At 70.9% G+C, this 56,562-nt stretch carries 52 protein-coding genes and 1 rRNA gene; 31 read left to right on the forward strand and 22 right to left on the reverse strand.

Annotated elements, in window-relative coordinates:
• A 5S ribosomal RNA gene (rrf, locus tag ABGB12_RS30980) occupies positions 1-73 on the forward strand; the annotation flags it as partial.
• 110 nt (positions 74-183) lie between these two features.
• Here rrf and ABGB12_RS30985 read toward each other — a convergent pair.
• The 4 genes from ABGB12_RS30985 to ABGB12_RS31000 all read right to left on the reverse strand — a co-directional run bounded on the left by ABGB12_RS30985 (position 184) and on the right by ABGB12_RS31000 (position 4,425).
• Positions 184-1,131 (reverse strand): aminoglycoside phosphotransferase family protein, encoded by a 948-nt coding sequence (locus ABGB12_RS30985; RefSeq protein WP_347683375.1) that lies wholly within the window; start codon positions 1,129-1,131, stop codon positions 184-186.
• 132 nt (positions 1,132-1,263) lie between these two features.
• Positions 1,264-2,754 carry a hypothetical protein gene (locus tag ABGB12_RS30990; RefSeq protein WP_347683377.1) on the reverse strand — a complete coding sequence of 497 codons (1,491 nt, stop codon included), beginning with the start codon at positions 2,752-2,754 and terminating at the stop codon, positions 1,264-1,266.
• 165 nt (positions 2,755-2,919) lie between these two features.
• Entirely contained in the window at positions 2,920-3,150 is a 231-nt protein-coding gene (locus tag ABGB12_RS30995) for a zf-TFIIB domain-containing protein (protein WP_347683379.1), read from the reverse strand.
• A 93-nt stretch (positions 3,151-3,243) separates the two neighbouring features.
• The gene (locus ABGB12_RS31000; protein WP_347683381.1) at positions 3,244-4,425 is read right to left on the reverse strand and encodes a class I SAM-dependent methyltransferase; all 1,182 of its coding nucleotides are present in this window, start codon (positions 4,423-4,425) and stop codon (positions 3,244-3,246) included.
• A gap of 189 nt (positions 4,426-4,614) precedes the next feature.
• On the opposite strand from ABGB12_RS31000, the gene groES reads away from it, so the two are divergent.
• The 4 genes from groES to ABGB12_RS31020 all read left to right on the forward strand — a co-directional run bounded on the left by groES (position 4,615) and on the right by ABGB12_RS31020 (position 7,922).
• On the forward strand, positions 4,615-4,923 hold the full coding sequence (gene groES, locus ABGB12_RS31005) for a co-chaperone GroES (RefSeq protein WP_347683383.1): 309 nt from the start codon (positions 4,615-4,617) through the stop codon (positions 4,921-4,923).
• Positions 4,924-5,050: 127 nt separating this feature from the next.
• Positions 5,051-6,676 carry a chaperonin GroEL gene (gene groL, locus ABGB12_RS31010; RefSeq protein WP_347683385.1) on the forward strand — a complete coding sequence of 542 codons (1,626 nt, stop codon included), beginning with the start codon at positions 5,051-5,053 and terminating at the stop codon, positions 6,674-6,676.
• 158 nt (positions 6,677-6,834) lie between these two features.
• Positions 6,835-7,473, forward strand: a complete 639-nt coding sequence (locus ABGB12_RS31015) for a sigma-70 family RNA polymerase sigma factor (protein WP_347683387.1) — start codon at positions 6,835-6,837, stop codon at positions 7,471-7,473.
• A complete protein-coding gene (locus ABGB12_RS31020; RefSeq protein WP_347683389.1) occupies positions 7,470-7,922 on the forward strand; it encodes a hypothetical protein in 453 nt (150 codons plus the stop codon). Before ABGB12_RS31015 ends, ABGB12_RS31020 begins: the two co-directional genes overlap by 4 nt.
• Here the strand turns inward: ABGB12_RS31020 and ABGB12_RS31025 are convergent.
• Positions 7,865-8,260 (reverse strand): DUF5319 domain-containing protein, encoded by a 396-nt coding sequence (locus tag ABGB12_RS31025; protein WP_347683391.1) that lies wholly within the window; start codon positions 8,258-8,260, stop codon positions 7,865-7,867. The two genes, ABGB12_RS31020 and ABGB12_RS31025, sit on opposite strands and share 58 nt — an antisense overlap.
• 108 nt (positions 8,261-8,368) lie before the next feature.
• On the opposite strand from ABGB12_RS31025, the gene guaB reads away from it, so the two are divergent.
• The 3 genes from guaB to glpD all read left to right on the forward strand — a co-directional run bounded on the left by guaB (position 8,369) and on the right by glpD (position 13,017).
• Positions 8,369-9,865: an IMP dehydrogenase gene (gene guaB, locus ABGB12_RS31030; RefSeq protein WP_347683393.1), complete on the forward strand. Its 1,497-nt coding sequence runs from the start codon at positions 8,369-8,371 to the stop codon at positions 9,863-9,865.
• A 45-nt stretch (positions 9,866-9,910) separates the two neighbouring features.
• Positions 9,911-11,026: a GuaB3 family IMP dehydrogenase-related protein gene (locus tag ABGB12_RS31035; RefSeq protein ID WP_347683395.1), complete on the forward strand. Its 1,116-nt coding sequence runs from the start codon at positions 9,911-9,913 to the stop codon at positions 11,024-11,026.
• Positions 11,027-11,274: 248 nt separating this feature from the next.
• A complete protein-coding gene (glpD, locus tag ABGB12_RS31040) occupies positions 11,275-13,017 on the forward strand; it encodes a glycerol-3-phosphate dehydrogenase (RefSeq protein WP_347683397.1) in 1,743 nt (580 codons plus the stop codon).
• A gap of 24 nt (positions 13,018-13,041) precedes the next feature.
• Here glpD and ABGB12_RS31045 read toward each other — a convergent pair whose 3' ends face one another.
• Both ABGB12_RS31045 and ABGB12_RS31050 read right to left on the reverse strand, forming a co-directional pair.
• Positions 13,042-14,757: a GMC family oxidoreductase gene (locus tag ABGB12_RS31045; RefSeq protein ID WP_347683399.1), complete on the reverse strand. Its 1,716-nt coding sequence runs from the start codon at positions 14,755-14,757 to the stop codon at positions 13,042-13,044.
• Positions 14,758-14,769: 12 nt separating this feature from the next.
• The gene (locus tag ABGB12_RS31050; protein WP_347683401.1) at positions 14,770-16,332 is read right to left on the reverse strand and encodes a succinic semialdehyde dehydrogenase; all 1,563 of its coding nucleotides are present in this window, start codon (positions 16,330-16,332) and stop codon (positions 14,770-14,772) included.
• Positions 16,333-16,507: 175 nt separating this feature from the next.
• Between ABGB12_RS31050 and ABGB12_RS31055 the strand changes: the two genes are divergently transcribed.
• The gene (locus tag ABGB12_RS31055; RefSeq protein ID WP_347683403.1) at positions 16,508-17,095 is read left to right on the forward strand and encodes a TetR family transcriptional regulator; all 588 of its coding nucleotides are present in this window, start codon (positions 16,508-16,510) and stop codon (positions 17,093-17,095) included.
• On the opposite strand, the gene guaA is transcribed toward ABGB12_RS31055, so the two are convergent.
• Positions 17,079-18,635: a glutamine-hydrolyzing GMP synthase gene (guaA, locus tag ABGB12_RS31060; protein WP_347683405.1), complete on the reverse strand. Its 1,557-nt coding sequence runs from the start codon at positions 18,633-18,635 to the stop codon at positions 17,079-17,081. The two genes, ABGB12_RS31055 and guaA, sit on opposite strands and share 17 nt — an antisense overlap.
• Positions 18,636-18,842: 207 nt before the next feature.
• Here guaA and ABGB12_RS31065 point away from each other — a divergent pair, with 207 nt between their 5' ends.
• A complete protein-coding gene (locus ABGB12_RS31065) occupies positions 18,843-19,823 on the forward strand; it encodes a zinc metalloprotease (RefSeq protein ID WP_347683407.1) in 981 nt (326 codons plus the stop codon).
• Here the strand turns inward: ABGB12_RS31065 and ABGB12_RS31070 are convergent.
• From ABGB12_RS31070 to ABGB12_RS31080, 3 genes are all read right to left on the reverse strand, one after another.
• Positions 19,811-20,311: an NUDIX domain-containing protein gene (locus ABGB12_RS31070; RefSeq protein ID WP_347683409.1), complete on the reverse strand. Its 501-nt coding sequence runs from the start codon at positions 20,309-20,311 to the stop codon at positions 19,811-19,813. The genes ABGB12_RS31065 and ABGB12_RS31070 overlap by 13 nt on opposite strands.
• Before the next feature lie 86 nt (positions 20,312-20,397).
• A complete protein-coding gene (locus tag ABGB12_RS31075; protein WP_347683411.1) occupies positions 20,398-20,934 on the reverse strand; it encodes a carboxymuconolactone decarboxylase family protein in 537 nt (178 codons plus the stop codon).
• 2 nt (positions 20,935-20,936) lie between these two features.
• On the reverse strand, positions 20,937-21,491 hold the full coding sequence (locus ABGB12_RS31080; RefSeq protein WP_347683413.1) for a peroxiredoxin: 555 nt from the start codon (positions 21,489-21,491) through the stop codon (positions 20,937-20,939).
• 127 nt (positions 21,492-21,618) lie between these two features.
• On the opposite strand from ABGB12_RS31080, the gene ABGB12_RS31085 reads away from it, so the two are divergent.
• The 3 genes from ABGB12_RS31085 to ABGB12_RS31095 all read left to right on the forward strand — a co-directional run bounded on the left by ABGB12_RS31085 (position 21,619) and on the right by ABGB12_RS31095 (position 26,212).
• Complete coding sequence (locus ABGB12_RS31085) at positions 21,619-22,512, forward strand: LysR substrate-binding domain-containing protein (protein ID WP_347683643.1); 894 nt, start codon at positions 21,619-21,621, stop codon at positions 22,510-22,512.
• Positions 22,513-22,608: 96 nt separating this feature from the next.
• Positions 22,609-22,773 carry a hypothetical protein gene (locus ABGB12_RS31090; RefSeq protein WP_347683415.1) on the forward strand — a complete coding sequence of 55 codons (165 nt, stop codon included), beginning with the start codon at positions 22,609-22,611 and terminating at the stop codon, positions 22,771-22,773.
• Between the two features lie 73 nt (positions 22,774-22,846).
• Positions 22,847-26,212 (forward strand): CDP-glycerol glycerophosphotransferase family protein, encoded by a 3,366-nt coding sequence (locus ABGB12_RS31095; RefSeq protein ID WP_347683419.1) that lies wholly within the window; start codon positions 22,847-22,849, stop codon positions 26,210-26,212.
• A 9-nt stretch (positions 26,213-26,221) separates the two neighbouring features.
• Here the strand turns inward: ABGB12_RS31095 and ABGB12_RS31100 are convergent, their stop codons facing one another.
• On the reverse strand, positions 26,222-27,142 hold the full coding sequence (locus tag ABGB12_RS31100; protein ID WP_347683421.1) for an SRPBCC domain-containing protein: 921 nt from the start codon (positions 27,140-27,142) through the stop codon (positions 26,222-26,224).
• 249 nt (positions 27,143-27,391) lie between these two features.
• Here ABGB12_RS31100 and ABGB12_RS31105 point away from each other — a divergent pair, with 249 nt between their 5' ends.
• Positions 27,392-27,805 carry a cysteine dioxygenase gene (locus ABGB12_RS31105; RefSeq protein WP_347683423.1) on the forward strand — a complete coding sequence of 138 codons (414 nt, stop codon included), beginning with the start codon at positions 27,392-27,394 and terminating at the stop codon, positions 27,803-27,805.
• A 6-nt stretch (positions 27,806-27,811) separates the two neighbouring features.
• On the opposite strand, the gene ABGB12_RS31110 is transcribed toward ABGB12_RS31105, so the two are convergent.
• A complete protein-coding gene (locus tag ABGB12_RS31110; RefSeq protein ID WP_347683425.1) occupies positions 27,812-28,000 on the reverse strand; it encodes a hypothetical protein in 189 nt (62 codons plus the stop codon).
• Positions 27,987-29,294 (reverse strand): PspC domain-containing protein, encoded by a 1,308-nt coding sequence (locus ABGB12_RS31115; RefSeq protein ID WP_347683427.1) that lies wholly within the window; start codon positions 29,292-29,294, stop codon positions 27,987-27,989. Before ABGB12_RS31115 ends, ABGB12_RS31110 begins: the two co-directional genes overlap by 14 nt.
• Before the next feature lie 121 nt (positions 29,295-29,415).
• On the opposite strand from ABGB12_RS31115, the gene ABGB12_RS31120 reads away from it, so the two are divergent.
• From ABGB12_RS31120 to ABGB12_RS31130, 3 genes are all read left to right on the forward strand, one after another.
• Entirely contained in the window at positions 29,416-30,555 is a 1,140-nt protein-coding gene (locus ABGB12_RS31120; protein ID WP_347683429.1) for a PspC domain-containing protein, read from the forward strand.
• The gene (locus tag ABGB12_RS31125; protein WP_344243326.1) at positions 30,552-31,178 is read left to right on the forward strand and encodes a response regulator transcription factor; all 627 of its coding nucleotides are present in this window, start codon (positions 30,552-30,554) and stop codon (positions 31,176-31,178) included. Before ABGB12_RS31120 ends, ABGB12_RS31125 begins: the two co-directional genes overlap by 4 nt.
• A gap of 94 nt (positions 31,179-31,272) precedes the next feature.
• Positions 31,273-32,664, forward strand: coding sequence for an LCP family protein (locus tag ABGB12_RS31130; RefSeq protein ID WP_347683431.1), 1,392 nt, complete (start codon positions 31,273-31,275; stop codon positions 32,662-32,664).
• A 45-nt stretch (positions 32,665-32,709) separates the two neighbouring features.
• On the opposite strand, the gene pcrA is transcribed toward ABGB12_RS31130, so the two are convergent.
• Positions 32,710-34,971: a DNA helicase PcrA gene (gene pcrA / locus ABGB12_RS31135; protein ID WP_347683433.1), complete on the reverse strand. Its 2,262-nt coding sequence runs from the start codon at positions 34,969-34,971 to the stop codon at positions 32,710-32,712.
• A gap of 76 nt (positions 34,972-35,047) precedes the next feature.
• On the opposite strand from pcrA, the gene ABGB12_RS31140 reads away from it, so the two are divergent.
• Both ABGB12_RS31140 and ABGB12_RS31145 read left to right on the forward strand, forming a co-directional pair.
• Positions 35,048-35,494 (forward strand): SRPBCC family protein, encoded by a 447-nt coding sequence (locus tag ABGB12_RS31140; protein WP_347683435.1) that lies wholly within the window; start codon positions 35,048-35,050, stop codon positions 35,492-35,494.
• Positions 35,495-35,718: 224 nt separating this feature from the next.
• Positions 35,719-37,464 (forward strand): tetratricopeptide repeat protein, encoded by a 1,746-nt coding sequence (locus ABGB12_RS31145; RefSeq protein WP_347683437.1) that lies wholly within the window; start codon positions 35,719-35,721, stop codon positions 37,462-37,464.
• Positions 37,465-37,476: 12 nt separating this feature from the next.
• On the opposite strand, the gene ABGB12_RS31150 is transcribed toward ABGB12_RS31145, so the two are convergent.
• Entirely contained in the window at positions 37,477-38,844 is a 1,368-nt protein-coding gene (locus ABGB12_RS31150; protein ID WP_347683439.1) for a glycoside hydrolase family 15, read from the reverse strand.
• Positions 38,845-39,059: 215 nt separating this feature from the next.
• Between ABGB12_RS31150 and sucC the strand changes: the two genes are divergently transcribed.
• The 3 genes from sucC to ABGB12_RS31165 all read left to right on the forward strand — a co-directional run bounded on the left by sucC (position 39,060) and on the right by ABGB12_RS31165 (position 42,896).
• The gene (sucC, locus tag ABGB12_RS31155; RefSeq protein ID WP_347683441.1) at positions 39,060-40,244 is read left to right on the forward strand and encodes an ADP-forming succinate--CoA ligase subunit beta; all 1,185 of its coding nucleotides are present in this window, start codon (positions 39,060-39,062) and stop codon (positions 40,242-40,244) included.
• Positions 40,244-41,131: a succinate--CoA ligase subunit alpha gene (gene sucD / locus ABGB12_RS31160; RefSeq protein ID WP_347683443.1), complete on the forward strand. Its 888-nt coding sequence runs from the start codon at positions 40,244-40,246 to the stop codon at positions 41,129-41,131. The genes sucC and sucD overlap by 1 nt, the downstream gene beginning before the upstream one ends.
• A gap of 226 nt (positions 41,132-41,357) precedes the next feature.
• Positions 41,358-42,896 (forward strand): DUF6350 family protein, encoded by a 1,539-nt coding sequence (locus ABGB12_RS31165; protein WP_347683445.1) that lies wholly within the window; start codon positions 41,358-41,360, stop codon positions 42,894-42,896.
• Positions 42,897-42,912: 16 nt separating this feature from the next.
• Here the strand turns inward: ABGB12_RS31165 and ABGB12_RS31170 are convergent, their stop codons facing one another.
• Positions 42,913-43,311, reverse strand: coding sequence for a hypothetical protein (locus ABGB12_RS31170; protein WP_347683447.1), 399 nt, complete (start codon positions 43,309-43,311; stop codon positions 42,913-42,915).
• Positions 43,312-43,466: 155 nt separating this feature from the next.
• Here ABGB12_RS31170 and purN point away from each other — a divergent pair, with 155 nt between their 5' ends.
• From purN to ABGB12_RS31190, 4 genes are all read left to right on the forward strand, one after another.
• Positions 43,467-44,090, forward strand: a complete 624-nt coding sequence (purN, locus tag ABGB12_RS31175; RefSeq protein ID WP_347683449.1) for a phosphoribosylglycinamide formyltransferase — start codon at positions 43,467-43,469, stop codon at positions 44,088-44,090.
• Positions 44,091-44,145: 55 nt separating this feature from the next.
• The gene (purH, locus tag ABGB12_RS31180; protein ID WP_347683451.1) at positions 44,146-45,705 is read left to right on the forward strand and encodes a bifunctional phosphoribosylaminoimidazolecarboxamide formyltransferase/IMP cyclohydrolase; all 1,560 of its coding nucleotides are present in this window, start codon (positions 44,146-44,148) and stop codon (positions 45,703-45,705) included.
• Between the two features lie 138 nt (positions 45,706-45,843).
• Positions 45,844-45,993 carry a hypothetical protein gene (locus ABGB12_RS31185; RefSeq protein ID WP_347683453.1) on the forward strand — a complete coding sequence of 50 codons (150 nt, stop codon included), beginning with the start codon at positions 45,844-45,846 and terminating at the stop codon, positions 45,991-45,993.
• Between the two features lie 92 nt (positions 45,994-46,085).
• A complete protein-coding gene (locus ABGB12_RS31190) occupies positions 46,086-46,943 on the forward strand; it encodes a bifunctional methylenetetrahydrofolate dehydrogenase/methenyltetrahydrofolate cyclohydrolase (RefSeq protein WP_347683455.1) in 858 nt (285 codons plus the stop codon).
• Positions 46,944-47,119: 176 nt separating this feature from the next.
• On the opposite strand, the gene ABGB12_RS31195 is transcribed toward ABGB12_RS31190, so the two are convergent.
• Positions 47,120-47,800, reverse strand: coding sequence for an FHA domain-containing protein (locus tag ABGB12_RS31195; protein WP_347683457.1), 681 nt, complete (start codon positions 47,798-47,800; stop codon positions 47,120-47,122).
• 182 nt (positions 47,801-47,982) lie between these two features.
• Here ABGB12_RS31195 and ABGB12_RS31200 point away from each other — a divergent pair, with 182 nt between their 5' ends.
• From ABGB12_RS31200 to ABGB12_RS31210, 3 genes are all read left to right on the forward strand, one after another.
• Positions 47,983-48,222 (forward strand): DUF3017 domain-containing protein, encoded by a 240-nt coding sequence (locus ABGB12_RS31200; RefSeq protein ID WP_347683459.1) that lies wholly within the window; start codon positions 47,983-47,985, stop codon positions 48,220-48,222.
• A gap of 122 nt (positions 48,223-48,344) precedes the next feature.
• Complete coding sequence (locus tag ABGB12_RS31205) at positions 48,345-49,562, forward strand: NADP-dependent isocitrate dehydrogenase (protein WP_347683461.1); 1,218 nt, start codon at positions 48,345-48,347, stop codon at positions 49,560-49,562.
• Positions 49,563-49,722: 160 nt separating this feature from the next.
• Positions 49,723-50,712: a malate dehydrogenase gene (locus tag ABGB12_RS31210; RefSeq protein ID WP_347683463.1), complete on the forward strand. Its 990-nt coding sequence runs from the start codon at positions 49,723-49,725 to the stop codon at positions 50,710-50,712.
• Positions 50,713-50,758: 46 nt separating this feature from the next.
• On the opposite strand, the gene ABGB12_RS31215 is transcribed toward ABGB12_RS31210, so the two are convergent.
• Both ABGB12_RS31215 and ABGB12_RS31220 read right to left on the reverse strand, forming a co-directional pair.
• Positions 50,759-51,337 carry a DinB family protein gene (locus ABGB12_RS31215; RefSeq protein ID WP_347683465.1) on the reverse strand — a complete coding sequence of 193 codons (579 nt, stop codon included), beginning with the start codon at positions 51,335-51,337 and terminating at the stop codon, positions 50,759-50,761.
• Positions 51,338-51,414: 77 nt separating this feature from the next.
• Entirely contained in the window at positions 51,415-52,569 is a 1,155-nt protein-coding gene (locus ABGB12_RS31220) for an amidase (protein ID WP_347683467.1), read from the reverse strand.
• A gap of 126 nt (positions 52,570-52,695) precedes the next feature.
• On the opposite strand from ABGB12_RS31220, the gene ABGB12_RS31225 reads away from it, so the two are divergent.
• A complete protein-coding gene (locus tag ABGB12_RS31225; RefSeq protein WP_347683469.1) occupies positions 52,696-53,436 on the forward strand; it encodes a hypothetical protein in 741 nt (246 codons plus the stop codon).
• Between the two features lie 78 nt (positions 53,437-53,514).
• Complete coding sequence (locus ABGB12_RS31230) at positions 53,515-54,708, forward strand: GH25 family lysozyme (RefSeq protein ID WP_347683471.1); 1,194 nt, start codon at positions 53,515-53,517, stop codon at positions 54,706-54,708.
• Here ABGB12_RS31230 and ABGB12_RS31235 read toward each other — a convergent pair.
• Entirely contained in the window at positions 54,698-55,225 is a 528-nt protein-coding gene (locus ABGB12_RS31235) for a 2'-5' RNA ligase family protein (RefSeq protein ID WP_347683473.1), read from the reverse strand. The two genes, ABGB12_RS31230 and ABGB12_RS31235, sit on opposite strands and share 11 nt — an antisense overlap.
• Entirely contained in the window at positions 55,218-56,252 is a 1,035-nt protein-coding gene (gene trpS / locus ABGB12_RS31240; RefSeq protein WP_347683475.1) for a tryptophan--tRNA ligase, read from the reverse strand. Before trpS ends, ABGB12_RS31235 begins: the two co-directional genes overlap by 8 nt.
• Positions 56,253-56,562: the final 310 nt, after the last annotated feature.

Consider the following 56,562-nt stretch of genomic DNA (forward strand, 5'->3'; position numbering starts at 1 on the left):
CCCGGAAGTTAAGCCCTCCAGCGCCGATGGTACTGCATGGGAGACCGTGTGGGAGAGTAGGTCACCGCCGCAATCAGCGTCGAGAGGCCCCGGACATCTGTCCGGGGCCTTTCCGCATTTCCGGGGGCCTTTCCCGAGCGGTGAGAAAGGGGGGGCGAGACCCCCCTTTCTCACGGCGAAAGGTCAGTGCAGGACGCCCAGGTCGGTGAGGTGGGTCTCGAGGTAGCCCTCCAGGCGTTCGATCCAGGCCGGCGCCAGTGGCCGCCCGTGCTCCTCTTCGGGCAGCAGGTCGATGATGCACCGCAGGTCCCAGTAGGGGTGGTGCTCGTAGTTTCCCCGCACCTGTTCGAAGGCCGCGGCGAACGCGTCGGCGGCGTTCCGTCCGTACCGCAGCAGGAGGCCGCACCGCATGTGGGCGACGTCGATGCCGATGGGCCCGTAGGAGGCCTTGTCCCAGTCGACGATCCCGCACAGCCGTCCGCACGCCCACAGGGAGTTGTCGGGGTGGTAGTCGCGGTGGATGAAGTGCGGGGTGAACTCCGGCTGCGGGTCGGTGACGACCTCCAGGGCCTTGTCCCAGATCCCGGGGTTGCGGGCGTGGAAGGGAGGCTGGCGGATCTGCAGCCGGTTGTAGGGGGTGTAGGGAGGCATCGTGGTGCCGCCCTTGACGTCGTGCAGGCTCACCAGGGCCGCGGCGAGCTGGATGAGGTACTCGGAGAGGTCCTCGGGCGCGGGCCGCGGCGGGTGGCCGGGCAGCCGGGTGATGAGCAGCGCGGGCGCGCCGCAGCGGCCCCCGGACGGGTCGGCCGCGATGAGCTGGGGAGTGGGGATCTCGCAGCCCGCCAGCAGCGCCAGGGCGGCGATCTCGCGTTCGGGCGGGAAGTCGGACTCCCACTCGGTCCAGCGGCGCAGCACCAGCCGGTGCAGGGTGCCGGAGCGGGTCTCGACGAGCAGGGAGTGGTTGGTGTGACAGGTCCCGCCGAGGATGGGCCGGACGGCCTGCACCGCGCTGCCCGGTCCGAGGCACTCGCAGACCCAGCGCAGCGTCGCCTCGTCGGGCGGCCTGCCGAAGGGAAGCGCTCTGGAGAGCTGAGCGCCCAGTGAGGCGTTGGCGGTGGTCACGGGGTCCATGTAAACGGATTCCGAAGGTGCGGAGGAGTGATTTTGCGAAGACTGAACGTAACACTTTCCCGGTCACACACGTGGCCTTACGGCTCTGGGCGAGGCGAGCACCCGCCGTAAGGCCACGTTTGGTGTGTCCTTCTACTCCTTGCCGTCGCGGCGTGGACGCAGGAGCGCTTCGGCGAGCGCGAGCATCGTCTCTTCGAGGGTGGCCAGGCGTTTGAGGACGTCTTGGTGCACGGCCGTCACCTTCTTGCCGACGTCCTCCTGAACGCTGTCGACGCGCTTTCCGAGTTCCGTCTGCACGTATTCGGAGCGTTTGGTGACTTCCTCGTGCACGGCGTCGGTGCGTTTGGAGACCTCGTCGTGCACGGCGTCGGAGCGTTTGATGACCTCTTCGAAGACGTTCTCCACGCGCTTGACGACGTCGTCGTGGATGTCGTCGAACCGCTTGGAGATGTCCTCCCGGACGTGCTCGAACCGGCGTGAGACGTCCTCGTGGGCGCCGTCGAAGCGCTTGTTGAAGTCCTCGCGGACGCTGCCGACCTGCTTGCCGACGCCCGCCATGCTCTCGTCGACCCGGCGCATCAGGTCGTCCTGGATGCCGTCGACCCTGCGCTTGACGTCCTCCTGGACGGTGCGGGCGGTGTCGTCCAGACGGCGGGCCAGGTCGTGGTGGGCGGCGTCGATGATCTTCGTGATGGTCTCCTCGACCTCGCCCCGGTCGGGCCGGGAGCGCAGTTCCACGATCAGCGGGTCGGTGACCGTGCTGACCTGGCGTTCCAGCTCGTCGAAACGCTCGCCGTAGTCGATGGAGGGGCGTTGGGAGAGCTCGGCCAGCCTGCGGTGGATCTCCTTGATCTCCAGGGCGGCGGGGAGCTGCCCGACCCGTTCGCCCAGGGCGTCGAACCGGCTGTCGAAGCCGTTGATCTTTCCGGTGAGTCCTTCGAACCTGCCGTCGAGCCCGTCCAGCCTGCCGCCGAGGCCCTCGAGCCGGCCGCCGAGCGCGGCCAGCCCCTGGTCGGTGCGCTCGGCCAGCTCGCCGAGGGACTGCTCGACCCGGCTGGTGATGCCGGTGATGGTGTGCTCGAGCCTCTCCGAGCGGTGGCCGAGTTCGGCGAGGGACTTGTCGAGCCGGTTGAACCGGATGGACGCCGCCTCCATGCTGCCCTGCAGCTTGTCCAGCCACTTGGTCATGTCGGCCATGCGCTGTGAGGCGTGCTGGGCGGAGTCCATGAGGGCCTGGAGCCGGGAGAGGCTCTCGTCCACGTTCTCGGCGACGACCCCGACGTCGGCCCACAGGGCGGGCAGCTCGCCCACCGGTTTGATCCGCTCGCCGACCGACTCGATGTGCTCGGCGAGCCCCTCGGCCCATTCCGGCGGTCGGCCGGTGAGCTCGTCCATCCGCCCCCGGACGCCGTCGAGCTGGCCGGCGAGGCCGCCGAGCTCGCGTTCCCGGACCTCCCGCAGCAGCCACTCCATGCCCTCGAGCCGCTGGCGGATCTCGTCCAGGACCTGACCTTGTGAACGGGACTCGTACACATGGTCCTGCGCCGCACGGGCGAGCAACTCCCGCATCCGGTCCGAGACCGGCTGACCCCCCGTCTGCAGGAAGTTGTGATTCGTTTCCACCCGATGCTCCTTCGTGTGCCCGCCCCGAAATTCAGAAGGGGCGCGGCAGTGTTTTGTTAAGACCCCGTACTTTAGTGCTTGATCATGAAAATGCTGGGTCGCGCCAGGGAACGCGGAGAGTTTCAGAGAATCATGGAAATTGCGCGCCCTGGGGTGATGGTCCGATCAGTCCCGCCGGTGGCGACCCTCGTACGGAGGGGGAAAGTGTCCGTTGTACTGGGGTGTCACCAGCGGATATTCAAGATCGAAAACGCTGCTGTCGAGCAGTCGGAAGAGGCTCTGTTCGGCGACGAACACCCCTCTGCAGAACCCGCATTGGGCAATGGTGATTTCGCCGTGCTGGTAGCTCGTCATTTCAGCACGGCATTTCGGGCAGAACAAGATCGCCTCGGTCAATGCCGACCCCCCGTCAGGCTGCTATTTCACCCACGCTAGTAACGGCGATGCCGGAATGGGCGCATTATTTGCCTGATCCTGGTGAGCTCGGAGTCAGCGCTTGGCGCACACCAGGGCGAAGGGAGAATCACCCACCCGGGTGAGCACCACGGTCGCGGCGGACGGGCCGGACGTGCGGAGGTCCCGGCGCAGCCGGTCGAGGTCGCCGGCGAAGCCGCGCTTCTTGAGCGTCAGCGTGCCGATGCCGCGGGCGCGCAGCGCGGCCTTGAGGCGCTTCACCGAGAACGGCAGCACCTCGTGGATCTCGTAGGCGCTGGTGAAGGGGGTGTCCTTCAGCACGTCCGAGGTGATGTAGGCGATCCGGGGGTCGGCCAGGCCCCCGTCGACCAGGGCCGCGGCCTCGCCGACGAGATGGGCGCGGATGACCGCGCCGTCCGGCTCGTACAGATAGCGGCCCCAGGGGCGCACCTCGGGCACGGACGCCGCCGGGTCGGGCGTCAGGGAGTGGACCTCGCCGCGCCGGAGCAGGGTGGCCTTCCGGACGGGCCCGCCGGCCAGCGCCCCCAGCCAGATCGCCGCCTCCTTGACGTCCCCCTCGTCGGAGATCCACTCGGTGCTCGCGCCCTCGGGGATGGCCTCGTAGGGGATGCCCGGCGCCACCTTCACGCAGGCCGCCGGAGCCCGGGAGGCCAGGTCGATCAGGGCGTCCAGCGGGGGCTCGTAGGCCTTGGGGTCGAACACCCGGCCGCGCCCCGTCCGGCGCCCGGGGTCGGCGAAGACCGCCGCGTAGCCCGAGGGGTCCTGCGCGAGGGCGTCGCCCACCCGCGCCCGGGCGAGGCCGGAGACGCCGAAGGCCGCGAGGTTGGCGGACGCCACCGCGACGGTCAGCGGGTCGAGGTCCACGCCCGTCCCGGCGACCCCGGCGCGGGCCCGGAAGAGGAGATCGGCCCCGATCCCGCAGCACAGCTCCAGCACCGGTCCGGAGAGCCCGGCGAACCCGGCCGCCCGGTAGGCCGCGACCGAGGCCCTGGTGGACTGCTCCAGCCCCTGGGGGGTGAAGTACATGCGCGCCGCGTCCGGCCCGAACTTGGCGGCGGCCCTGGCCCGCAGCCGCACCTGGCCGAGGGCCGCGCCGACGAGCTCGGCCGGGTACCGCGAGCGCAGTCGGGCCGCGGTCGCCAGCAGGCCCTTCTCCGAGACGTCGGACTCCATGGCCGCGTCCAGTGCCTCCCGGCCGGCCGGAGCGAGCAGCGCCTCGAAGTGAGCGATCTCCATGAAGCCAAGGTAGAGGCTTGAAGGGAGTCCGGTTGACTGTCAGGAGGGCACGCAATAACCTCACGACTGGCACTCTCATGGGTAGAGTGCCAATGCGACGAGCCCGGTCTGGCACCCGCGACGACAGGCCGGTCGAGGTCGCCTCCTTAAGCAGACACGCACACTTCACAATCGAAGGGGAGGTCCGACATGTCGACCGCCACCAAGGTTGTTCTCAAGCCGCTCGAGGACCGCATCGTGGTCCAGCCCCTCGAGGCCGAGACCACCACCGCCTCCGGTCTGGTCATTCCGGACACCGCCAAGGAGAAGCCCCAGGAGGGCACCGTCGTGGCCGTAGGCCCCGGCCGGGTCGACGACAAGGGCGCCCGCGTCCCCGTGGACGTGGCCGTCGGCGACGTCGTCCTGTACTCCAAGTACGGCGGCACCGAGGTCAAGTACAGCGGCGAGGAGTACCTCGTCCTGTCGGCGCGCGACGTCCTCGCGATCGTCGAGAAGTAAGAGCGGCTTGATCCCGCCGCGCCCCGGGCGCGGCGGGTGACGACCGGACTTTCGCTCCGCCCCGGCGGCCCAGTGGGGCGGCCGGGGCGGAGTGCTCTGGACCCGAGGAATACGAGGAAGAGTCGCCATGGCCAAGATCCTGGAATTCGACGAGGACGCTCGTCGCTCGCTCGAGCGCGGCGTCAACGCGCTCGCCAACGCGGTGAAGGTCACGATCGGCCCGCGCGGCCGCAACGTCGTGATCGACAAGAAGTTCGGCGCCCCGACCATCACGAACGACGGCGTGACCATCGCCCGTGAGGTCGAGCTGGAGGACCCGTACGAGAACCTGGGCGCCCAGCTCGTCAAGGAAGTAGCCACCAAGACCAACGACGTCGCGGGCGACGGCACCACCACCGCGACCGTCCTGGCCCAGGCGCTGGTCCGCGAGGGCCTGCGCAACGTGGCCGCGGGCGCCTCGCCGCTGAGCCTCAAGCGCGGCATCGACATCGCCGCCAAGCACGTCTCGGACCTGCTGCTGAAGTCCGCCGCCGAGGTGGACGACAAGGACTCGATCGCGCACGTCGGCACGATCTCCGCCCAGGACGCCAGGATCGGCGAGCTGATCGCCGAGGCGTTCGACAAGGTCGGCAAGGACGGTGTCATCACCGTCGAGGAGAGCAACACCTTCGGCCTGGAGCTGGAGTTCACCGAGGGCCTGCAGTTCGACAAGGGCTACCTGTCGCCGCACATGGTGACCGACCCCGAGCGCATGGAGGCCGTCCTGGAGGACGCCTACGTGCTCATCGTCGAGGGCAAGATCTCCAGCGTCAACGAGTTCCTGCCGCTGGCCGAGAAGGTCGCGCAGAGCAAGAAGGCGCTGCTGGTCGTCGCCGAGGACGTCGAGGGCGAGGCGCTGGCCCTGCTGGTCGCCAACAAGATCCGCGGCACGTTCCTGTCCGTCGCGGTCAAGGCGCCGGGCTTCGGCGACCGCCGCAAGGCCATGCTGGGGGACATCGCCACGCTGACCGGCGGCCAGGTCGTCTCCGAGGCCATCGGCCTCAAGCTCGACAGCGTCGGCCTGGAGGTGCTGGGTCAGGCCCGCCGCATCACCGTCACCAAGGACAACACCACCATCGTGGACGGCCTGGGCGACGCCCAGGCGATCTCCGACCGGGTCCGCCAGATCAAGGTCGAGATCGAGAACAGCGACTCCGACTGGGACCGCGAGAAGCTGCAGGAGCGGCTGGCCAAGCTGGCCGGCGGCGTCTGCGTGCTGCGCGTCGGCGCCGCCACCGAGGTGGAGCTCAAGGAGAAGAAGCACCGCCTGGAGGACGCGATCTCGGCCACCCGCGCCGCGATCGAGGAGGGCATCGTCTCCGGCGGCGGCTCCGCCCTGGCCCACGTGGCCAAGGAGCCCTTCGAGGGCCTGGGCCTGACCGGCGACGAGGCCACCGGTGCCGAGGCGCTGCGCCGCTCGCTGGTCGAGCCGGCCCGCTGGATCGCCGAGAACGCCGGCCAGGAGGGCTACGTCGTCGTCTCCAAGATCCAGGCGCTGCCGACCGGCCACGGCTACAACGCCGCGACCGGCGAGTACGGCGACCTCAAGGCGCAGGGCGTCATCGACCCGGTCAAGGTGACCCGTTCGGCCGTCACCAACGCCGCGTCGATCGCCGGCATGCTGCTGACCACCGAGGCGCTGGTCGTGGAGAAGCCCGAGGAGGAGGCCCCCGCCGCGGGCGGCCACGGCCACGGGCACGGCCACGGCCACTGACGGCTGAGGCAGGCTCGGAAACCCCCATGGAACCCTGGTTTCCATGGGGGTTTTCTGTATTCAAAACACGGTTTCATGGGACGTGCTCCGGCAATGTGACCATTCCGTTGTCGTCTTCGGTGAAGACATGAATGGTTTCGCTGGGCATAGTGCTCTATGTGACGGAGGCTGCGATCGCCGGGACCGAGAGCGCTCACCTTCTGGTGCCGCGTCAGTCCCGAAGTGAGGAAAGCGAGCCTGATCTGCGAGAACTGGCGAGTCTCGCGGTGCAGGGGGATGCCGGGGCCATCGAGGTGCTCATCGGGCAGGTGCGGCCGATGGTGGTGCGTTATTGCCGCGCCCGGCTCGGCAGGGTTTCCGGGCAATATCACGCGGCGGACGATGTGGCGCAGGAAGTGTGCATCGCGGTCCTCTCCGCGTTGCCGAGATATCGCGACATGGGACGTCCGTTCGCTTCGTTCGTGTTCGGCATCGCGGCGCACAAGATCGCCGACGCGTTGCGGAGCGCCGTCCGCACCGCGGTGCCGACAGAGGACCTGCCCGACGGGCCGGACGAGCGGCCCGGCCCCGAGGAGACCGTCGTGCGGTACCTGGAGGCCGAGCAGGCCAGGGACCTCCTGCACCGGCTGCCCGGGCAGCAGCGCGAGCTGGTGCTGTTGCGGGTGGTCGCCGGGCTGTCCGCGGAGGAGACCGGTAATGTTCTCGGCATGACCGCGGGCGCCGTTCGGGTGGCGCAGCACCGGGCGCTGGCGCGCCTGCGTGCCATGGCGGTGGCGATGGAGGAGTCGAATCGGTGACCACGGGAGCCGGGGGCAGCGAGCCCGTCGACCTCCGGTCCCTGCGCGCCACCGACACCCTGTTCGACCGGCTCGCCGACCGGAGGCCCGACCCCGCCGGGGACCAGGACGCCGCCGTGCGGCTGCTGAGGGCGCTGCTGGAGGACGTGGCCGTCGCGGAGGAACCGCCGGAGCCCCTGGAGGGCAGAAGGCCCGTGGAGCCGTCCCTGGACCCCGCCGAGCCGGCCGCGGCGCGGCGCAGCGGGGGCACCCTGGGCGTACGGGCGGCCGTCGCCGTCGGGTTCGCCTCGGCGGTGCTGGCGGCGGGCGGCGTCGCGGCGGGCTGGGAACCGGGCGAGGGCCGCAGCGCCGGAGCGGGGATCAAGAGCGGCCCCGCGCTGCCGGATCCGGGTCAGGAGCGCCCGCCGGACTCCCGCCCCTCCTCGCTGTCGATCACGCCGTCGACGTAGCCCCTGGCGTACTCCCAGGTGACGTAGTCGATCGGATCCGGGTTGAGGGCCGGCTCATGGACTCGTGGCTGCCCCTCCTCCAGGAGATGGCGCAGGTTTCCCCGCAGCAGCTCCCAGTCGATGTAGTGGGTCTTGCCGCAGTCCTCGCATTCCACTGTGAGACCGCGCACACCCAGCGGCTCCAGCAGGGTGCGGAAGACCTCGAGATCGGTCAGGTCGGCGAGCACGTCCTCACGCTCCGCAGGGCTCAGCGGAGCGATCTCTTCGAGCTCGCCGAGGGCGGCGGCCGGGTCGTCCGGGTCGCCTGCGAACGGGTCGAGCGGAGTTTCGTCGTGCACGACTCCAAACTACTGCGCCGGGTGCGATGGCGGGAAGTCGCAGGTCCTTACGGGTGTTACCCGTACGATGGTGTGTAAAGCCAGCCAGCGCTGTAGGAAGGCCTAGCGATGAACCCCGCCGTGGAGACCGGAAAGTTCGCCCCCGTGGGCCTGACCTTCGACGACGTGTTGCTCCTGCCGGGGTATTCGGACCTCCAGCCGGGTGAGGCGGACACCACGACCAGGCTGTCCAGGGGCATCACCCTCAGGATCCCCCTGGTCTCGGCGGCCATGGACACCGTCACCGAGGACCGGATGGCGATCGCGATGGCCCGCCAGGGCGGCATCGGCGTGCTGCACCGGAACCTGTCCATCGCCGACCAGGCCCAGTACGTCGACACGGTCAAGCGCTCCGAGGCCGGCATGATCACCAACCCGGTGACCTGCACGCCGTTCGCGACACTGGCCGACGTCGAGGAGCTGTGCGCCCGGTACCGGATCTCCGGGGTGCCGGTCACCGACGAGCGCGGGGTGCTGCTGGGCATCGTGACCAACCGCGACACCCGGTTCGAGACCGACATGTCCCGCCCGGTGAGCGAGGTCATGACCCCCATGCCGCTGGTCACCGCCCGTGAGGACGCCTCCCGGGAGGAGGCGTTCGCGCTGCTGGCCAAGAACAAGATCGAGAAGCTGCCGCTGATCGACGACGAGGGCAGGCTGCGCGGGCTGATCACCGTCAAGGACTTCGCCAAGACCGAGCGCTACCCCCACGCCACCAAGGACGAGGAGGGCCGCCTGGTCGTGGCCGCCGCGGTCGGCGTCGGCGAGGACGCGGTCAAGCGGGCCCAGGCGCTGATCGAGGCCGGGGTCGACGCGATCATCGTGGACGTCGCGCAGGGGCACTCCAAGGGCGTCGCCGACACCATCGCCAAGATCAAGGCCAACTCCCGGGTGCAGGTGATCGGCGGCAACATCGCCACCTACGCCGGGGCCAAGGCGCTGGTGGACGCCGGCGCGGACGCGGTCAAGGTCGGGGTGGGGCCCGGCTCCATCTGCACCACCCGGGTGGTCGCGGGCGTCGGCGTGCCGCAGATCACCGCGATCCACGAGGCGGCCCGCGCCTGCGCCCCCGCCGGGGTGCCGGTGATCGGCGACGGCGGCCTCCAGTACTCCGGCGACATCGGCAAGGCCATCGCGGCGGGCGCGTCCACGGTGATGCTCGGCTCGCTGCTGGCCGGCGTGGACGAGTCGCCCGGCGACCTGGTCTTCGTGCACGGCAAGCAGTACAAGACCTACCGGGGCATGGGCTCGCTGGGCGCGATGCGCAACCGCGAGCGGGGCAAGTCCTACTCCAAGGACCGCTACGCCCAGGGCGAGGTCGTCAACGAGGAGAAACTGGTCCCCGAGGGCGTCGAGGGCCAGGTGCCCTACCGGGGCCCGCTGGCCGCGGTGGCCCACCAGCTCATCGGCGGGCTGCAGCAGGCCATGTGGTACACCGGCAGCCGCACCATCGGCGAACTGCAGGAGAACGGCCGGCTGATGCAGATCACCTCGGCGGGCCTGAAGGAGAGCCACCCCCACGACATCCAGATGACCGTGGAAGCCCCGAACTACCAGGGCCGATAGACTTCGCCCGGTCGTTTACCAGCAGGGTTGCAGAAGGGTCTGACGGTGGCAGCTGAGGTTGAGATCGGGCGCGGCAAGAGCGGGCGCCGAGCGTATGCCTTCGACGAGATCGGCATCGTCCCCTCGCGCCGGACGCGCGACCCCGAGGAGGTCAGCGTCGCCTGGCAGATCGACGCCTACCGGTTCGAGATCCCGCTGCTGGTCGCGCCGATGGACAGCGTGGTCAGCCCGGCGACGGCGATCATGGTCGGCCGGATGGGCGGGCTGGCCGTGCTCGACCTGGAGGGCCTGTGGACCCGCTACGACGACCCCGAGCCGCTGCTGGCCGAGATCGCGGAGCTGTCCGACGAGCAGGCCACCCGGCGGCTCCAGGAGGTCTACCGGGAGCCGATCAAGGAGGAGCTGATCGGGCGGCGGATCGAGGAGGTCAGGGAGGCCGGGGTCACCGTGGCCGCCTCCCTGTCGCCGCAGCGCACCGCCCGGTACTCCAAGGCGGTCGTGGACGCCGGGGTCGACCTCTTCGTCATCCGCGGCACCACGGTCTCGGCCGAGCACGTCTCGGGCCGGGCCGAGCCGCTCAACCTCAAGCAGTTCATCTACGAGCTGGACGTGCCGGTGATCGTCGGCGGCTGCGCCACCTACCAGGCCGCCCTGCACCTGATGCGCACCGGCGCGGCGGGCGTGCTCGTCGGCTTCGGCGGCGGCTCGGCCCACACCACCCGTGACGTGCTGGGCGTGGCGGTCCCCATGGCCACCGCGGTGGCGGACGTCGCGGCGGCCCGCCGGGACTATCTGGACGAGTCCGGCGGCCGGTACGTGCATGTGATCGCCGACGGCGGCATGCGCTCGTCGGGCGACCTGGCCAAGGCCATCGCCTGCGGCGCGGACGCGGTGATGATCGGCTCGCCGGTCGCCCGGGCCGCCGAGGCGCCGGGCCGCGGCCACCACTGGGGCAGCGAGGCCCACCACGGGGACGTCCCGCGGGGCACCCGGCTGACGCTGGGCACGATCGGCTCCCTGGAGCAGATCCTCTTCGGCCCCTCGCACGTGGCGGACGGTTCGATGAACCTCATCGGCGCCCTGCGGCGGGCGATGGCGACGTCCGGCTACACCGAGGTCAAGGACTTCCAGCGCGTCCAGGTGGTCGTCGAGCCCAGGTGACGCGGCCGGCGGAGACCAGAAGGAGGGCGGGGACATCCCACGGGACGACGCGCGCCTGACGGCGTGCTGCCGGTGGCTGGGCGCACGCTGACGCGTGCTGAACGATCCACGAGGTGTACCCGTCCTTTCACGCTGCGGGACTTTTGGTTACTGATCGGTAATTCTTGCGGGGTGCGGGGTTGGGCCGGGGCCCCGCGTGGGAAGGCGTGGGAAGGACAGGACCGCGGAAACCCGAGCGGGGGGTCGGCATGATCGGGCTGGGCAGTTCGAGGCTGGGACCGCAGGAGCGCGAGGCGGCACTGGAGAGGATGGCCACCGAGGAGTTCGACGTCGTGGTGGTCGGCGGCGGGATCACCGGAGCCGGGGTGGCCCTCGACGCCGCGACCCGGGGCCTGAAGGTCGCGCTCGTCGAGGCCAGGGACTTCGCCTCCGGCACCTCCTCGCGCTCCTCGAAGCTCATCCACGGCGGGCTGCGCTACCTGGAGCAGTACAACTTCGACCTGGTGCGGGAGGCGCTCACCGAGCGGGGCCTGCTGCTCCAGGTGATCGCGCCGCACCTGGTCCGGCCCGTCCCCTTCCTCTTCCCGCTGACCCACCGGGGCTGGGAGCGCTTCTACATCGGCGCCGGAGTGGCGCTGTACGACACGCTCTCGTTCTCGATGAGGGCGTCCCGGGGCGTGCCCCCGCACCGGCACCTGACCCGGCGGCAGGCGCTGAAGGTGGCGCCCTCCCTCAAGAGGACCTCCTTCACCGGAGCCATCCAGTACTGGGACGCCCAGGTCGACGACGCGCGCTACGTGATGATGGTGCTGCGGACGGCCGCCTCGTTCGGGACGCAGATCGCCTCCCGCACCGAGTGCGTGGGGTTCCTCCGCGAGGGCGAACGGGTCACCGGGGTGCGCGTCCGCGACCTGGAGGACGGTCGGGAGCTGGAGGTCAGGGCCCGGCAGGTGGTCAACGCCACCGGCGTGTGGACCGACGACATCCAGCACCTCGTCGGAGGCCGGGGGCGGATCCACGTCCGGGCGTCCAAGGGCATCCACCTGGTGGTCCCCCGGGACAGGATCCACAGCGCCTCGGGTGTCATCCTCCGGACGGAGAAGTCCGTCCTGTTCGTCATCCCGTGGGGCCGGCACTGGATCATCGGCACCACCGACACCACCTGGACGTTCGACAAGGCCCACCCCGCCGCGTCCAAGGCCGACATCGACTACCTGCTCGACCACGTGAACGCCTTCCTGAACGTCCCGCTCACCCCGGACGACGTCGAGGGCGTGTACGCGGGGCTGCGCCCGCTGCTGTCGGGGGAGTCGGAGGAGACGTCGAAGCTCTCCCGCGAGCACGTCGTGGCGCACCCCGTGCCGGGCCTGGTGATGATCGCCGGAGGCAAGTACACGACGTACCGGGTGATGGCCAAGGACGCCGTCGACGCCGTCGTCCACGGGCTGGACGGCCGGGTCGCCCCCTCCTGCACCGACCGGATCACGCTGGCGGGAGGCACGGGCTACCAGGCGCTGTGGAACTCCCGGTACCGGCTGGCCGCCTCGTCCGGGCTGCACGTGGCCAGGATCGAGCACCTGCTGCGCCGGTACGGCACGCTCATCGAGGACCTGCTGGGGCTGATCGCCGAACGCCCCGACCTGGCCGGCCCGCTGGCCGGGGCCGACGACTACCTGCGGGCCGAGGTCGTCTACGCCGCCACCCACGAAGGCGCCCGGCACCTCAACGACATCCTGTCGCGGCGCACCCGGATCTCCTTCGAGACCTGGGACCGCGGGCTGAGCGCCGCCGAGGAGGCCGCCACCCTGGTCGCGCCGGTCTTCGGCTGGTCGCAGGAGGAGACCAAGCGGGAACTGGAGCACTACGCCCAGCGGGTGGAGGCGGAGCGGGCCTCCCAGACGTCCGAGAACGACCAGGAGGCCGACGCCCTGCGCAGGGGCGTCCCCGACCTCGTACCGACCAGCCCCCCGGCGGACGAGCCGGTCAGGTGACCGCGCCGGGCAAGGTGACGTTTTTCAGGTGATGTCGACGATCGGCAGCCGGTAGGCGGCCGGGGCGGTGGCCGGGACCACAGGGTTCTTCGGCGCGACGGGGGACAGCCTGCGGTAGGGCTCGCCCAGCGCCGGACGGGCGTCGGCCTCGCCGCGGTTGGGCCAGAACGCCATGGCGCGTTCGGCCTGCGCGGTGATGGTGAGGGACGGGTTGACGCCCAGGTTCGCCGAGATCGTCGAGCCGTCCACCACGTGCAGCCCGGGATGCCCGTACAGCCGGTGGTAGGGGTCGATGACGCCGGTACCCGAGGAGTCGCCGATCACGCAGCCGCCGATGAAGTGCGCGGTCAGCGGGATGTCGAACAGGTCGCCCCAGTTGCCGCCGGGCATGCCGCCGGTCTCCTCGGCCATCAGCCGCACCGCCTCGTGGCCCACCGGGATCCACGTGGGGTTGGGCTCGCCGTGCCCGGGCCGCGCCTTGAGGTCCCAGCCGAACAGGCCCTTGCGTCCCTTGACGGTGATGGAGTTGTCGCTGGTCTGCATGACCAGCGCGATGACCGTCCGCTCCGACCATCTGCGCAGATTGGGCAGCCGGGCCAGGTCCCACGGGTGCTTGGCGACCTCGCCGAGGAACTTCAGCCAGCGGGGCGCGCCGCCGCCGTCGATGAGGACGGACCGCACCATGCCCATCAGGTTGGAGCCGTGCCCGTACCGGACGGGTTCGATGTGGGTCTGCTCGTCGGGGTGGAACGAGGAAGTGATGGCCACGCCCTTGGAGAAGTCCTCGCCCTTCGCCGAGAAGCGCTCCGCCCCGAGGATCGCCTCGGAGTTGGTGCGGGTCAGGACCCCGAGGTTGTCGGAGATGTTCGGCAGGGACTTCTTCCCCTTGAGCTTGTGCAGCAGCTTCTGCGTGCCGTACGTGCCGGCGGAGAAGACGACCTGCTCGGCGGTGATGGTCTTGCGGTTGCGCCCCAGAGAACCGGTGCGGACGATGTCGACGGCGTAGCCGCCCTGGACCGGCCGCACGTCCGTGACCCGGGACAGCGGCATGATGCGCGCGCCGGCCTTCTCGGCGAGGTAAAGGTAGTTCTCGGTGAGCATGTTCTTGGCGCCGTGGCGGCAGCCGGTCATGCACTCGCCGCACTGCGTGCAGCCCTTGCGTTCGGGGCCGGTGCCGCCGAAGTAGGGGTCCTCGTGCTTGGCGCCGCCGTGCTTGCCGAAGAACACGCCGACGGGCGTCAGCCGGAAGGTGTCGCCCTTGCCCATGCGGTCGGCGACCCGCTTGATGACCTTGTCCGCGGGGGTCACCGCCGGGTTCTGCACCACGCCCAGCATGCGCTTGGCCTGGTCGTAGTAGGGGGCGAGCTCCGCCTCCCAGTCGGTGATGTGCGCCCACTGCCCGTCCTCGAAGAACGGCTTCGGCGGGACGTACAGCGTGTTGGCGTACACCAGCGAGCCTCCGCCGACCCCGGCGCCGGCCAGCACGGTGACCATGCTGCCCTTCTTGCCGCGCACCAGATGGATGCGCTGGATGCCGGTGAGCCCGAGCGCGGGGGCCCACAGGTAGGAGGGCAGGCGCCAGCTCGTCTTGGGGAGGGGGCGGTGGGCGGTGCCCTCGCCACGGGTGTCGAAGCGGCGGCCCGCCTCGATGACGCCGACCTTGTAGCCCTTCTCGGTGAGCCGGAGCGCCGTGACGCTGCCGCCGAACCCCGAGCCGACTATGAGAACGTCGTAGTCCACGGGAGTCCGTCCTTACTTGAGACGCAGGCGCTTGAGCGTCTTGAGGGAGCTGGTCAGGAGGTCGGCGTACTTGGCGTACGGGACCCCGGGGGGAGCGTCCAGCTCCATGTACTGGCTGGTGGCGAGCGTCTGCACCTCGGTGTACTTCAGCAGGCCCTCGGAGCCGTGGCGGCGGCCGACGCCGGACTGCTTCATGCCGCCCATGGGGGCGTCGTGCGAGGCCATGGCCGCGCCGTAACCCTCGTTGACGTTGACCGTGCCGGCCTGGATCCGGGCGCCGACGCGGCGTCCGCGGGCGAGGTTCCGCGTCCAGACCGAGGCGTTCAGGCCGTAGTGGGTGTCGTTGGCCCGCTCGATCGCCTCCTCTTCGGTGGCGAACTTGTAGACGCTGACGACCGGGCCGAACGTTTCGTTGGCGCACAGGTCCATCTCGGTGGTGACCTCGGTGAGGATGGTCGGCTCGTAGAAGAGCGGGCCGAGGTCGGGCCGGGCCCTGCCGCCCGCGACGACGGTGGCGCCCGCCTTGACGGCCTGCTCGACGTGCGCGGTGACGGCCTCGAGCTGGCGCGGGTAGGTCAGCGAGCCCATCTGGGGCTCGAAGTCCAGGGACGAGCCGAGCTTCATCGCCTTGGTCTCGGCGGCGAACTTGGCGAGGAAGGCGTCATAGACCTTCTCGTGCACCAGCAGCCGCTCGATGGAGATGCACAGCTGCCCGGCGTTGCTGAAGCAGGCCCGGACGGCGCCGCGGGCGGCCTTGTCCAGGTCGGCGTCCTCCAGGACGATCATCGGGTTCTTGCCGCCGAGTTCCAGCGAGTAGCCGATGAGGCGGGGCGCGGCCTTCTCGGCGATGAGCCGTCCGGCGCGGGTGGAGCCGGTGAAGGCGATGTAGTCGGCGTTGCCGATCAGGGCGTCGCCGATCTCGCCGGGGTCGCCGACGACGACCTGCCACAGGTCGCGGGGCAGCCCGCACTCGATCATCAGGTCGACGCACCACAACACGCTCAGCGCGGTCTGGGTGTCGGGCTTGTGCACGACGCCGTTGCCCGCCAGCAGGGCCGGGATGGTGTCGCCGACGCCCATGCTGATCGGGTAGTTCCACGGGGTGATCATGCCGATCACGCCCTTGGGCTGCCGGTACTCGTAGGTCTTGACGGCCAGCGGGAAGGCGCCCTGCCGGCGCTTGGGGGCCAGCAGCTTCGGCGCGCGGCGCGCGTAGTAGAGCGGGCCGAGGGTGACGTCCAGGAACTCCTCGAAGGCGTGGCGGCGGGCCTTGCCCGTCTCCCACTGCAGGATGTCCAGGATCTCGTCGCGGCGGGCGATGAACTCGTCGACGAAGCGCAGGACGGGCTTGGCCCGCTCGGCGGGGGAGAGCCGGGCCCAGGCGCGCTGCGCGGCGCGGGCCTTGGCGTAGGCCTGCTCCACGTCCTCGGCCGCGGAGAGCGGCATGGTGGCCAGGGGCTCACCGGTGAACGGCGCGTTGATCACCGTGGTGGCTCCGGAGGAGTTCACCAGGCCGGTGATCCTGGCGATGACAGCGTCGGAGAGGGGGCGGGAGGAAGCCGTCTGGGTTGCCATGCCGGTCAGCATATGACCGAGTGGCCAGGTTTGGATACCTGCAAGTAACCCACAATGGCCACCCGGTCATTGTGGGTCTGCTCACTACATTGGACCGGTCCACATCGGTAAAGGCCGGAAAGACCAAGACCGTCCGGTGTATCAGGAAGGAAGAGAATCTCAGAGAGGGTTACGGATGGCTGCTTCCACCCGACGGACCGTCAGCACCGGACGCCAGGAGAAGCGGGCGCGGACCCGCGAAGCGCTTCTGGACGCGGCCCAGCGGCTGTGGGCCGAACGCGGCATCCACGGGGCCTCCCTGGACGACATCGCCGGTTCGGCCGGGCTCACCAAGGGCGCGGTCTACTCCAACTTCGCGGGCAAGGCCGACCTGCTCTTCGCCCTGCTGGAACGCTGCGCCACCCACGGCGAGGGCCTGGGACGGCGGTGGGACGGGGACAGCGACGACGACCGGCTGCTGGGCCAGCTCCTGGTCGAGTTCTGGCTGTACGGCATGCGCGACTACTCGGCCGGCTGGCGGATCGCCGACTGGTACCAGTGCCAGCGCAGCGAACTGGCCGAGCGGCTGGAGCGGGAGGAGCCGCCCGGCGGGGAGCCGGACGGCGGGCCCGCGATACCGGCGCAGGAGCGCGCCGTCCTGGCCATGGCGCTGGAGCTCGGCCTGGCCCTGCAGCACCTGCTGGATCCCGACCGGGTGCCGGCCGGGATCTACGACAGCGCGATGCGACTGGTGCTGGGCGCCGCCCCTACTCCCACTCGATAGTGCCCGGGGGCTTGCTGGTGACGTCCAGCACGACACGGTTGACCTCGCGGACCTCGTTGGTGATCCGGGTGGAGATGCGCTCCAGCAGGTCGTAGGGCAGGCGCGACCAGTCGGCGGTCATCGCGTCCTCGCTGCTGACCGGGCGCAGCACCACCGGGTGGCCGTAGGTGCGGCCGTCGCCCTGCACGCCCACCGAACGCACGTCGGCCAGCAGCACGACCGGGAACTGCCACACGTCGCGGTCGAGCCCGGCGCGGGTCAGCTCCTCGCGGGCGATCGCGTCCGCCTCGCGCAGCAGGTCCAGCCGCTCCCGGGTGACCTCGCCGATGATCCGGATGCCCAGGCCGGGACCGGGGAAGGGCTGGCGCCAGACGATCTCCGGCGGCAGGCCGAGCTGCTCGCCCAGGGCGCGCACCTCGTCCTTGAACAGCGTGCGCAGCGGCTCGATCAGGGCGAACTGCAGGTCCTCCGGCAGGCCGCCGACGTTGTGGTGGGACTTGATGTTGGCGGTGCCGGTGCCCCCGCCGGACTCCACCACGTCGGGGTAGAGGGTGCCCTGGACCAGGAACTCCACGTCGTCGGCGGCGGAGATCTCGCGGGCCGCGGCCTCGAAGACCCGGATGAACTCCCGGCCGATGATCTTGCGCTTCTCCTCGGGGTCGGTGACCCCGGCCAGCGCGGACAGGAAGCGCTCCTCGGCGTCCACGACGTGCAGCTTCACGCCGGTGGCCGCGACGAAGTCCTTCTCCACCTGCTCGGACTCGTTCTTGCGCATCAGGCCGTGGTCGACGTACACGCAGGTGAGTTGGTCGCCGATGGCGCGCTGGACCAGCGCGGCGGCCACCGCGGAGTCGACGCCGCCGGACAGGCCGCAGATGGCGCGCTTGCCGCCGACCTGGCGGCGGATCCGCTCGATGGACTCCTCGGCGATGTTGACCATCGTCCAGTTGGGGCGGACCCCGGCCAGCTCCAGGAAGCGCTTCATCACGGTCCTGCCGTGCTCGGTGTGCAGCACCTCGGGGTGGAACTGCACGCCGTACAGGCCGGCCGCGGGGTTCTCGAAGGCGGCGATCGGGGTGACGGCCGTGGTGGCGGTGACCTCGAAGCCCTCGGGCGCCCGGCTGGCGTAGGTGCCGTGCGACATCCACACCTTCTGGGTCACGGGCAGGCCATCGAAGAGGGAGCCGCCCAGGACGTCCAGGTCGGTGCGGCCGTACTCGGCGACGTCCGTCCGCTCGACGACGCCGCCCAGCGTCTGGGCCATCACCTGGAAGCCGTAGCAGATGCCGAGGACCGGGACCCCGGTGGTGAACAGGCCTTCGGGCGCGGCGGGGGCGCCCGGCTCGTACACGGAGGAGGGGCCGCCGGACAGGATGATCGCCTTGGGCTTCTTGGCGAGCATCTCGGCGACCGGCATGGTGGACGGCACGATCTCGCTGAACACCTGGCATTCCCGGACACGCCGGGCGATCAACTGCGCATACTGCGCGCCGAAGTCAACGACGAGAACAGTATCGAACGACTGTTCGGTCACGGGCACGGGAGAGCCTTTCGCGGCGAAGACAGGGAGTGACCACAGTCTACGGGCTTCTACGGTGCGTGAACGCTGGTCCCCGGGGGTGCCGGAACGTTGGTGGTCCGCCGGTTTTCTGCAGGTACTTTCTTGTACATTCTTCTCACCTCCCGGTAGAACCCCTGAGCCGCCCCCGTCTCGACCGCCCCCACCGCAGACCCCCCGAGGAGCCCCGTGAAGCGCGTAGGGAAGTGTGCCGTGCTCGGCCTGGCCGTCGCGGCGACGGTTTCCATCCCCCGTCTGGCCGAGGCCCCCGTGGCGACGGCCTCACCCGCGGCATGGGCGGAGGCCTTCTGCACTGGGGAGGAGGACGTGCACGCCCGCGACGAGCACGAGCAGGCCCGGGTGCGGTACGGAGCGCGGGTGATCGAGCCCGGCTCGCGGACGAGTGCGAAGGTCGCCGAGCAGGTCGAGCGGGAACTGGACCGGCAGAGGATCGCGGGGAGGCTGCTGCGCGTCGCGGACGACGGGAAGTGGATCAACATCCCCGTCAACTTCCACGTGCTGCACAACGGAGGCAAGGGCAAGGTCGCGAAGAAGGCGTTGCTCGAGCAGATCAAGGTCCTCGACGCCGCTTACCGGGGCCGGAAGGGCGGATACAACGCCAAGATCAACTTCTACCTCAAGAAGGTCACCTGGACGGAGAACGCGGACTGGTTCCGCAATCCCCGCCTGCACGAGGCCGACTTCAAGAAGGAACTGCGCAAGGGCGGCGACAGCACGCTCAACGTCTACACCGCCGACCTGGGGAGCGAGCTGCTCGGCTGGGCGACCATGCCGTGGGACTACAAGAAGGACCCGGCCCGCGACGGGGTGATCATCCACCACTCCAGCCTGCCCGGCGGGAAGATCAAGCATTACAGCCTGGGTTACACGGCGGTGCACGAGGTCGGCCACTGGCTCGGTCTTTACCACACCTTCGGCCGGGACCCCGGCAAGGACGGCTGCAAGGTCGGCGACCTCGTCGGAGACACCCCGGCCCAGAAGCAGCCCACCAACGGCTGCCCGAAGAAGGCCGGCGACTCCTGCCCCAGCGCCTGGGGACGCGACTCGATCCACAACTTCATGGACTACGGGTACGACAAGTGCATGACGGAGTTCACCAAGGGGCAGGCCGAGCGGATGCGCACCGCCTGGAAGCGTTACCGCGCCTGAGTCCGCTCCAGGGCCAGGGCGAGCAGCTCCCGGTGGGCCGGGAGCATGCCCTCGGGCAGCCCGTCCAGCGGGAACAGCCGCGCCTCCAGGATCTCGCGGTCCTCCAGTCTCAGCCCGTCCATGCCTGCCGCGCCGTCCGTCAGAACGGCCTCGTAGGCGATCTCGATCCGCAGCCGGTACCCGCTGGTCACCTTGAGCAGGCGCCCGACCTCCACCGACAGGCCCGTCTCCTCGCGGACCTCCCGGGCGATCGTGTCCTCGTGGCGCTCGCCCTTGCGCGCGTAGCCGGTGGGGAAGCCCCACTGCCGGTCCAGGGGCCACAGACGGTGGCGCAGCAGCAGGACCCGTCCGACGGGGCCGCCGGGGCCACCGGGAACGAGCACGACGCCGGTGACGCCGCAGTTGAACTTCGCGTGGGCGAACCACAGCAGCCGCCACTGGTAGGACCCGCGGATCTTGCGCCACAACCGTGCCAGGAGAGCGTTCACCGTGCCACCGTACGGCTTGCGGGCACAGGAAGGCCCCCACGGAAAGGGGCTTCCGCGGGGGCCGGGAACATCGACCGTCCGGAAGGTCAGGCGGTCGTGAGGGCCTTCTCCGCCTCCAGGGTGGCGGCGGTGGCGTTGACGACGGCGGCGATGCGCAGGGCCTCCTGGACGAGCTCACGGGAGAAGCCCGACTCGCGCAGGACCTTCTCGTGGGACTCCAGGCAGCGGCCGCAGCCGTTGACGGCCGAGACCGCCAGGCACCACAGCTCGAAGTCGGCCTTGTCCACCCCGGGCTTGGCGATGACGCTCATGCGCAGCTTCGCCGGGAGGGTGGCGTAGGTCTCGTCCCCGATGAGGTGGGTCGAGCGGTAGTACACGTTGTTCATCGCCATGATCGCGGCGGCGGCCTTGGCCGCCTCGAACGCCTCGGCGCTGAGGTAGTCGCCCGCCTCGGCGGAGACCTCCGTGATCACCTGGGCGCTCCCGGTGGCCAGCGCGGTGGCCAGCACCGTGCCCCACAGCTGCTGCTCGGTCAGCTGCGAGGTGCCGGTCACCGAGCCCAGGTTGAGCTTGATGTCCTTGGCGTAGGCCGGGAGAGCGTTCTTCAGGTTGTCGACGCTCATGATCAGGCGCCCGCGAGCAGCTTGTTCACGTCCAGGGTGGACTCGCCCTTGTTCCAGTTGCAGGGGCACAGCTCGTCCGACTGCAGGGCGTCGAGGACCCGCAGGACCTCCTTGACGTTGCGGCCGACAGAACCGGCGGTGACCATGACGAACTGGATCTCGTTGTCGGGGTCGACGATGAAGGTGGCGCGCTGGGCGACGCCGTCCTTGGTCAGGATGCCCAGGGCCTCGCACAGTTCGCGGTTGAGGTCCGACAGCATCGGGAACGGCAGGTCCCGCAGGTCCTCGTGGTTCTTGCGCCAGTTGTAGTGGACGAACTCGTTGTCCACGGAGACGCCCAGCACCTGGGCGTCGCGGTCGGCGAAGTCGTCGTTCAGGCGGCCGAACTCGGCGATCTCGGTCGGACACACGAAGGTGAAGTCCTTGGGCCAGAAGAACACGACCCGCCACTTGCCCTCGTAGCTCTTCTCGTCGATGGTCGCGAACGCGTTGTCGGCGTCGAGGGAGACGCAGGCGGTCAGGGAGTAGGCCGGGAACTGGTCGCCGATCGAAAGCACAAGGTCCTCCTGGGAAGAGACACGGGTAGTCGGTACCCAGGATGGCGCAGGTATCGTCATGTGAGAAATCAGCCCCACGGGGTGTCCGTGATAGGAGTTTCTTATCAGCCGACCTACAGTCGCCCAGCTGCGAGCCTTCCTCGCGGTCGCGGAGCACCTCCATTTCCGTGAGGCGGCCTCGGTGCTGCGCATGAGCCAGCCCGCGCTCTCGGGAGCCGTGGCCGCGCTGGAGGACGCCCTCGGCACCCAGCTGCTGGAACGCACCACGCGCAAGGTGCTCCTCACCCCTGCGGGGGAGAGGGTGGCGCGGCGCGCGGCCATCGTCATGGCCGAGCTCGACCGGCTGGCCGAGGAGGCCATGGTCGACCGCGGGCCGCTGGGCGGGCCGCTGCGGTTCGGGGTCATCCCGACCGTCGCCCCGTATCTGCTGCCCACGGTCCTGCCCGAGCTGCAGCGCGAGTTCCCCCAGATGGAGCTGGCGGTCCGCGAGGAGCAGACCGCCTACTGCCTGGCCGAGCTGATCACGGGCCGGCTGGACGTGGCGCTCCTCGCCCTGCCGGTCACCTCGCCGGGGCTGGTCGGGCTGCCGTTGTACGAGGAGGACTTCCTGCTGGCCGCGCCCAGCGGCTACGAGGTGGACGAGCCGATCGCCCGCGACGCGCTCGGCGACTTCGAGGTGCTGCTGCTGAACGAGGGCCACTGCCTGCGCGACCAGGCGCTGGAGGTCTGCCGGGAGGTCGGCGCGCGGGCCGCCGCCGCGACCTACGCCACCAGCCTGACCACGCTGGTGCAGCTGGTCTCCGGCGGACTCGGCGTGACATTGCTCCCAGAATCGGCGGTTCCCTCTGAAGCTGGGCGAGAGGGGATGACCATCCGGCGGTTCTGCGCACCCGCCCCCCAGCGCACGATCGGACTGGTGCACCGGGCGACCTCCCCCCGCGTGCCGGAGTTCGAGCTCCTCGCCAAGGTGGTGCGGACCGCGATCCGCGACCGCGGCTGGAACGTCAGGGTCGTCGGCTGAAACCCCGCTTGCGAGAAAAGTTGCCAAGGTGCCGCCTGATCATCACTTTGAGGTACAGAATGGTTGCCCAACGTGATGATTCTGGGGGGCATGTTCATGGCAAAGACTCCTATGGACCTCTCCGTGCACACCAGGTGTACCGAGGCCGAACTGGTGATGGCCGAAGACCTGCTGCACGCCGGAGCGGAACCCGCCGACCTCGACGATGAGTGGCTGCTGGCCCGGCCGTTCCGGGTCCGTCATCTGCTGAGCCGCTCCTGAGCCGCCGACGCGGCGGCGCGGCCGCCCCGGCACGGGTCGTCGACCACGTCCTCAGGGTCTTCAGGAGGCTGTGATGCATCTCCGGAACGGGGCCTCGTCGCCCTTGCTCAGCGTGATCGTCCCTTTTCGCGACCTCTCCGCGTACCTGCCGGACTGCCTGCGCTCACTGGCCGCGCAGAGCTACCCGGAACTGGAGGTGGTCATGGTGGACGACGGGTCCACCGATGACGGCGCGGTCGCCGCCAAGGCGATGGCCGACCGCGACCCCCGGTTCCGGCTGGTCCAGCAGGAGCACTCCGGCCCCGGACCTGCCCGCAACACCGGCGTCGCCCGCGCCGCGGGCAGGTACCTGGCGTTCGCCGACGGGGACGACGTGGTCCCGCCCGACGCCTACCGGCTGCTGGTGGAGACGCTGGAGCGCACCGGCTCGGACTTCGCCACGGGCAACGTCCTGCGCATGTCGGAGGGCAGGACGTGGCAGTCGGCGCTGCACCGCGACGTCTTCACCGAGCCGAGGGAACGCACCCGCGCGAGCCTGCACCCGCTGCTGGTGCGCGACCGCACCCCGTGGAACAAGGTGTTCCGGCGCTCGTTCTGGGACGACCACGGCTTCACCTTCCCCGAAGGGCTGTACGAGGACCCTCCGGTCATCCTCACCGCGCACGCCGTCGCCCGGTCCGTGGACGTGCTGAGCGAGACCGTCTACCACTGGCGCAGGCGGCCGGGCTCCATCACCGAGGAGCGGCACGCCCCGGCGAACCTCCTCCAGCGGCTGCGGTCCACCGAGTGCGTCCGGCAGGAGCTCGCGGTGCGGGCACCGGAGCTGGTGCCCGCCTACGACCGGCATGTGCTGCTCGGGATCGAGCTGCGGGTGGTCTTCAGCGCGCTGGCCGAACCCGCGGGGCGGGCCGGGGCGACGGACTCCGGGGCGATGGACGAGGTCATGGAGCTCGCCACCCGGCTGGCCTCGGAGCTGGGCCCGGAGACGGCCGGGGACCTGACGGCCTTCCAGCGGTTGCGGCTGCACCTGCTGCGCGAAGGCAGACGGGAGGACCTGCGGGAACTGCTGCGGTTCGCCAAGGCGGGCGGGCACCGGTCGGTGCCCGTGGTGCGCGAGGACAAGCACTGGCACGCCCGGTACCCCTTCGCCGACAGCGTGCCCCACGGCCTGTGCGACGTGACGCGCGAGCTGGAGGCGGTGGCCGGGGTGGACCGGGCCGCCTGGGAGGACGGCGTCCTGGAGCTGGAAGGCCACGCCTACATCCGGTGGCTGGAGTCCGAGGGTTCCCGGATCCGGTTGTGGCTGCGGGCGGTGAACAGGTTCGGACGGATCCGGGTGCCCCTGGAACGGGTCGACAGGCCGGACGTCACCGCAGATTCCGGGCAGGAGCTGGTCGACTACGACGGCTCGGGGTTCAGGGCGCGCATCCCGGCGTCGTCGCTGAAGGTCCTCGGACGGCTGCGCCCGTCGGACTGGCGGCTGGAGGTGGAGGTGGCCTGCCAGGGCGCGCGGCTGCGGTGCACGCCGACGGCGCCCCGGTCGTCCGTGCAGAAGTGGCCCACAGCCGCCCTGGTGCAGCGGACGAACTCCGTCCTGCGGGTCGAGGCGGCGGAGAAGGACGGCGAGTACGTGCTGCGGGTGCGCCCGCAGGAGGCCACGCTCGTCGCGCACCGGATGGAGAGCGGACGGCTGGTCCTGGAAGGGACGCTGACGCGGGCCCCGCGGGGACCGCTGCAGATGGTGCTCGCCCGCAAGGACGCCAAGGTGCGCTTGGCGGCCGAGGTGAACGGGCTGCGCTTCCGGGCCGAGGTGCCGGCCGTCGAGCCGGACGGGCTCGCCGGGCTCGCCACCGGGTCGTGGGAGGTGCGGCTGGGCGGATTCCGGGTGCAGGCCTCCTGCCCCGACGAGGCCTACTCGGCGCCCGGTGGTGAGCTCGTGGTGAGCCGGACCAGGCACGGGGTGCTGCGCCTGCTCGTGCGCCGCCCCAAGCCTGTGGTGCGCCGCCTGGCCTGGACGGACGGCGAACTGCTGGAGCTCACCGGCTCCTACCTCGGAGCCGACCGGCCGTCCGAGCTGGTGCTGCGGCACCGGCGCTCGGGGCAGGAGCACCGGATCCCGCTGGAGTGGAAGGAAGAAGGCTTCACCGCGGTGATCCGGCCCCGGCGCATGCCGCGCCCGTTCGGGGAGGTGGCGCTGGGCGGCGGACGCTGGACGCTCCACCTGGACGGGCAGGCGGTCCTCGTCTCGCGTGACATCCTGCGCGAGCTGCCCGGACCCCACGTGTGCGGATGGCACGAGTACACGCCCGCCGTCTACCGCATGGACGCGCTCGAACTGCAGGCGAAGGCGGGACCGCACGGCCGCGAACGCGGCCGGTACGCCAGGGAGGGCCTGCTGCGGACGGTCTACCGGCGGCGGCGCTCCCAGCCCGTCCGCGACCTCGCGCTCTTCGACGCCTACAGGGGACACGAGTACTCCTGCAACCCGCGCGGCCTCTTCGAGGAGCTGCGGCGCCGCGAACTCGGCCTGGAATGCGTGTGGGTGACGGCGGACGGAGCCTTCCCCGCGCCCGAGGGGGCACGGCTCGTCCTGGCGGGCAGCCGTGAGCACTTCGAGGCCCTGGCCTGCGCCCGGTACGTCTTCGGGAACTTCGTCCAGGAGCCCTGGTACGCCAAGACCCCCGGCCAGACGTACGTGCAGGGCTGGCACGGCGTCCCCTACGGCGTTCAGGAGGACGACGGCCTCCGAGCATCGCTGCGCCGCCTGGCGGGCCCGTCCTGGCGGGAGCACGACGTGCCGCAGTGGGATCTGGCGCTGGCCCAGAACGCCTGGTCGGAGCGGCTTTTCCGGGAGGTCTTCGGCTACGGGGGAGAGATCCTCACCACCGGCCACCCCCGCACCGACCCGCTGCACCGCCTGGACGCGTCCGAGGCCGCGGCCGGGCTCCGCCGCGCCCTGGGCGTCCCGGAGGGCGGACGGGCCGTCCTGTACCTCCCCGCCTGCCGGAGTGATCCGCGCAAACGCGCGACAGCCCCGCTTCCCGACCTGAACCTCGTCTCAGCCGCTCTCGGCGACGACCAGGTGCTGCTCTCCCGCGCGCCCCACGCCGCAGGGGACGGGCCCCGGGCCGCCTCGATCCTCGACGTGAGCGCCTGGCCCGACCCCACCGTGCTGTGCCTCGCCGCCGACGTCCTGGTGACCGACCACTTCCCGGCCCTGGTCGACTTCGCGGGCACGGGCCGTCCCGCGATCCTCCTGGCGGCCGACGGGGAGGCGCCTGCTCCCGGTCCCGTCGCCGCGGACACCGACGAGCTGATCGACGCCCTCACCCGTCCGGAGGAATCCGGCGACCGGCACCGCGCCTTCGTCGAACGGCACTGTCCCCACGACGACGGCTGGGCCGCCTCCCGCGTCCTGGACCACCTGGGCCTGAGATGAGGGGAGCGCTCAGCGCCGCCGCACGAACCGCCGCACCACCAGCAGCAGCACCAGCGCCCCGGCGATCGGCAGCACCCGCCTGAGCCATCCCGGCCGCTCGGCCAGCTCGTACAACTCCAGTTCCGGTCCGCCGTCCCCGGCGGGCCCTGGGGCCGCCGCGATCCCGACCTCCGCACCCGAAGACCCGGTCGGCGCGGGTTCCCCGGCCACGGCTTCGGTCGCGACCGGCTCGGCGAGAGCGGGCTCCGCGGTCGCGGGCTCTGCGGTCGCGGGCTCCGCCTCCGCGGCCTCCGGTTCGGCGGTGTCCTGCTCCACAGGAGTCGTCTCCGCGGTGTCCTGCTCCGGGAGGAGCGGGGGCAGGGGCGCGGTCGGTGCGGGCTCCTCCGCGACGGCTTCGATCGTGACGGCGGGTTCCGCGGTGGCGGGTTCCGTCTCCGCGATCGCCGGTTCGGGGGCGGTCTGCTCCGCGGACGCGGTCTTCGCGGGGGAGGCCAGGAGGGCGTTGAGGCCGGCGGAGAAGCGGGCGAGGAGCTTGGCGCCGGTGTCGTGGACGAGGTGTTCGCCGAGGGAGCCCGCGCGGCCGTCGGCGAACACCAGCGTGGTGTGCAGGACGACGCGGCAGGAGTCGCCGGAGGGCAGGACGGTGGCCTGGAAGGAGCCGGTGACGGTGCCCTGGCCGCGCGCCTCCCGGGCGGTGACCTCGAGGATGGCGGTGCGGGTCAGGTCGTCGAGGACGGCGATGCGGACGGAGCCCCGGTAGGTGATCGTGGTGGGGCCGAACTTGACCTTCAGCCTGCCGCGGTACTCCCCGTCCGTCCCGGACTCGTAGACGGCGCCGGGAATCAGCGGGTGCATGCGCTCCACGTCGAGGAGCACGGGCCAGGCGGTGTCCGCGTCCGTGGCGACGGTGAACTCGTGGTCGAGCTCCATGGGGACCTCCAGGAATGATGCTGAAGGTGACCCTATGTCCCATGGTGACGACCGTGCCAATGGGACGGGGAAAGCACTGCGGACACGGCCGTGAGCAGGTAGAGTTCTGAGCATGTCTTCGCGCGCACTGAGCATCTGCCACGCCGGTGGCGCGCTGTCTTCGTGTTGTCGTAGCTGACCGCCCCAGCCAGTCAGCCGTTCTCTCCGTGCGGGCCTCAGCCCCGGAGACCAGCCGAAGGATCTTCCGTCTTGAAGACCGAGACTTTCCCTGACATCACGATGCGCGACCAGGTCCGCGAGACCGGTGCGCCCCCCACCGTCGGCCAGCTCGCCGCCCGCGTCCAGGAGGCCGCCGCGCGGCCCGGCGCCTGGTGGCACCTGGTGCGGTTCGACCCCGCCGAGCGGGTGCGGGTCGAGCTGGAGGACGGGCTGTGGCTGATCACCTGGCCGCCCGGGTACCGGCTGCCGGCCCACGGCCACGGCGGCGCGTCCCAGATCATGAGCGTGATCGCGGGCGAGCTGGCCGAGGTGGTCGTGGGGGGCGACGGCGCGGTGGCCCGCCCCCTGCGCGCCAACCGGGTCCGCGTCCAGACCGGCGACCGCGTGCACGAGGTGGTCAACCCGGGTGCCGGCTACGCCGTCACCCTGCACCTGTACGCCTGACGGGCCTCAGCGGCGTGACCGGAAGAGCCCTCGGACCAGCAGGACCAGGGCGAAACCGGCCACGAACACCGCCGCCTGGTAGGCGAACGGGAGGGCCTCGGTCCCGCTGAGCGCCGTGTGCAGGAACAGGGCGGCGACGGCGAGGAAGAGGATCCCCGCCGCCAAAGCCCCCAGGTCGGCTCTACGCGCCCCCACGGACCACCTCCAGGTCGCCGAGCCTGCCCTTGACGTGCAACTCCAGCACCGGCGGGTTGGAGCCGGCGCCGGGCAGCGTGCGCTCGACCCTGGCCCTGGGTCCGCTGGTGATCTTCTTGTCGACGGTGACGTCGCCCAGACCGGTCGACACGTGCAGCTCCACCTGGGCGTGGGCGGGCAGTACCACCCGCAGGCCGCCGAGGCCGACCTCGGCCGCGACGCGGTAGCGTCCGCCGTCCCGCAGCGGCAGCGCGGTGAGGTCGAGCACGCCCTGGCCCGCGATGATCCGGTAGGGCTGGGCGGCGTTGGGGTCCACCGGCCGCCAGGACACCTCGCCGAAACGGGCGCCGTTCTGCACGTCCGCGGCGGCGGTGCTGCCGATCAGCGCCACCGACAGCAGCGCCCCGACCGCGACCAGCCCGTTGGTCCGGCCCGCCCAGGTGCCGACGACCAGCCCGAGCGCGACGACGGCCAGCGCGGTGGCGAACGCGACCTGCAGGGACGCGGTCTCCGGCAGGCCGGAGGTGAAGGCGAGCGAGGAGGCGCCCGCCGCGGAGGCCAGCAGCAGGGTCACCCCGGAGAGCACCGGCGGTGTGCCGCCGCGGGAGTGCTCGGGCTTCGCGGCCGGGCGTTCGGGCTCGGACACCTCACCGGAGGCGGGACCGGAGGTCTGCTCGGAGAGATCGAGGAAGGCGGCGGAACCGGAGGGCTCCGCGGGAGCACGGCGTTCGGCCGACTCCTTCCGGGGGGCCGCCGGCGGACGGTACGGCTGCAGTGTGGCCAGGTCGATCCATCCGGCCTGCAGCTCCTCCAGGGGGGTCGTGGGCGGGGGCGTCCGGGTCTTCATGGCGGGAAGCGGCTCCCCTCGTAGCCGGTCGGGCAGGGTACGGGCCGCCGCGACGAGGTCGGCGCCCCTGGCCTGGGCGGCCAGCGCGATCAGCGCCGCGATCACCAGGGCGGCCAGGGCGTCCCCGCCGAGGCTGTTGAGCAGGCCCTGCCCGGTGAGGTCGAGCAGGATCCCCGTGCCGAGCAGGACTCCGAGCAGGGTCAGCGTCGTCGTCCCGGCGAGCAGGCGGCCGGTCGCGCGTTCCAGCGGGGCGGGGCCGCCGTCCTCGTCGGGCATGAGCAGAAGCGCCGCGACGTACAGTGGCAGGGCGCACCAGGAGGCGAACACCAGCAGGGCGAAACCGACCCGGAAGACCAGGGGGTCGATCCCCGTGTAGCGGCCGAGGCCGGCGCACACCCCGCCGCCGATGCGTCCTTCTCTGGCCCGGGTCAGCCTGTCGGAGGTCATGCGCTCATGCTCACCCATGTTCGCTCGGCGCGGTATCCGGGGTCACCCTGAACCGACCCTGAGAGCGGATCGGGGAAGCGCCCTGATGCGAAGACACCGTAAGGAATGTGACGATCTGACCATGACCTCCGACGGCATCACCCGGCTCACCCGGGCCAAGGACGGCCGGCTGGTGGCCGGAGTCTGCGCGGGGCTGGCCGGGCATCTGGGGTTGGAGCCGATGGTGGTGCGGCTGGCGTTCGTGGCGCTGACCGCCGCGGGCCCCTACGGTTACGCGGCCTACATCGCCTTCTGGGTGCTGGTCCCGTCCCGGGACGAGCCGTCGGGGAGGCGGAGCCTGACGCAGCTGCTGGCTTACGCGTTGTTGACGGCGGGGCTCAGCGTGCTGACCGGTGTCTCGGGGATGGCGCAGCTCGCCCTGTGGCCGGTGCTGGTCGTCGCGGTGGGCGCGGCGCTGTTGTGGCAGCAGGCCGACCGGGACCAGCGGGAGCGCTGGAGCACGCTGCCCAAGGGCATGTGGTGGCGCGGCCTGCTGGGCATGCTGCTGGTGGTCGGCGGGATCGGCGGGTTCTTCGCGCAGAAGGTCCCGGCGACGCAGATCCCCCAGGTGCTGCTGGCCACCGCGATCATCCTCACCGGGGTGACGGTGATCCTCACTCCGTGGCTGGTGCGGCTCTGGCAGGAGCTGGACGCCGAACGGGCCGAGCGGGTCAGGTCGCAGGAACGGGCCGAGGTGGCCGCGCACATCCACGACTCGGTGCTGCACACCCTCACCCTGATCCAGCGCAGCGCCCAGGACCCCAAGGAGGTGGCGCGGCTGGCCCGCTCCCAGGAGCGGGAGCTGAGGGCCTGGCTGTACCAGCCCAAGTCGGATTCCTCGCAGCTGTTCGCCGCGGCGGTCAGGGAGGTCTCGGCCGAGGTGGAGGACGCCCACGGGGTGCCGGTCGAGGTGGTCTGCGTCGGCGACTGCCCGCTGGACGAACGGGTCAGCGCGATGATCCAGGCAGCACGGGAGGCGATGGTGAACGCGGCGAAGTACTCGGGCGCGCCGGTCATCTCGGTCTACGCCGAGGTCGCGGGCGACGAGTTGGAGATCTTCGTGCGGGACCGCGGCGCCGGGTTCGTGCTGGACGGCGTCCCGCCGGACCGGATGGGCGTCCGAGGGTCGATCATTGGACGTATGGAACGGCACGGCGGCACCGCGCGGGTGCGCAGCGCACCGGGCGAGGGCACCGAGATCAGACTGGAGCTGAAGAAGTGACGCGGGTCGTGCTGGTCGATGACCACCAGATGTTCCGGACCGGGGTCAAGGCCGAGCTGGGGCCACAGATCGAGGTGGTGGGGGAGGCCGCCGACGTCGACGAGGCGGTCGCGGTGATCGGCGAGACCCGGCCCGAGGTGGTGCTGCTGGACGTGCACCTGCCGGGCGGCGGGGGCGTGGAGGTGCTGCGGCGGGTGCTGCCGTCGCAGACCCGGTTCCTGGCGCTCTCGGTGTCGGACGCGGCGGAGGACGTGATCGGGGTGGTCCGGGGCGGGGCCCGCGGTTACGTCACCAAGACGATCTCCGGTCCGGAGCTGACCGACGCGATCGGCCGGGTGGCCGAGGGCGACGCGGTGTTCTCCCCGCGGCTGGCCGGTTTCGTGCTGGACGCCTTCAGCGCGACGGCGGCGCCGGTGGCCGATCCGGAGCTCGACCAGCTCACGGCCCGGGAGCGCGAGGTGTTGCGGCTCATCGCCCGGGGGTACGCCTACAAGGAGATAGCCAAGGAGCTCTTCATCTCGGTGAAGACGGTCGAGACGCATGTGAGCAGCGTGCTGCGCAAGCTCCAGTTGTCGAACCGGCACGAGTTGAGCCGGTGGGCGGCGGCCCGGCGGCTCATCTGACGCGGAGATCACGCGGAAATGAACAATCAACGCGAGATCGGCATCATACGCATTTAAGGGTTATTGATTCGTTGTCAACGGTAAGTTCTCGGGGATGAAGCGCACACTCCTGATCACGCTGGCCGCCGCGGCGGTGTGGGGCACCGCGCATTTCCGCACGGGGCGGCGGGTGACGGGCGCGCTTCTCCTGGCCCTCGAAGCGGTGGTCCTGCTGGGCGCGGTGCTGCTGGTCTGGCCGTTGCGCGACGAACTCGCCGCCTGGCTGGTGCAGCCGGTCTGGCTGGACGCGCTGACCGCGGCCCTGGTCTTCCTGGGCGTGGTCTGGTGCGCCGTGATCATCCGCTCCTACCAGCTGGTCGCCGAGGGCGGCCGACCGGCCGTGGCCGGGGTGATCGTGCTGTGCGCCCTGGTGGTCGCCCCGCTCGCCTACGGGGTCGAGCTGGTGCGGGTCTCCAAGAACCTGGTGACCGAAGTGTTCGCCGAGAGCGACGGGAACGACGCGCCCTTCGGCGGCAGGGACAGGGTGAACGTGCTGCTGATCGGCGCGGACGCGGGCCCCAACCGGTTCGGGGTGCGGACCGACAGCATGACGGTGGCCAGCATCGACGTGCAGCGGGGCGAGACGACGCTCTTCAGCCTGCCCCGCAATCTGGAGCACGTCCCCATGCCCACCGCGGTCTCCCGGGCCGCCTTCCCCGACGGGTTCGCCGGCGCGGGCGACGCCACCACCCCGGGGCTGCTCAACGAGGTCTTCCAGTGGGCCGAGGACCATCCGGAGATCGTGCCCGGCGTGCCCAAGGGCGAGCGCGGCCCGACGCTGCTGAAGCAGACCGTCGGCGGTGTCCTCGGCCTGACCGTCGACTACTACGTCATGGTCGACATGAAGGGGTTCGCGGAGCTCGTCGACGCCGTCGGCGGCATCCGGATCAACGTGCCGGAGGAGCTGATCTACGGCCGCCGCAGCGAGGGCCGGATCCCGGCCGGGGTGCGGACCCTCACCGGGGAGCAGGCCCTGTGGTTCGGCCGCACCCGCACCAACAGCGACGACTACCACCGCATGTCGCGGCAGAAGTGCCTGCTCTACGCACTGTCCCAGCAGGCCGACCCGGCCACCCTGCTGACCCGCTTCCACGGCATCGCCACCGCCACCAAGCGGGCGGTCTCCACCGACCTGCCGCAGGACGTCCTGCCCGAGGTGATCGAGCTCTCGCGACGGCTCAAGGGGTCGGACATCAAGAGCATCCAGTTCGTCCCGCCGCTGATCAGCACCGCGAACCCGGACTGGGAGCTGATCAGGTCCAAGGTCGTCGCCGCGCTCGCCACGCCCGCCGCGAAGGCCAAGGCGGCCAGGCCCTCGGCCGGGCCGGGCACCCCGGTGGCCAGGCCGGCCGCCGTCACCGCGACGCCGACCGCGCCGGGCGCGACGCCCACGGCCGGCCCCGAGGACGGCGACAACACCGAATCGCTGGCCCAGACCTGCGGCTGAGCCGAAGGAGCGCCGGACGGCCCGCCCGGAGGCGGGCCGCGGGCTTCACAGCTTCTCGATCGGGGCGTACCTCAGGACCAGGCGCTTGACGCCGTAGTCGCCGCCGAAGTCGATGGAGGCGGCGGCCTTGTCCGCGGCGCCGTCGATGGCCACGACGGTGCCGAGTCCGAACGAGTCGTGGGTGACCCGGTCGCCGGGCGCCAGGGCCGGGACGGGACGGCTGCCCGGGGAGCGCGTCGCGGGACGGCTCGCCGACGACGGCGAGGCGACGCCGACGGACGAGGACACCCGCTCCCAGACGATCAGCGGGTCGGGGATCTCCGCCAGGAAACGGGACGGCGGGTTCATCTGGGGCGCGCCCCAGGAGCTGCGCATCGCGGCGCGGGAGACGTGCAGGCGCTCACGGGCCCGGGTGATGCCCACGTAGGCCAGGCGGCGCTCCTCCTCCAGTTCCTTGGGGTTGCCCAGGGCGCGCAGGTGCGGGAAGACCCCGTCCTCCAGGCCGGTGAGGAAGACGACCGGGAACTCCAGGCCCTTGGCGGTGTGCAGGGTCATCAGGGTGACCAGGCCCTCGCCGTCGTCGGGGATCTGGTCGGCGTCGGCGACCAGGGACACCCGCTCAAGGAAGGCGGTGAGCCGGTTCGGCGGGACGGCGTCGTCGGTGTCGTCGGCCCCGTCGGCCTCGGCGCCCTCTTCGGCGCGGGCCGCGGCGAGGTCCTCGAACTCGCGGGCGACGTTCTCCAGCTCCTGGAGGTTCTCCACCCTGGTCTCGTCCTGCGGGTCCTTGGAGGCGCGCAGCTCGGCCAGGTACCCCGAGCGGTCGAGGACCGCCTGGATGATCTCGGCGGGCCCGTGCGCGGGGACCATGGCGCGCAGCTCCTCCAGCAGGGCGACGAACTCGTCGATCGACTTGAGGGAGCGGGTGGCCAGGCCCGGCACCGTCCGGGCCGAGCGCAGCGCCTGCCAGAAGGAGGTCCGCTCGCGGGCGGCGTGGGCCTCCACGCAGGCCTCGGCGCGGTCGCCGATGCCGCGCTTGGGCACGTTGAGGATGCGGCGCAGCGAGACGGTGTCCTCGGGGTTGGCCAGGACCCGCAGGTAGGCCAGCAGGTCGCGGATCTCCTTGCGCTCGTAGAACCGCACGCCGCCGACGACCCGGTAGGGCAGGCCGACCCGGATGAAGACCTCTTCGAAGACACGGGACTGGGCGTTGGTGCGGTAGAAGACCGCGACGTCTCCGGCCCGTACCCCGGCGGTGTCGGAGAGCCGGTCGATCTCGGCGGCCACGAACGCGGCCTCGTCGTGCTCGTTGTCGGCGACGTAGCCGGTGATCTTCTCGCCCTGGCCCTGGTCGGACCACAGGCGCTTGGGCTTGCGGTCGCCGTTGCGCTCGATCACCGAGTTGGCGGCCGACAGGATCGTCTGGGTGGAGCGGTAGTTCTGCTCCAGCAGGATCGTGGTGGCCTCGGGGTAGTCCCGCTCGAACTCCAGGATGTTGCGGATCGTCGCGCCGCGGAAGGCGTAGATCGACTGGTCGGCGTCGCCGACCACGCACAGCTCGGCCGCGCCCAGGCCCTCGACCGGGGCGGTGAGCTCGCGGACCAGCTCGTACTGGGCGTGGTTGGTGTCCTGGTACTCGTCGACCAGGACGTGCCGGAACCGCCGCCGGTAGTGCTCGGCCACGTCCGGGAACATCTGCAGGACGTGGACGGTGGTCATGATCAGGTCGTCGAAGTCCATCGCCCCGGCCTGCTGGAGCCGGGCCTGGTACATCTCGTAGGCCTGGGCCAGCGTCTGGTCCAGATGGGTGGTGGCACGGGATTTGAAGGTCTCGTAGTCGATCAGCTCGTTCTTCAGGTTGGAGACCTGGGCGGAGAACGACTTGGGCGGATAGCGCTTGGGGTCGAGGTCGAGCTCGCGGCAGACCAGGGCCATCAGCCTCTGGGAGTCGGCCTGGTCGTAGATCGAGAACGAACTGGGGAAGCCCAGCCGGTGGGCCTCGCGGCGCAGGATCCGCACGCAGGCGGAGTGGAAGGTCATCACCCACATGGCGCGCGAGCGCGGCCCGACGAGGGCGTCGACGCGTTCCTTCATCTCACCGGCGGCCTTGTTGGTGAAGGTGATCGCGAGGATCTCGCCGGGGTGGACGCCCCGCTCCGACAGCAGGTAGGCGATCCGGTGGGTGAGCACCCTGGTCTTGCCGGAACCGGCCCCCGCCACGATGAGCAGCGGCCCGCCGGAGTGCGTGACGGCGGCCCGCTGCTGCGGGTTGAGGCCGTCCAGGAGAGGGTGTGAGGTTGCAGTCGACATCGTCTGTCGAGTCTACGGGGGCGCACGGACACACGGCCCCTTGTCGTGCTGGTAAGTGCCGCCTTACAGTCGGCGCATGAGCCGCACCGCAATCGCCTCCGCCATCACCTCAGCCCCTCCCGCGCAGGTCTTCCGGCATCTGGCCACGGCCGAGGCCTGGCCCGTCTGGATGAGGGTCCCCACGCGCTCCCGCCGGGCCCGGTCCGGCGCCCCGGACCCCGACGGGGTGGGCGCGGTCCGCGCGATCTTCCCGATGCGCGAGCAGGTGGTCGCCTACGAGCCGCCCGCCCACTACGCCTACACGATGCTGACCCTCACGCCCTTCAAGGACTACCGGGCCGACGTCCGGCTCTCCCCGACCCCCGAGGGCGGCACCCTGATCGAGTGGTCGGCCAGGGCCGGCGCCCGCGTCCCCGGCACCGGCGCGATCGTCGGCTTCGGCCTGCGCTTCCTCACCCGCCGGCTGTCGAGTTCCCTGGCCGAGCACGCCTCCGCCTGTGGCGGGAAGTGCCCGGTGCGCTGACCCGCCCGCCTCTGGCGGGACGACAGTCGAGAGGGTCCGGGGGTTGCCTCCCCGGACCCTTTGTGACTTATGTCCGACTGTGGTCAAAGGTTCGGTGGAAACCTGCGAAAGCCGGAATAGTTGCTGATCAAAGCATCTATGACCGCCCACTCCACGACCGGTCGAGCCCGGGTCGGCGCCGAGGCGGCCGGGTGGGGCGGGGCGCGTCCCCCGGAGGAGGAGCTGTGCCGCACCTGCAGGTAGCCGAGCCGCGCGTGGCCGCGGACGTCCCGCCCGTCCTCGCCTCGGCAGGCGCTGACCGGAGACTGGGCGGGCCCTACGCGGCGGCCTCGGCGCTGGCACGGGTGCTGGTCCCCAGGGCCCCGATGTCCTCGATCGCCGCGCACGACATCGAACTGCGCGCCATCGCGCCCGACCTGGCCGTCCCGGTACTGCGCACGACCCTCTCCGAATCGCTCCCCCGCGACGAGCGCATCCTCGTGCCGGCCCCGCAGCGCACCCTGCGGATCGCGAACGGCTTCGCGGAGTTCGTGCGCGACGCGGTCACCGAGCCCCGCACCTTCCTCGTCACCTCCTACTCCGAGGCCGACCCCGCCGACAGGGAACTGATCGACGTGCTGGTCCGGCGCGTGCCGCAGCTCACGATCGTCACCTGCGACGCCCCCGGCGCCGAAGAACGCGACGGATTCTGGGCGGGACTGTGGGAGGACGGGGACGCGGCCCTGTACCGCCGGGCCGTGGAGTGGTGCCAGGAACGGGGGTGCCACGAGGCGACGATCGAACTCGGACGCCGCGCCGTGTTCGACGTCGAGGCCGCCGAACCGGACACCGGGGACTGGTGGGCCGTCATCCACGCGACGGCCATCGCGCTGGGCGCGCTGCACCGGGAGGAAGAGGCCGAGGAACTGCTCGCCTACGCGCGGGCCCACACCACCGACCCGTTCTGGCACTCCACCATCGCCTACACCGGCGCGATGCTCCTGACCCGCCACCACGACCCGGCCCGGCGCGACCTGGAGGCCGCGCTCGGCCTCGTCAACATCGGGATCGCGCTGTGCGGGCTGCTGCCCGACCGGCGGGAGCGCGCGGTCAAGCTCGGCTTCGACCTCAACGGCAAGGCCCTCATCCAGGCGCGGCGCGGCCTGGACGACGAGGCGCTCGCCCTGGTCGAGGAGGCGATCGGGCTCGCGGAGACGGACCTGCCCGCCGGAGCCCAGGCGGTCCACCGCATGGTGCTGCGCGCCAACCGCGCCCAACTGCTCGTCGGGCGGGGCGAGCACGAGGCCGCGCTGGCGGACCTGAACGCGGTGATCGACGCCGACCCCGGCTACCCGGACTACTACATCGACCGCGGCAACCTGCTGGTCGCGCTGGGCCGGGAGGACGAGGCCGTCGCCGACTACGAGACCGCGATGCGGGTCGGCCCGCCGTTCCCCGAGGCCTACTACAACCGGGCCGAGGTGCGCTTCGCGCGGGGCGAGCACGAGGAGGCGCTGGCCGACCTGGACTACGCGCTCGAACTGGACCCCGGCTTCGTCGACGCGCTGGTCAACCGGGCCGGTCTGCTCGCGGCCAGGGGAGAGCACGAGCGGGCCCGCGCCGACGCCGAGGCGGGCCTGGCCGCCGACCCGGGCAACCCCTACCTGCTGTGCGCGCTGGGCCAGGCGCAGAGCGCGACCGGCGACGTGGCGAAGGCCTGGGCGGCGTTCGAGGAGGCGCTGCGGAACGAGCCCTCGCTGGCGGCGGCCTGGGCCGGGCGCGGCATGCTCGCCTACGAGCTGGGCAAGGTCGAGGAAGCCGTCGCGGACCTGGACCGGGCCGTCGGGCTGGCGGAGGATCCGGGCCTGCTGTTCAACCGGGCGATGGCGCTGCGCGCGGCCGGACGCGAGCGGGAGGCCGTGGCCGACCTGACCCGCGCGCTGGAGCTCGATCCCGACGACCTGGACATCCGCCTGGCCCTCACCGGCTGAGCGTGCCGGACGTCACGCGGGCGGGACCGGCAGCGGTTCCTCCTGCGCGGTCAGCGCCAGCAGTACCAGGGCCGCCGTCCAGCCCAGCGGCGCCACGGAGTGCGGCTCGCCCTCGGCGTTCACCCGTTCGGGCAGCACGCCCAGCGAGGTGCGGTGCTCCGACAGCCAGTCCAGCCAGCCGGTCTCCCGTCCCGACGCGGTCTCGGCCAGCGCGAACATCGCCACTTCGGGCGTCCAGGCCTGGGTTTTGCCGCCCGCCCAGTTCTCCCCGGGGAGGAGGCCGCCGTTCTCCTCGATCCGCAGCCGGTCGACGGCGACGGCGAGCGCGCTGGTGACGCGCCTGTCCTCGGAGGCGAACGGGGGTGCGAGAAAAGTCACAGAGGCGTCCATGTTCCCGCCCTCCACGGGCGAACGGGGATAGCCGTGGACGCCGTACTCGCGTCTGATGGCCGCGTCCAGGCGTTCCGCGGCGGTCCGCCAGCGGGCGGACTCCCGCGGGTGCCGGTCCCCGGCGATCGCGGCGGCTCCGCGCAGGCCCGCCAGCAGGGGCGCGGAGACGCCGAGCGTGGGACGGTCCGGGACCTGCTCGGTGGACGGGTGCCGCTCGAAGTAGTCGGAGGAGGCGGGAGGCAGGCCGTCCTCGCCGAGGTTCCCGGCGATCCAGTCGGCGGCGCGCCTCACCATGCCCCAGGGGACGAGGTCCTCACCGGCGTACCGGCCGACGAACCAGGAGGCCCAGAGCACCCAGCCGATCTCGTCCAGCTGGATGGAGCGGCCGTCGTTCACCGCGCTGCCGTTGGAGCGGTAGCGGGTGGCCCACCGCCCGTCGCCGTTCTGGACGCGGGCCAGGAACGACAGCGTCCGGCGGGCCTCGTCCAGGTGTCCGGTGACGGCGAAGGCCGCGGCGTGGAAGGCGGCGTCGCGCGGCCAGACGTAGTTCCACATGCCGTACCAGGAGGCGGTGGACGCGCCCGACGGCGAGGTGAGCAGCCGCAGGTCGAGCAGGGCGCGGGAGGCCATGTCCAGGTGCCCCGAGGCGCTGCCGGGGACCTTTCCCCGGTCCAGCCAGTCGCGGTCGCCCTTGACCGCGGCGGCCACTCGGGGGTCGTCGGCGGGGACGGTGACGGGCTCGGTCGCGCCGTGCGGGATCAGCCTGGCCTGGCCGTCGGAGAGAAGGATCACAGAGCTGCCCGGCAGGTAGGAGGCGTCCTCGGCCTCGGACCCGCTGATCGGGCTGCGGAGGAAGGGCCAGCCTCCGCCGCCGACGAGACCGGGGCTGTCCCAGCGGGCGGCCCGGCCGTCCGGGTCCTGGGCGCCGCAGGTGGCGGTGATGGCCAGCAGGGTGAGGACGGCGGCGGCCCGCCGTATCCGACGCCGCACATAGCCCCCTAAAGCAATAAAAACCCTAATCAGTACATCAAAATCCGCCGGAAGATTGGTCCACCCATGGTCTTCCCTTGACTACCCGTGAGTAACCGAACCCACCGGCCTGGAGCCCGGAACCGGTTGGCTAGGCTTGCCTGCCGGAGCGGACCGCCGTGATTACCGCACGTGCGGTCATCACCACCCGTCGATCCCTCAAAGGACGTCTCCTCGTGGACCTGTTCGAACATCAGGCGAAGGAACTCTTCGCCGAATACGGCGTACCGGTGCCCACCGGCAAGGTCGCCCGCACCGCGGCAGAGGCCCGGACCTACGCGGAAGAACTCTTCGCGGCCGGCAGCAAGAAGGTCGTCATCAAGGCCCAGGTCAAGACCGGTGGCCGCGGCAAGGCCGGCGGCGTCAAGCTCGCCGACACCGCCGACGAGGCCGAAGCCCTCGCGAACCAGATCCTCGGCATGGACATCAAGGGCCACACGGTCCACAAGGTCCTGGTCGAGGAGGGCAGCGCGATCGCGCAGGAGTTCTACTTCTCCTTCCTGCTGGACCGCGCGAACCGCACCTACCTCAGCATCTGCACCGTCGAGGGCGGCGTGGAGATCGAAGAGGTGCCGCACGACAAGCTGGCCATGATCTCGATCGACCCGCTGGCCGGCGTGGACGAGGCCAAGGCGCGCGAGATCGCCCTCGCCGGCCGTCTCCCGGAGGCCGCCGTGGACGGCGCCACCGACATCATCGCCAAGCTGTGGACCGTCTTCACCAAGGAAGACGCCACGCTGGTCGAGGTCAACCCGCTGATCCTCACCGCCGATGGCCAGGTCAAGGCCCTCGACGGCAAGGTCTCGCTGGACGAGAACGCCTCCTTCCGTCAGCCGCGCCAGGCGCAGCTGGAGGACAAGGCCGCGGCCGACCCGCTGGAGGCCAAGGCCAAGGAGAAGGACCTCAACTACGTGAAGCTCGACGGCAACGTCGGCATCATCGGCAACGGCGCGGGCCTGGTCATGTCCACCCTCGACGTCGTCGCCTACGCCGGTGAGGAGTTCCCGGGCTCGCCGAAGCCGGCCAACTTCCTCGACATCGGCGGCGGCGCGTCCGCCGAGGTCATGGCCGCCGGCCTGGAGATCATCCTCTCCGACCCCTCGGTCAAGTCGATCTTCGTCAACGTCTTCGGCGGCATCACCGCCTGTGACGCGGTCGCCAACGGCATCGTCTCCGCCTACGAGCTGCTGGCCTCGCGCGGCGAGACCGTCGACCGCCCGCTGGTCGTCCGGCTCGACGGCAACAACGCCGAGCTCGGCCGCCAGATCCTCAACGACGCCGCGCTCAAGGGCGTCGAGCAGGTCGAAACCATGGACGACGCGGCTCGCCGCGCCGCCGAACTCGCCGCGGTAGGTGCGTAATGGCCATCTGGCTCACTGAGAACAGCAAGATCATCGTCCAGGGCATCACCGGTGGCGAGGGCTCCAAGCACTCCGCCCGGATGCTGCGCTCCGGCGCCCAGGTCGTCGGCGGTGTCAACGCCCGCAAGGCCGGCACCACCATCACCCTCGAGGGCAAGGACCTGCCGGTCTTCGGCACCGTGGCCGAGGCCATCGAGGCCACCGGCGCGGACGTGTCCGTGGTCTTCGTCCCGCCGAAGTTCACCAAGGACGCCGTGGTCGAGGCGATCGACGCCGAGATCCCGCTGGCCGTGGTGATCACCGAGGGCGTGCCGGTGCAGGACTCCGCCGAGTTCTGGGCGCACGCCATCGCCAAGGGCAACAAGACCCGCATCATCGGCCCGAACTGCCCCGGCATCGCCTCCCCCGGCAAGTCCAACGCCGGCATCATCCCCGCCGACATCACCCCCGGCGGCCGCATCGGCCTGGTGTCCAAGTCCGGCACCCTGACCTACCAGATGATGTTCGAGCTGCGCGACTTCGGCTTCTCGACCTGCGTCGGCATCGGCGGTGACCCGATCATCGGCACCACCCACATCGACGCCCTGCAGGCCTTCCAGGACGACCCCGAGACCGACGCGATCGTCATGATCGGCGAGATCGGCGGCGACGCGGAGGAACGCGCGGCGGCCTACATCGAGAAGAACATCACCAAGCCGGTGGTGGGCTACGTCGCGGGCTTCACCGCCCCCGAGGGCAAGACCATGGGCCACGCCGGAGCCATCGTGTCCGGCTCCTCCGGTACCGCCCAGGCCAAGAAGGAAGCGCTGGAGAAGGTCGGCGTCCGGGTCGGCAAGACCCCGAGCGAGACCGCCCGCCTCATGCGCGAGGTCATGAAGAACCTCTGACGACGTCGTCCGGGGGCGACCCCGGGCCATCGTGCGGGAACACCGATCGTTTCGCCGCGGTCGGTTGTTCCCGGTTCTTCCCCGGTCCGCCTCCCCCTCGCGGGGGAGGCGGTCTTTCTTTTCGTGGAAAATCAGGATTCGCGGGTTTCTCGGAGTTTGTCGGTGTGAACGCGACACGCCGGACGGGCAGGGGCGAGGGGCCCGGCGGGAGTGCCAGCATGACGGCATGAGCAACGTCGAGCAGCCCTCCGGGAAACGCAGGCTCCGGGTCGTCCGGGACACCGACTCGCCGGAGACCCTCGCCGTCGAGGCCGAGGAGCCCGGGGCGCCGGAGGAGGAGGCCGCCCCGCGCGACGAGACCGAGGAACGCCCGGTGCGGGGGAGCGGAGGGCCCGCACGGCCGCTCGCGGTCACCGGCATGGTCGCCGCCGCCTGGTGCGTGGGGCTCGGGCTCACCGTCCTGACGACGATCACGCTCGTGGGCTGGGTCGCCGCGCCCCGCACCACGCTCGGACCCGGACTGCCCGGGGTGTTCCGCACCGCCGTCAACTTCTGGCTGGTGGCCCACCACGCGGGCTTCTCCACGTCCGGCGGCCGGGTCGGGCTGCTGCCGCTGGGGCTGATCCTGCTGCCCGCCGGGCTGCTCTACCGGGGCGGCGGCTGGATCATCCGGGCCGCGGAGCAGCGGTACCGGCGGCGGATCGGCGTGGTCCAGGTCTCCCTGCTGCTGGCCGCGCCCTACGCGACGTTCGCCGTGATGCTGGCGCTGATCGCCCGCACCCCCAGCCTGCAGCCCTCACCCTGGCAGGGGTTCCTGGCCTGCTTCTCGCTGGCCCTGGTGGCCGGGGGCCTGGGCGCGGCCCGCGCCATCTCGGCGTCCCGGGGGCGGGTGCGCTCGGGCGTGGGGGCGCTGCTGCGGCTGCTGCCCGACCGCCCCAGGTCCGTGGTGACGGGAGTGCTCGGCGCGCTGGCCGTGCTGACCGCCGCGGGCGCGGTCCTGGTGGGCGGCTCCCTGGCCTACCACCACGAGGAGGCCGCCGACGTCTACCGGATGCTCGCGCCCGACCTCGTCGGCGGGGTGCTGCTGATGTTCGTGGAGATCGCCTACCTGCCGAACGCCGTCATCTGGGGCATGTCCTTCGCGATCGGACCCGGCTTCTCGGTGGGGGCGGGCACCAGCGTCTCGCCCACCGGGGTGTTCCTGAGCGCGCTGCCGTCCTTCCCGCTGCTGGCCGCGCTGCCCGAGCCCGGGCCCGCCCCGCTGGTCTCGCTCTTCGCCCTGCTCGCCCCCTTCCTGGCCGGAGCGGTCGGCGGGGCGCTGACCGTGCGGTCCTTCCCCAGCGCGGTCTACGAGGCGGCCCCGCTGTGGGGTTTCCTGTCGGGGGTGCTGACCGGCGGTGTGATGACGATCCTGGCGGCGTTGTCCGGCGGCCCGCTGGGCGGCCACCGCATGGCCACCATGGGGCCTTCGGCCTGGCAGATCGGGCTGCTGGCCGCCCTCGAGGTGGGCCTGGCCGCCGCCTGCTCGGCCTGGCTGGTCAACTGGTGGATGTTCCGGGAGCGCCGCCCCCGCGGGGCGAAGCGCGGAAGCGAGCCCGAGGCCGATCCGTACGAGGCCGCCTACGAGGCGGACGGCGAGGGCGTCTACGACGTCGACCGGGCGGAGGAGACCCGGCCGGACCGGGAGAGCCCGGTCCCGCCGGCGCGCTCCGCCGACCCCGTCTCGTTCGTGGACCCCGAGCCCGTCCTGCGGAAGCGGGACTGAACCGGCGGGAGGCGGCTCAGAGCAGGTCGCCGTACTCGTTCAGGCTGCCCCGGGGCATGTTGAGCCGGTCCTCCATCCTGGGCAGCCAGGTGTCCTTGCAGGCCTGCTCGTCGGTGTTGGTGTTGGCCGTGAGCAGGCACTCCTGGTAGCCGCTCAGCTCGGTCCACAGGAAGGCCGTCATGGCCAGGATCATCGTGGAGAACAGGGCGCCGACCAGGCCCATGAGGAGGCCGGCGACGGCGCCGGGGGTGGGGCCGGTCGCCTTGCGGCGGGCCTTGACCGCCACCACCACGGCGGCGACCCCGGCGATCACCCCGGCGGGGGCGAAGAAGAGCGTCAACAGCAGGGCGCCGAGGCCGAGCCACAGAGCGCGAAGTCCGGACCGGTCGAGGGTGGCCGGGCTCTGCTCTTTCACCGATTTCCTCCAGGTCGTCTCGGCGGTGCCGTCACGGTACCGGGCGCTGTGATCCGCGACCGGTGCTGCCGATAGGCTGCTACCGGCGGAAACATCCGCCGAAGGTTCCAGGGGGTGCCCCTGGGCCGTCATTATCTTCCTTCAGGAGAGTTCCGGTGACCGCCCGGCTTGTCGTTCTCGTCTCCGGTGCGGGGACGAATCTCCAGGCGCTGCTCGAGGCATGCGCGGACCCAGCTTATGGTGCCCAGGTCATTGCCGTGGGCGCGGATCGTCCCGACATAGCGGGATTGGCCCGTGCGGAGGCGGCTGGAGTGCCCACTTTCGTGGAGCAGGTCAGGGACCATCCGACCAGGGAGGCCTGGGACGAGGCGCTGACCGGGGCCGTCGCCGAGCACCGGCCCGACCTGGTGGTCTCCGCCGGGTTCATGAAGATCCTCGGTCCCCGGTTCCTCGACCGGTTCACCGTCGTCAACACCCACCCGGCGCTGCTGCCGGCCTTCCCCGGCGCGCACGCCGTCCGCGACGCCCTGGCCTACGGGGTGAAGGTCACCGGCTGCACCGTGCACTTCGTGGACTCCGGAGTGGACACCGGGCCGATCATCGCCCAGGAGACGGTCCCCGTGCACTGGCACGACGACGAGGACTCGCTGCACGAGCGGATCAAGGAGGTCGAGCGTCGGCTGTTCATCGACGTCATCGGCCGCCTCACGCGGGACGGCTGGACCGTCCGCGACGACCGCCACGTCTCCCTGAAGTGCAAGACCTGCAAGCCCGAATGAGGACCGAGAGGCCCGAATCCGAGGCCGACGGCGAACGAGAGAAGGGAACTGTCCGGTGAGCCGGATCGCAATCAAGCGTGCTCTGGTCAGCGTCTACGACAAGACGGGACTGGAGGAGCTGGCGCGGGGCCTGGACGCGGCCGGCGTCCAGATCGTCTCGACCGGCTCGACCGCGGCGCGCATCGCCGCCGCCGGAGTGCCGGTGCTGAAGGTCGAGGAGCTGACCGGCTTCCCCGAGTGCCTGGACGGCCGGGTCAAGACCCTGCACCCCAAGGTCCACGCGGGAATCCTCGCCGACCGGCGGCTGCCCGACCACGTCCGGCAGCTCCAGGAGCTGGACGTCGAGCCCTTCGACCTGGTGGTCGTCAACCTGTACCCGTTCACCCGGACGGTCGCCTCCGGCGCCGCTCCGGACGAGTGCGTCGAGCAGATCGACATCGGCGGCCCCACGATGGTGCGCGCCGCCGCCAAGAACCACCCGTCCGTGGCCGTCGTCACGTCCCCGGACGCCTACGGCGCGGTGCTCGCGGCCGTCCATGAGGGCGGTTTCACGCTGGAGCAGCGGCAGCGCCTGGCCGGTGAGGCGTTCGCGCACACCGCCGCCTACGACGTGGCCGTCGCCTCCTGGTTCGCCAACTTCTATGCCCCTGACGAGACCGCCAAGGACACCGGCTGGCCGGAGTTCACCGGCTCCACCCACGGCCGCAAGGCGGTGCTGCGCTACGGCGAGAACCCGCACCAGCGCGCCGCTCTGTACACGGACGGCACGGGCGGCCTGGCCGAGGCGGAGCAGCTGCACGGCAAGGAGATGTCGTACAACAACTACGTCGACACCGACGCCGCGCGCCGCAGCGCCTACGACTTCGACGAGCCCGCCGTCGCGATCATCAAGCACGCCAACCCGTGCGGCATCGCCGTCGGCGCGGACATCGCCGAGGCGCACCGCAAGGCCCACGCCTGCGACCCCGTCTCGGCCTACGGCGGCGTGATCGCGGCCAACCGCCCGGTGACCGCGGAGATGGCGCGGCAGATCGCCGACGTCTTCACCGAGGTCGTGGTGGCCCCCGGCTTCGAGGACGAGGCGCTGGAGATCCTCCGGGCCAAGAAGAACATCCGGCTGCTCGTCGCCGAGGACCTGGTCCGCGAGCCGCGCACCGAGCTGCGCGCGATCAGCGGCGGTCTGCTGCTGCAGGGCTCGGACCTGGTGAACGAGCCCGGTGACAGCGCGGCCGGCTGGGAGCTGAAGGCCGGTCCCGCCGCCTCCGCCGAGGTGCTGGCCGACCTGGAGTTCGCCTGGAAGGCCTGCCGCTCGGTCAAGTCCAACGCGATCCTGCTGGCCTCCGGCGGCGCCTCCGTCGGGGTGGGCATGGGCCAGGTCAACCGCGTCGACTCCTGCCAGCTCGCGGTGAACCGCGCGGGCGAGCGGGCGGTGGGCTCGGTGGCGGCGTCGGACGCCTTCTTCCCCTTCGCCGACGGTCCCGAGGTGCTCATCGCGGGCGGCGTCAAGGCGATCGTGGAGCCGGGCGGCTCGATCCGCGACGACGAGGTCATCGCCGCATGCGAGAAGGCCGGCATCACCCTCTACTTCACTGGGAACCGACACTTCTTCCACTAGAGTGGTCAAAAGGGAGCGCCTTCGGCTGAGCCGGGGGCGTTTCCGCTGATCATGGGCCTTTTCATGGAGGGGCGCTGGTAGGCTCCGGGTGATTTCTTCCCCAAGCACCCTTGACCTGGAGTCTCCGTGGAGTTCTTGATGAGTGCCGTGCTGGAGAACTCCGGCACCCTGGCCGAAGGGCGTCAGCTGATCGGGCTGGCCGCGGGGGCGTTCGCCGCCATGCTCGCCGCCAACGGAGGCTGGAAGCTCACGGACTGGGTGATGACGCGCCGCGAAGGCGCCCGCTGACCCGTCCGGGCGGTCTCCAGACCACCCGGCACGTCCCCTCCGGCCCGCACTGGAACAATGGGGACGACAAAGGTGGAGAGAAAGCGGTGTCGATGAGCGCACGGATTCTGGACGGCAAGGCCACGGCGGCGGAGATCAAGAAGGACCTCCAGCGGCGGGTCGCCGCGCTGAAGGACCGGGGGGTCACGGTCGGGCTCGGGACCGTCCTGGTCGGCGACGACCCGGGCAGCCACGCCTACGTGGGCATGAAGCACCGCGACTGCGCCGAGGTCGGCATCACCTCGATCCGCCGGGACCTGCCGGCCGACGCCACACAGGAGCAGGTCGAGCAGGCCGTCGCCGAACTCAACGCCGACCCCGCCTGCACCGGGTACATCGTCCAGCTCCCGCTGCCCAGGGGTCTGGACGAGCAGCGGGTACTGGAACTCATCGACCCGGCGAAGGACGCGGACGGGCTGCACCCGGTCAACCTCGGCCGGCTGGTGATGATGAAGGAGGCACCGCTCCCCTGCACGCCCAAGGGCATCGTCGCCCTGCTGCGGCGCTACGAGGTGCCGCTGGACGGAGCGGAGGTCGTGGTCATCGGCCGCGGCCTGACCGTCGGCCGCCCGCTCGGCCTGCTGCTCACCCGCCGCAGCGAGAACTCCACGGTGACGCTGTGCCACACCGGCACCCGCGACCTGGTCCGCCACACCCGGCGGGCCGACATCATCGTGGCCGCCGCCGGCGTCCCGGGGCTGATCACCGCCGACATGGTCAAGCCCGGCGCGGCCGTGCTCGACGTCGGGGTCTCCCGGGTCGACGGAAAGCTCGCCGGAGACGTCTCCTTCGCCGTCTCCGAGGTCGCGGGCTGGGTCGCTCCCAACCCCGGCGGGGTGGGCCCCATGACCCGCGCGATGCTCATGGTGAACGTCGTGGAGTCCGCGGAGGCGTCGGCCGCCGCGGGCTGAGGTGCTTCGGTGCCTCGTTCCGCCCAGCCGGCCCCGCTGCCGGCCGGGCTCCGGTCAGACGGCCTCGGCTAAGCGAGGATCGTCTGACCGCCTTCGGGGGTCTGGGGGGCGCCCCCCAGACCGCACTGCATATCCGTCGGGTTTCGCTGTCCCGCACTGCCCCGTGCGGGTCCTCCTCAGCTGGCCCGGCGGGAGACGGGGGTCCGCGCGGCGATGCCCGGACGGCGCGGCTCCGGGGGTAGGGGCACGGTGCGCTGTGCCTGCGGCGGTACCGTGACCGTCGGCAGGGGGCGGACCAGGCCCATGGCGATGACCTCGTTGGCCAGACGGGTGCGGCGGTTGATGCCCTCAGGGATACGGAACTTCTGGTAGAGGCGAAGCAGGTGCTGCTTCACCGCCGCCTCCGTCACGACCAGCTCGGTCGCGATGTCCCTGGCCGTCGCGGGGGCGACGAACGCCGCGTCCGACAGGGCCGGACGGCACAGGGCCGTCAGCACGTCGATCTCGCGGCGGGTGAGTTCGGGCGCCACGGCCCGGCGGAGTTCGACCTCCGGATCCACCTCCTCACGGGGGATGCCCCCCAGCCTGCCCCGGGCGGACCCGAAGCTGATCACGTCTCCGTCTTCGAGGACCCTGCGGGCGATCGGACGTCCGTTGACCCTGGTGCCGTTGCGCGACAGGCCCATGTCCACGACATAGACGTACGGTCCCCGCCGCACCAGTTCCGCGTGCAGCCGGGAGACGCTCGGGTCCTCCAGGCGGATGTCCACCCCCTTTCCTCGGCCGACCGTCGTGACGTCGGGACGTAGCGGTATGACCGCGCCGCTGTCCTCGATCCGTATGAACGGCCCCTCCACTGTGGTTCCTCCCACTCAGTCAGTGACCCCTGCCGTCGGAGTTACCCGGCGTTGACACGGTCACACCCACCTACTGGTGGGTAGAACTTTCAATGGAGCTGGGTTTGGGATGACACGGATAAACTCGCGGAGTGATGACAGCGGAGCGCCAGGGACGGCACGGGGGACGGCTCGGAGGGCATGTGCCTTACGTGCTTGTTCTTCTGGGGGTTCTGGGAGGTCTCTTCACCTCCTGGCAGAACTTTCGGACGGGCGCCTACATCATGGCCGCGTCGATGTTGTGCGGCGCGGCGTGCAGAGCCTTCCTGCCCGAGGGGAGACTGGGATTCCTCGTCACCCGCAAGAAGATGACGGACATCACGGTCATGGCCTCGTTGGGGCTCGGTCTGGCGATCTTTGCCTGGACCGCCCGTGGCGGGTAAGTGAGAACTTTGTCAACTATCGAAAACGTGGGGTGCAGGTCTAGACCTCTGACACCCCTTCGATACCCTCCCCATGAGCCTTACAAGGGACCGCAGGGGCGAGGAAAGGGAAGCCACCAGCCATGCCCAAGATCAAAGTAGAGGGACCGGTCGTCGAGCTCGACGGCGACGAGATGACCCGGATCATCTGGCAGTTCATCAAGGACCAGCTGATCCTGCCTTACCTCGACGTCGACCTGAAGTACTACGACCTCAGCATCCAGAACCGGGATGCCACGGACGACCAGGTCACCGTCGACTCCGCCAACGCCATCAAGCAGTACGGCGTCGGCGTCAAGTGCGCGACCATCACCCCCGACGAAGCGCGCGTCGAAGAGTTCGGGCTGAAGAAGATGTGGCGTTCCCCCAATGGAACGATCCGCAACATCCTCGGTGGCGTCGTGTTCCGCGAGCCGATCGTCGTCCAGACGATCCCGCGTCTGGTGCCCGGTTGGACCAAGCCGATCATCATCGGCCGCCACGCCCACGGCGACCAGTACCGCGCCACCGACTTCGTGGTCCCCGGCCCCGGCACCGTGACCATCTCCTACGTGCCCGAGGACGGCTCGGAGCCGATGGAGTTCGAGGTCGCCAAGTTCACCGGCGGCGGCGTCGCCATGGGCATGTACAACTTCGACGACTCGATCCGGGACTTCGCCCGCGCCACCATGCGCTACGCCCTGGACCGCAAGTTCCCGCTGTACATGTCCACGAAGAACACGATCCTCAAGGCCTACGACGGCCGCTTCAAGGACATCTTCCAGGAGATCTTCGACGCCGAGTTCAAGGCCGACTTCGACGCCGCCGGCATCACCTACGAGCACCGCCTGATCGACGACATGGTCGCCGCGGCGCTCAAGTGGGACGGCGGCTTCGTCTGGGCGACCAAGAACTACGACGGCGACGTCCAGTCCGACATCGTCGCGCAGGGCTTCGGCTCGCTGGGCCTGATGACCTCCGTGCTGATGACCCCCGACGGCCGGACCGTCGAGGCCGAGGCGGCGCACGGCACCGTGACCCGGCACTACCGCCAGCACCAGCAGGGCAAGCCCACCTCCACCAACCCGATCGCGTCGATCTTCGCGTGGACCCGCGGCCTGGCGCACCGGGGCAAGCTGGACGGCACCCCCGAGGTCAGCGCCTTCGCCCAGAAGCTCGAAGAGGTCTGCGTCGAGACCGTCGAGAACGGTCAGATGACCAAGGACCTGGCGCTGCTCGTCGGTGAGGGGACCCCGTGGCTGACCACGGAGGAGTTCCTCCACGCCCTCGACGTCAACCTGCAGAAGAAGATCGGTCAGTAATGGCGCGGTAACATGGCGTAGTTGTTTGTTGTCCCCGCACGTGCGGGGAAGAAGCCGCGCACCTCACGGGGGTGCGCGGCTTCTCGCGTGTGCTGGGACGATAGCCTGAGAGGCGCAGTATCTCGATACCGAGAGATCCCGCCCTTCTTGGAGTGAGCGAATGACCCGCACCCCTGTCAACGTCACCGTCACCGGCGCGGCCGGCCAGATCGGCTACGCCCTGCTGTTCCGCATCGCGTCCGGCCAGCTGCTGGGCGCCGACGTACCGGTGAAGCTGCGGCTGCTGGAGATTCCCCAGGCGGTCAAGGCCGCCGAGGGCACCGCGATGGAGCTGGACGACTGCGCGTTCCCGCTGCTCGCCGGGATCGACATCTTCGACAACCCGACCGACGGGTTCGCCGGCGCGAACGTGGCGCTGCTGGTGGGCGCCCGCCCCCGCACCAAGGGCATGGAGCGCGGCGACCTGCTGTCGGCCAACGGCGGGATCTTCGGTCCGCAGGGCAAGGCGATCAACGACGGCGCCGCGGACGACATCCGCGTCCTGGTCGTCGGCAACCCGGCCAACACCAACGCCCTGATCGCCTCCGCGGCGGCCCCGGACGTCCCGGCCGAGCGGTTCACCGCGATGACCCGCCTCGACCACAACCGGGCGCTCTCGCAGCTCGCCGCCAAGACCGGCACCACGGTCTCCGACATCAAGAAGCTGACGATCTGGGGCAACCACTCCGCCACCCAGTACCCGGACATCTTCCACGCCGAGGTCGCCGGCAAGAACGCCGCCGAGGTCGTGAACGACGAGGCGTGGCTGGCCGACACCTTCATCCCGACCGTCGCCAAGCGCGGCGCGGCGATCATCGAAGCCCGTGGCGCCTCCTCGGCCGCCTCCGCCGCCAACGCCGCCATCGACCACGTCCACGACTGGGTCAACGGCACCCCCGAGGGCGACTGGACCTCCGCCGCCATCCCGTCGGACGGCTCCTACGGCGTGCCCGAGGGCATCATCTCCTCCTTCCCGGTCGTCTCGAAGGACGGCAAGTGGGAGATCGTCCAGGGCCTGGACGTCAACGAGTTCTCCCGCACCCGCATCGACGCCTCGGTCGCCGAGCTGATCGAGGAGCGCGACGCCGTCAAGGAGCTCGGCCTCATCTGAGCCTGGTGGAGGAAGCCCCTGGAACCCCGGGTTCCAGGGGCTTCCTTCATGCGGGGGAGCCCTCGCCGCCCTTCCCGAGCTGTTTCCGGTGGCGGTAGAGGTCCCGGAGGACGCCTATCTCGGCGGACTGGCGGATGAACTCGTCGAGGACGTGGAGGACGAGGTCGGTGCCCGAATGCTCGGCGTAGGGGCCGAAGACGGGACCGACGGGGAGTGCCCAGCGTTCGTCCTCGAATTCTTCGAGCTTCTCCCGCCAGTAGTCCTGGTAGGTGTATTCGAGGTATCTGGCCGAAGCCGCGGCCGAGGGCGGGACCGCCACCTCGTCGAGGGCGACCGACCCGTCGAAGAAGAGCCGGTCCCCGAACCCGATGAACGTCAGCCCGAGATGCCCGATCCGCCACGCGATCGTGGTGAACGGCATCGGGTCCGGCGGCGTCCCGTCGCCGCTCGGGAAACCTCCGGCCCCGTCGATCGCCCACCGGCCGTCCGGGCTCTGCCGCACCGACCAGGCTCCGTCCACGGGCTCCCAGAAGTACTCCTCGTCGCCCAGCCCGTCCAGCCGTCTGAGAAACCGCGCCCATCCCCGGTCGAACACGTCGACGATCGACCGCTCCGCTCTGTCCATCAGCCCCTCCGACCCCCGGTTCCGTCTCCGGGCATGTACCCGTTTCCGGCCTTCCGGTGCGCCTCGCGGGCCGGGGCTCAGCCTTCCCGTTCTCCCGCCAGGTCCAGGAGATGTTCGTCGGAGTCCGGCGGGCCGATGAGGGACAGGGCCAGGGGGAGGCCGTCGACGGTGGCGGCGGGCAGGCTCAGCGCGGGGGCGCCCGCCACGGAGGCCAGGCAGGTGAAGGGGAGGATGCGGGTGCGGTCGCCGGGTTCGGCCAGGGGCGGGGGCGTCAGGGGGGCGGTGGGGACGGCCAGGACGCCGTGGCGCAGGCGGGAGCGGAGCAGGGCCGCGGTCCGGTCGAGGACGGTTCGGGCCTCGGCGGCCTCGGCGGGGGTGATCTTCGCGGCGCGGGCGAAGCGGGAGGCCACGCCGGGGCCGAACCGGGGGGACTCGCGGGTGATCCATTCGCCGTGGGCCGCCCACGCTTCGAAGCCCTGGACGGTGCTGAAGGCGGCGACGGTCTGCGACCACGTGTCCGGGTGCCGGAAGAGCGGAGTGCGGTCGGTCTTGAGGAGCGACCGCAGTTCCGTGAGGACGGGGGACAGGGCGGCTTTGAGCTCGGGGGGGACGGGGTGCCACAGGTCGTCCGGCAGGAGGAGCCAGAGGGGGGCGGGGTGTTCGGGACGCGGGTCCAGGAGCGCTCCGGCGGCGAGGCGCAGGGTGCCGAGGGTGCGGGTGAGCAGGCCGGGGACGTCGAAGGACGGGGCGAGCGGGACGCAGCCGTCGCGGGGGACGCGGGAGTGGGTGGGGCGCAGGCCGTGGAGGCCGGTGAAGGCGGCGGGGACGCGGCAGGAGCCGGCCGTGTCGGTGCCGAGGCCGATGTCGGCCAGGCCGGAGGCGACGGCCGAGGCGGATCCGCTGGAGGAGCCGCCGGTCAGATGGCCGGGGGCGGCGGGGTTGCGGGGCGAGCCGTAGTGGTGGTTGGTGCCGGCGAGGCTGTAGGCGAGCTCGTCGGTGTGGGTCTTGCCGGAGAGGGAGGCGCCCGCTTCGCGGAGGCGGGTGACGACCGCGGCGTCCCGGTCGGGCACGGGGTGGGTGTCGAGCCAGCGGGGGTTGCCCGCGCCGGTGGGGAGGCCGGCCACGTCGATGACGTCCTTGACCACGAAACTCAGCCCGGCGAGAGGGCCGGGGACGGGAGGCTCGTCAGGGGCGAGGGAGAGCCAAGGGATCATCGGGTCGATTTCCTGCACGGCATCATTCTCGCCGTTCTCGTGCGGTACGGGGCCAACGAACGGCAAGGAACGGAGTGTCACGATCGCCGGTACCCACGGTGATCGGTAGCCTGCCCGCCGTGATCGCGGAGTGGAGGGTGTCGGATGCGGCGGGGCGGACGGGTCGGTGCGGTGCTGGTCGCGGTGGTGCTGGGCGGGGTGCTGTCGGGGTCGGCGCGGGCTGAGAGGGCCTCGCTGGGGTTGCGGGTCGAGGCCCGGCCGCAGGGCGCGGTGCGGCCCGGAGGGCTCCTGGACTACCGGATCGAGGTGCGCAATCCAGGGGGGTCCCGGGTGTCCGGGGCACGGATGACGGTGCGCAAGCCGAGGGGCGTGTCGGTCATCGGCCTGGCGCGGGGCTGCCGGGAGCTGGACGGGAGGGTGGTGTGCGCTCTGGGCGCGCTGCCGCCGCACGGGCACCGGGACGTCACCATCTGGGGGATCGTCGATCCCGGTGCGCGGGGGCGGCAGCTGCTGGTCGCGCGGGCCGGAGGGGCCAGCGCCCGGTCGGTGGTGCGGGTCCGGCCGGGCACCGACCTGGCGGTCCGGCTTCGTCCGGCGGGGAGGGTGGTGGCCGGGCGCGGGTTCGTCCTGCGGGTCCGGGTCGTCAACCGGGGTCCGCGGAGGGCGCGCGGCGTGTGGCTGGCGGCGGGGAACGAGAGCGGCCGGGCCGAGCGGCGGATCGGCGTGCTGGAGCCGGGCGGGTCGGCGTGGCGGAGCTTCTTCCTGAAGGCTCCGGCGGGGTCGGGGAGGACCGAGGTCTACGCGACGGTCGGCGCCGACCTCACGGGGGACATCCGCCCGGAAAACAATTCCGCTATTACTACGATTCGATCCATTCGCCGATGATTCCTTCCAAGGCGGCTCGCGGGCAGTGATCATGCGTTACTGTTTTGCACCTCCTAGGGTCGACTGAGGGAGTTTGGTGTGCTGCGTACCGCCGGAAGAGTTCTGATCGTCACCGGACTGGTGCTGGGAACGGTCCTCCCGGGGTCGGTCGCACAGGCGGCGCCGGTCGCGCCGCAGGGGACGGTTCCAGGCCTGGACGTCAGCGAGTGGCAGGGCCCCAACGTCAACTGGAAGAAGATCGCCGACGACGGCGCCAAGTTCGTCATCATCCGCGCGACGCGGGGCGTCAGCCCCGTCGACGGCGACCCGAACGCCTACGTCGACAAGCACTTCGCGGTCAACCGCGAGGGCGCGCGCGCCAACGGCCTGCTCCAGGGCGCCTACCACTTCGCCTCGCCGCACAGGTCGGACGGCGCGAGCCAGGCGGACTTCTTCGTCAACAACGGCGGCGGCTGGGTGCGCGACGGCAAGAGCCTGCCGGGCGCGCTGGACATGGAGCGGGACCCGTACGCCGACCTGCCCAAGGTCAACGGCGTGCGCCAGGACTGCTACAACCTGACGCCCCAGCAGATGATCGACTGGATGAGGAGCTTCAGCCGCCAGTACTTCGTCCGCACCGGCCGCTACCCGATGATCTACACCAACCAGTCGTGGTGGAAGAACTGCACGTCCTCCGAGCAGGAGCCGAACGGAACCGCGGCCTTCAACCTCACCAATCCGCTCTGGGTGGCGAACTACAAGGAGAAGGTGACGGCGCCCGCCATGCCCGGCGGCTTCGACAAATACACCTTCTGGCAGTTCTGGAACGGCAACGACAAGCCGAAGTTCCCCGGTGACCAGAACCTTTTCCCCGGCACGTACCAGCAACTCGTCGCGTTCGCGAAGAAGGCCGACAAGCCCGTCGCGTACGTCGGGGTGAAGGGCAAGGCGAGCAAGCTGCGGCGCGGCAGGAACGCCACCTACACGATCCTCGTCGGCAACGGCGGTCCCGACGCCAGCGGCAAGGTGACGGTGTACGTCAAGCTGCCCAAGGGCGTGAAGCACCGGAAGATCTGGACGAAGGCGTGCAAGCGCACGTCCTACGGCCTCAAGTGCGTGTGGCCGAACCTCAAGGACGACCAGCTCATCAAGTTCAACTACGGGGTGAAGGTCACCAGGAGCCTCGCGGTCGGGGCCAAGCCCGTCCTGAAGATCTCGGTGAGCGCCCCGGGCGTGCTCGACCCCTACAAGAAGAACAACACCGCGAAGGTGAAGGCGACCGTCACCAGGTAGTGCCGAGGAACGGGAAGGCCCGGGCGGGGCGCCAGACCTCGTCCTGGCCGTGTTCGGACAGCCAGAACTCGTTCACCTCGAAGGTGGCGTGGAAGTCGTAGTACTCCTTGAACATCCGGTCCAGCCGCGCGTCGTCGAGGTGGTGGCCGATGGTCACGTGCGGGTGGTAGGGGAACATGAGCTCCCGGTCCAGCGGGGGCCTGCGCAGCTTCTCCTGCAGCAGCCCGCACGGGCCGATGCCCTCGGCGAGGGCGATGAACACCACGGGGGTGACCGGCCGGAAGGTGCCGGTGCCGCGCAGCCGGATCCGGAACGGCGCGGTCGTCGCGGCCACCCGGGTCAGGTGGTCCTCGATGACGGGCAGCTCCTCGTCCGTCACCGGGGTCGGCGGGACCAGCGTGACGTGCGGGGGGACCTTCGAGGCCAGCGGGTCTCCGTAGGCCTCCCGCGCGCGCTGCAGGACTCCCGCGTGGGGTTCGGGGATGCTGATCGAGACCCCGATGATCAGATCAGTCACCGCGCCCGAGCAACCCGGCGCGCTCCCGGACGACGGCCATGGTCGCCGCCGCGACCTCGGCGGCCCGGTCGGCGCCCTTCGCCAGGATCCGGTCGAGTTCGGCCGGGTCGTTCATCAACTCCAGGGTGCGTTCCCTGATCGGGCCGAAGGTCTCCAGCGCCGCCTCGGCCAGCTCCTTCTTCAGCTGGCCGTAGCCGGCCCCTGCGAAGTGCGCCTCGAGGTCGGCGATCGGGGTGCCGTTCAGTGCGGAGAGGATGGTCAGGAGGTTGGAGACGCCGGGCTTGTTCTCCGGGTCGTACCTGATCTCGGTGCCGGTGTCGGTGACCGCGCGCATGATCTTCTTGCGCAGCGGGCCCGGCTCGTCCAGCACGTTGATGATGCCCTGCGGGGAGGAGGAGGACTTCGACATCTTGCGCTCCGGCTCCTGCAGGTCGGTGATCTTGGCGACCGACTTGAGGATGTAGGAGTTGGGCTCGACGAAGGTGGGCCCGAACCGGTGGTTGAACCGGCCCGCCAGGGTGCGGGTGAGCTCCAGGTGCTGGCGCTGGTCCTCGCCGACCGGGACCTGGAAGTCCTTCGCGCCGATCTCGGGGGTGTAGAGCAGGATGTCGGCGGCCTGCAGGATCGGGTAGGTGAACAGGCCGACGCTCGCGGCCGCCGTCCCCTGCTTGGCGGACTTGTCCTTGAACTGGGTCATCCGGGACGCCTCGCCGTAGCCGGTCAGGCAGCTGAGCACCCACTGCAGCTCGGCGTGCTCGAAGACGTGGCTCTGCACGAAGAGCGTGCAGCGGTCGGGGTCGAGCCCGGACGCCAGGAGCTGGGCGGCCGAGACCCGGGTGCGGTGGAGCAGCACCTGGGGGTCGTACTCGGCGGTCATCGCGTGCAGGTTCGCCAGGAAGTAGAAGGCCTCGTGGGTGTCCTGCAGCGGCACCCACTGGCGGACGGCGCCCAGGTAGTTGCCCAGGTGGAAGGAGTCGGCCGTCGGCTGGATGCCGGACAGTACCCGGGGGCGAGTCTGCTCAGTCAACTGTCTTCTTCCTCCGCCTTCGCCAGGGCCGCTACCACTTCGATTCTCCCAGATCAGCACGGGGCCGCGCGCCCGCGGACGGCACATGCCCGAGCGCCGCCGTCAGGAAACCCTCGCTCATGTCATAGGAACGTGTGATCAGGGGGTGTCCGTCACATCGTATTGGTCGCGGACACCGCCCCATGAGTTCTCCGGCGAGGTCCGGAATCGGGTTCCGGCCACCGTGTGGTTAGGCTTCATGCCCAGGAGTGATCTCGGGGGGACGGCGGGAGAACGCGCCATGGTCCATGTGACGCCTCCCCATGCCGAA

Source organism: Actinocorallia sp. B10E7, assembly GCF_039871655.1.
In the GTDB taxonomy this organism is placed as follows: domain Bacteria; phylum Actinomycetota; class Actinomycetes; order Streptosporangiales; family Streptosporangiaceae; genus Actinocorallia.

What these genes read in the sequence shown, in the direction of transcription:
- ABGB12_RS30985 (WP_347683375.1), bottom strand. Translation starts at nt 1,131, where the DNA reads ATGGACCCCGTGACCACCGCCAACGCCTCACTGGGCGCTCAGCTCTCC.
- ABGB12_RS31000 (WP_347683381.1), bottom strand. Translation starts at nt 4,425, where the DNA reads ATGGAGATCGCTCACTTCGAGGCGCTGCTCGCTCCGGCCGGCCGGGAG.
- groES (WP_347683383.1), top strand. Translation starts at nt 4,615, where the DNA reads ATGTCGACCGCCACCAAGGTTGTTCTCAAGCCGCTCGAGGACCGCATC.
- groL (WP_347683385.1), top strand. Translation starts at nt 5,051, where the DNA reads ATGGCCAAGATCCTGGAATTCGACGAGGACGCTCGTCGCTCGCTCGAG.
- guaB (WP_347683393.1), top strand. Translation starts at nt 8,369, where the DNA reads ATGAACCCCGCCGTGGAGACCGGAAAGTTCGCCCCCGTGGGCCTGACC.
- glpD (WP_347683397.1), top strand. Translation starts at nt 11,275, where the DNA reads ATGATCGGGCTGGGCAGTTCGAGGCTGGGACCGCAGGAGCGCGAGGCG.
- ABGB12_RS31050 (WP_347683401.1), bottom strand. Translation starts at nt 16,332, where the DNA reads ATGGCAACCCAGACGGCTTCCTCCCGCCCCCTCTCCGACGCTGTCATC.
- ABGB12_RS31055 (WP_347683403.1), top strand. Translation starts at nt 16,508, where the DNA reads ATGGCTGCTTCCACCCGACGGACCGTCAGCACCGGACGCCAGGAGAAG.
- ABGB12_RS31075 (WP_347683411.1), bottom strand. Translation starts at nt 20,934, where the DNA reads ATGAGCGTCGACAACCTGAAGAACGCTCTCCCGGCCTACGCCAAGGAC.
- ABGB12_RS31090 (WP_347683415.1), top strand. Translation starts at nt 22,609, where the DNA reads ATGGCAAAGACTCCTATGGACCTCTCCGTGCACACCAGGTGTACCGAG.
- ABGB12_RS31095 (WP_347683419.1), top strand. Translation starts at nt 22,847, where the DNA reads ATGCATCTCCGGAACGGGGCCTCGTCGCCCTTGCTCAGCGTGATCGTC.
- ABGB12_RS31100 (WP_347683421.1), bottom strand. Translation starts at nt 27,142, where the DNA reads ATGGAGCTCGACCACGAGTTCACCGTCGCCACGGACGCGGACACCGCC.
- ABGB12_RS31115 (WP_347683427.1), bottom strand. Translation starts at nt 29,294, where the DNA reads ATGACCTCCGACAGGCTGACCCGGGCCAGAGAAGGACGCATCGGCGGC.
- ABGB12_RS31120 (WP_347683429.1), top strand. Translation starts at nt 29,416, where the DNA reads ATGACCTCCGACGGCATCACCCGGCTCACCCGGGCCAAGGACGGCCGG.
- ABGB12_RS31130 (WP_347683431.1), top strand. Translation starts at nt 31,273, where the DNA reads ATGAAGCGCACACTCCTGATCACGCTGGCCGCCGCGGCGGTGTGGGGC.
- pcrA (WP_347683433.1), bottom strand. Translation starts at nt 34,971, where the DNA reads ATGTCGACTGCAACCTCACACCCTCTCCTGGACGGCCTCAACCCGCAG.
- ABGB12_RS31140 (WP_347683435.1), top strand. Translation starts at nt 35,048, where the DNA reads ATGAGCCGCACCGCAATCGCCTCCGCCATCACCTCAGCCCCTCCCGCG.
- sucD (WP_347683443.1), top strand. Translation starts at nt 40,244, where the DNA reads ATGGCCATCTGGCTCACTGAGAACAGCAAGATCATCGTCCAGGGCATC.
- ABGB12_RS31165 (WP_347683445.1), top strand. Translation starts at nt 41,358, where the DNA reads ATGAGCAACGTCGAGCAGCCCTCCGGGAAACGCAGGCTCCGGGTCGTC.
- ABGB12_RS31185 (WP_347683453.1), top strand. Translation starts at nt 45,844, where the DNA reads ATGAGTGCCGTGCTGGAGAACTCCGGCACCCTGGCCGAAGGGCGTCAG.
- ABGB12_RS31190 (WP_347683455.1), top strand. Translation starts at nt 46,086, where the DNA reads ATGAGCGCACGGATTCTGGACGGCAAGGCCACGGCGGCGGAGATCAAG.
- ABGB12_RS31205 (WP_347683461.1), top strand. Translation starts at nt 48,345, where the DNA reads ATGCCCAAGATCAAAGTAGAGGGACCGGTCGTCGAGCTCGACGGCGAC.
- ABGB12_RS31210 (WP_347683463.1), top strand. Translation starts at nt 49,723, where the DNA reads ATGACCCGCACCCCTGTCAACGTCACCGTCACCGGCGCGGCCGGCCAG.
- ABGB12_RS31215 (WP_347683465.1), bottom strand. Translation starts at nt 51,337, where the DNA reads ATGGACAGAGCGGAGCGGTCGATCGTCGACGTGTTCGACCGGGGATGG.
- ABGB12_RS31225 (WP_347683469.1), top strand. Translation starts at nt 52,696, where the DNA reads ATGCGGCGGGGCGGACGGGTCGGTGCGGTGCTGGTCGCGGTGGTGCTG.